This window comes from Actinomycetota bacterium, from assembly GCA_035697485.1.
GTDB lineage: Bacteria > Actinomycetota > UBA4738 > UBA4738 > HRBIN12 > JAOUEA01.
Genome location: DASSCU010000032.1, coordinates 1 through 56665 on the forward strand (window position 1 = coordinate 1; position 56665 = coordinate 56665).

Consider the following 56665-nt stretch of genomic DNA (forward strand, 5'->3'; position numbering starts at 1 on the left):
CGTCGAGGTTCGCTTCGATCGCCCCTTCGGGCGACTCTCCGATGGTGACGTTGTCGACCGTACCGTCGGCGTTCACGTAGTACACGGTCGGGAAACTCGAGACCCCGAGCCCCTGCATCAACGTGCCGGCCCCGTCGTCGACCGCCGTCGTCAGGGTGAGGCCCTCGTCGGTGAGGAACTCAGACGGGGTGGGTCCCGGATTCTGCCCCATCGCGGTGGTCACGCTGACGAGCTCGACGCCCTCACGCGCCTGGGTCGCCGGCACCAGGATCGGCAGCTCCGCCTGGCAGTGTGGGCACCACGACGCCCACACGACCAGCACGGTCGGCGAGCCAAGGTGGTCGCTCCACGACACGGTGCCGCCGTCGAGGCCCGGAGCCGAGAACCCCGGCACCTGCTCACCGATCTCGAGCTGCGGACCTGCGGCTCGGTCGATCGTGACGGCATCGGCGGGAGCGGCAGTCTGCCCATCCCCGTCATCGCCGCCACCGCTCAGGAGGAGTGCTCCAACGACGGCGGCCAAGGCGACGATGGCCACCACGATCCAGACGAGCCGTTGCCGGGCCGCCCGACGTTCCTGCTCCCGACGTCGCTCGGCTTTCGTCTGCCGGCCGGACCGCTGCTTCGACTTCGTCGCATTCGTCATCGAGGTTCCTTTCAAGGCACGATCGAACCACTCTCCATCGAGATGTTCGCCTCGCGGCGACGCGGCGGTTCGGGTCGTTCGGCCCCCGCTTCACATGACCGGTTCGCTCAGGTTCTCGATCGGGAGCACCGGGATGTCGTCCGCCGGCTCGAAGCCCAGCACCTGACCGTAGAACGAAAGCTCGGCCTCGTAGGCTCGCTCGATCGTCTCCGCCTTTCGGAACCCGTGCTGTTCCCCCTCGAAGAGCAGGTAGGCGTGAGGCAACCCCTTCGCCCGGAGCGCCTCGACCATGACCTCGGCCTGCGCCGGCGGCACGACCTCGTCCTCCGCCCCCTGCAGCAGCAACATCGGGGTCGAGAGCAGGTCGACCGAGTGGATCGGACTTCGGGCCCGATACAGATCGATGGACTCCGGCCACGGCCCGATGAGCGTGTGCTCGTACCGAGACTCGAACTTGTGGGTGTCGCCGGTCGCGAATGGCTCGAGATCGCTGATGCCATACCAACTGGCACCGGCCGCGAAGTCGTCGTGGAAGGTCAGGGCACACAACGTCGTATACCCGCCGGCGCTGCCGCCCCGGATCACGAGCCGCTCCCCGTCGACCTCCGCTGCGTCGGCCAGGTACCGTGCCGCGTTGATGCAGTCCGCGGTGTCGACGACCCCCCAGTTGCCGTTCAAGCGCTGCCGGTAGGCGCGGCCGAACCCCGTCGACCCCCCGTAGTTGACGTCGGCGACGGCGAATCCGCGCGTGGTCCAGAACTGGATCGCGAGGTTCAGCGTCGGCATCGCCTCGCTCGTGGGTCCTCCGTGACTCATCACGATCAGCGGGGGACGCTCCCCCTCGGGAGGCGCGGCGTTCGGGTTGTTCGGGGCGTAGAAGTGGGCGAACGACGTCACGCCTCCGTCGGTCGGGAACTCGACCTGGCGGGGCAACGACACGAACGAGGTGTCGATCGGCATATCGACGCCCTCGCGCAACACCTCCACCGAGCGCGATCCGAAGTCGAGCCAGACCACCTCCGAGGGGATGTCGGGTGCGCCCGCGACGAACGCGATGGCGTCGCCGGCGGCAGCGATACCCGGGCCGTGCTCGAACGACGAATACGGCAGATCGAGATCCATCATCTCCCCGGTCTCGGCATCGAGTACGGCGAGATGTTGCACACCTCGATCCCCGTACCAACACGCGATGCGGCCGTCGTCCATGAACGCGAACGACGTCTCGTTCATCACCCACTGCGGATAGCCGAACTCGGCCTGGGCAGGATGCAGCGCCACACGTTCGTCCCCGGCGAGGCGCTCGAGGTTCCACCACCCCGAGCGGTCGCTCGCGAAGACGAGTTCGCCGGCCGGACTCCAGCTCGGCTGCCAGATCGACTCCTCCCCGTCTCTCCCGGCCACCCGACGCTCCCCGCTGAGCGACCCGTCGGACGCCAGGTCCGCGACCCAGAGCTCGCACCCGTCCCACGGCATCCACGGCAGGTTCCAGCTGAGCCACGACAGCCGACGTCCGTCCGGAGCGATGCGCGGCGTGGAGTAGAGGTCGCGGCCCGCTGCGACCGTGCGGGGTTCGCTGGATCCGTCGAGCGGGAGCACGACCAGCTCGTTGGCCACGTCGGCGACCCGGCCCGACGAAGCGTGGCGCTCCCGCACGCCGAACCACCGCTCGCCGTCGGCGCTGATCCGCCCGTCGGCGTAGCGGTGCAGGCCGCCGGTGTCGGGCGTGATGGCGACGGGCGCCTCGCCCGGGCCCTGCCGGTACAGACGCCGATCGGCGTCGTGGGAGAAGACCACGACGCCGCGTCGCACGGTCCAGGCTCCGCCCCCGTACTCGTGCACCCGCGAGCGCACGTTGAAGCCTTCGGGCGTGACATCGACGGGCGAGGACCAGGGGCCACCGCGCACCACGACGCCGCGACCTCCCTCGGCCGGACGGGCCTCGTGCCAATACACCGCCCCCTCGTCGATCCAGGGCTCGGACAACGACACGGACGACGTGGCGAGCATGCGCGGGGACACGGGGGAGGCCCACGACCCGTACGGCCGCACGATCGGCTCGCTCATCTCGGCCGCCGGCCCACGATCACCCTGGTCACCTTCAGTTCGCCCCCCTTCGTGCTCTGCACGTCACGGAACCCTCCGGCCGTGTAGACGCGCTTGACCTCTTTGACCCGGTCGGGACTGACCTCCATCAGCAGCCATCCGTTCGCCCGGAGCCAGCGCGGCGCTCCCGCGACGGTGCGTCCGATCAAGCCGAGGCCGTCGGTGCTGTGATCGGTGAGGGTGTGCGGGGGTTCCCAGTCACGGATCTCGTCGGGCAGATCGTCGATCTCGCCGGCCGGCACATAAGGAGGGTGGAGCGTGACCACGTCGACGGATCCCCGCAGCCGCTTCGGGAGCGCGTCGAACAGGTCTCCGACCTCGAAGCGCGCCGGGAGGCCGAGCGCCTTCGCGTTCTTGCGCGCGAGGCGCACCGCGTCGCCCGCCACGTCGGTGCCCCAGACCTCGGCCTTCGGCACCTCGTCGGCGACGGCCAGCGCGACCGTGCCCCCTCCCGTCGCGACATCGACGTGCACCGGGTGCTTCCGTCGGCGGAGCCGCCTGATCGCCTGCTCCGCGAGGAACTCCGACGAGTCCCGCGGCACGAAGACCCCCGGCTTCGTCAGCAGCTCGATGCCACGGAACTCCGCATAGCCCTTGATGTACGGGATCGGCTCGCCCCCGGCCCGCCGCTCGACCAGCGCCTCGAACCGGCGACGATCCTTGCCCGACACAATGTCGCCGGGTGCTGGGTCGTGACCCAGCACGTGCATCAGGAGATCCTCGGCCTCGATGCGTTCACGGCCCTTCTGCCAATGGTCGATCGCGGGAGAGGCTTCGAGCCGCTTCACGGCGCGGGTGAGCACCCGCCGGGCTTCCATGGCGAGGCATCGTACCGGGTCGCGCTCGCTACACTCCCCCGGACATGGCTGAGACCTCGAGCTCGTCGAAGAAGCCCGGCGCCAAGACGCCCGCGAAGCGGAAACCACGGGCGAAGAAGAGCGCCGACAGGCCGGCGATCCGGCTCACGGGTGACCGCCTGGTGGTGCGGAACCCCGAGAGCGGCGAGCGCAAGAGCGCGGGCGGCCTCTTGATCCCTGCGACGGCGGCGCCGGCTCCGAGGCGCCTGGCGTGGGGCGACGTGGCCCTCGTAGGCCCGGACGTGCGGGTGGCGAAGGAAGGCGACCGCGTGCTGTTCCTGCCCTCGTCGGGCCTGGAGGTCGAGCTCGACGGTGACGAGCTCGTGCTGCTGCGCGAGCGCGACGTGCAGGCGGTCTCGTCCGCACCGGGCGAGGAGCGCGCGCCCGGCCAGTACCTGTAGCAGCGGCCTCAGCCGGGCAGGAAGCTGAGCCGCACGGTCCGAACGTCGTTCTCGTGGTTCGGGTCGACCAGCACGATCGACTGCCAGGTGCCCAGCTGCATCGCGCCCCCCACCACGGGCAGGACCAGCGATGACGAGACGAAGACGGGGAGCAGATGGTCTCCGCCGTGGCCGACCGACCCATGCCGATGCGCGTAGCGGTCGTCGCGGGGGAACACGCGCTCGAGCAACTCGTCGAGGTCGGTCTCCGAGCCGCTCCCCGTCTCCATCAGCGCGACGCCGGCAGTCGCATGCGGGACGAACACGTGGAGCAGTCCGTCGTCGTCGACGTCGGCGGCGAAACGGGCGACGCGCTCGGTCACATCGTGCACGCGGCGACCGCCCGTCTCCATCCGGAACGTCTCGGTCCGCATCGCCGCCTCAGCCCGCGTGCCCGGACGCCGCGGACCCGTCGCCGAGCGGGGCGTCGGCGAGCACTTCGACGTGCTCGCCCTCGGCGAAGGCGTCGAACCCGAGCCGCCACGAGTCGGTCGGCCAACGGTAATCGACGACACCTTCTGAGGGCCGGAAGACGGCCGTGTAGAGGGTTCCCCACCCGTTCGCATACGACGTGCTGAACAGCGGCGACCGCAGGAACGCGCCGGCGAACGCCTCGACGTCGGGGGCGTCGCCCTCGACCAGCCGCACGATGCACTGCTCGCGCTCGATCGTGCGGGTCGCCTTGGCCTGTTCGGGCCACTCCACCAGCCCCTGATGGTTCGTGGCGGCGGGGAACGGCCGGAAGATCGGTTCACGATCAGGAGAGACGTAGGCGGTCACCACGTCGCCGGCGCGATCGACGATCGTGAGGTTGTGCGCGAGGCTGAAGGGGAGCCGGGCGATCGTCTCTCGGGCCTGAGGCACCGTCTCGCAGACCTCCAGCAAGTACCGCACGACGATGGGGATGCCGAACCCGTCGCCCATCACACGTCGCCCGCCGAACGTGAGCGAGACCGCGAGGCCGGCGTCGTTCATGCCGTCGAGCAGTCCCCACAGGCAATCGGACGTGCCGATCACCCGTCGCTCGAGGAGCCGGGTCGACCAGATCAGCCCCTCGAATCGGCCGGGGGCGTAGTCGTAGTTGCGAGCGAGCACGGGCCCACCCTCGCGCACCCACGCGCCCTGGGAGCACGCCGCCAGGTAGGGCGGTGGCGTGTAGAGCGACAGCATCCTCGCGGCGAGGTCGCCCCCACCCGCGAGCTCCACCACCCGCTCGTACGCCGGCATCAGCTCCGGCATGTGGGCTCGCAGCATGCGGGCGCTCGTCGCGTACGAGGCGCGCGCCGCCTCTCCCTCCCTTAGGAACCACTCGCGGTAGTGCGGCCACCGTTCGTCGAAGACGCCCGCCCATTTCGGGCCGAGCTCGAGCTCTTCCACCGCGCGGAAGGTGAACGGGATCATGCGCATCGTCGGTATCGGGTGCCGCTAGAGCATCTTGAAGCCGAACGGTTCCGGTTCGACCGGGGGAGGCGCCTCCGAGGGCGGCGGCACGCTGCGGAACTGCGACTTGATACCGGTGATCCACGACCTGGCCCGGTCGACCAGCTCGTGGTCGTCGTCGAGGAACCGCCCTCGCGTGACCAGGATACCCAGGTCCGCGCCCGGATACCGGTAGCCGCCGACATCCGCGATGCGCAGATAGAAGGCCTCCGATCCGTCGGCGACCGTGTGCCAGTCGGTGTCGCGACGCGCGTACGCGATGCGTCCGTCGTCCCCCATGCGCCAGATGCCCGACGCCGGGGCATCGGTGATCAGCTCAACCGAGTCCTCCGTTTGTTTGAGGATGAACTGCGTCCACTCGTCCAGGTTGCCGGGGTGCGCCCAGCGCCGGTTCAGCTCCTCCACGTCGATCTCGTACTCGACGTCCATGAACTCCAGCAGGTGGAAGAGGAATAGCGGCATGTCGCCGTAAGCGACGGCGGTGACGTTCGTGATGCTGCTGGCCCCGGTCACCCTCGGGTTCAGCTCGCCCAGGTACATCTCGCCCGATCCTGCGTCGGCGAGGAAGTCGAGCTCGAAGTAGCCCCGGTATCCCTCCTGCCGTAGGCGTTCTCCGACGGCGTACGTGCGCTCTCGCGCGAGCAGCCGCTGCTCGGGCGTGAGCACCTCCGAGAACACGTCGTTGCCGCACCATCCACCGTCGTACGGCGTGAGCTCGGGGAAGCCGGTGAGCTCCGCCATGAGTGGGCCCACGAGAGTCCCGTGCCGCGTGATCACGCCCTCGATCGCGGTCTCACGCGGATCGATCCTCTTCATCACCTTGAGGTCCTCGCCGACGATCTTCTCCTCGTCGGCCTTCCAATCGGACGCGCTCGCGACGAAGAACGTCGTCTGCCCCGAGTCGCCGTATGGCGTCTGGATCACGAGGTCGTCGCCGAGACCGGCGCCGCCTGCCAGGTCGAGCACCTCTCGGTAGGTCGACGCTCGCCCCATGACGTTGGGCACGCTCGGTACCCCTGCCTCGTTCGCGAGCCTCGTGGTCTCGATCTTGGAGTCGAGCCGATGCCGCAGCTCAGCGGGGGGGAACGCCACCTCGAGGCCGAGCTCCGCTGCCAGGGTCTCCGTCTCCTCGTCGAACATCAGGAACGCGACCTTGCCCCCGGGACCACGACCCCGCACGTAGTCCACCACCTCTTTGTGGCCGAGCAGGTAGTTGCAGATGTGCTCGATCGATTCGAAGGCGCGCGGGCTCTGCTCCTTCGGGACGAAGACGTTGGGATGCCATCCGTCGAATGAGTCGTAGTAGTTCACGAACTTGAAGTTGCGGACCCATCGGTCGATGCCGAGCAGGTTGAAGGCCGTGGCCGAGACGAAGTACACCGGCACCTCGTTCGTCCTGAAGAAGTGCCGGATCGCCGGTATGCCGACGAGCGGGCCGTCCGTCGACCGCTTGCTCGCCGTGTCGGTGCGATCGGCCGGTGGAACCTCGGCGACGGCGACGGCCGTGTCGCCGGCCCGAGCGACGCGCGACCGCTCGCGCCGCACGTACCAGCGAGCGACGACGATCAGCACGACGAGCGCAACCAAGACGGCCGCGATCAGGCCAGGCTGCACCAGTCTCTGACGAACAGGCCCAACACCTGGGCGGTCTGCACCACGGACGGAAGGTACACCCGTTCCCCCACGCCGTGCGCGGCCTCGGCATAGGGCCCGAAACAGACGGCGGGGATCCCCGCGACGTTGCCGAAGACCGCCGCGTCGGTCGTGCCGGTGGTGGAGACGAGCGCCGGGGGTGTGCCCGCTTGTCTCGTGAAGGCGTGGGCTAACGACGTCACCAGGGGATGGTCGTCGGGGATGTCGTAGCCACGGCTCGAGAAGCCGTTGTAGCGGACCTCGGCCGCGCCCGGCTGGTCGCTCGTCGCCTCATTCACCGCGGCTTCGATGCGACCTTTGAGCTCGCCGATCATCATCTCCGGGTACATGGCGATCCGATAGCCCGTCTCGCACTCGCCCGGCACCGTGGAGGCCCAGTCGCCGCCCCTGATCGTGCCGACGTTGAGGTTGATGGGGTGCGTGAACAGGTCGTAGGGAGGGGGCGGGCTCGCGTTCAGATCCGCCTCGAGCGATCGCAGCGCACCGATCACCGCGAGGCTCTTCTCGATCGCGTTCGTGGCGTGCTGACCCTCGGCGGCGTGTCCCGGCACCCCGGTGATCCGGACGCTGAACCACAACACCCCGACCTGCGAGGTCGTGATCGCCGCGCCGAACGGCTCCGCGATCACCGCCGCGTCGGCCGTGTAACCGTCGAGCAGGGTCTGCAGGGTCCCGTTGCCCGAGCATTCCTCCTCGACGACCGACTCCACGGTGACCGGAGCTCGCGGCGTGAGGCCGAGGGACCGCAGGCCCTTGACCGCTCCGAGGATCGCCGCGATGCCGCACTTCATGTCCGCGGCTCCCCGGCCGACCATCCAGCCGTCCTCCCGATGGGCGCCGAAGGGATCGACGTCGCCCCAATGCGTCGTCGGCTCGGGACTCACGACGTCGATGTGCCCGTTGAGGATCAACGAACGCCCGGGCTCCCCATCACGGGGCCCCCACCTGGAGACGACGTTGCGCTTGCCCGCGACATCCCAGTCGAACGGAGCCGCGAGCGGATGACCGCGCAGGCGCTCGCCGTCCATCGGCACGTCGACCGGCTCGAGGCCGATCTCGGCGAGCGCAGCCTCGACGACGATCTGGCCCGGTTCCTCGTTGCCGAGCGTCGTGGGCGCACGGACGAGCTCAGAGAGGAGGTCGGTCATCCAGTCGGCCTGCTCGGCGATCGCAGCCAGGATCTCGCCGTCGATCGATCCGGCGTCCTCGGAGGACTCGGCGGGCGCGAGCTCCCCCCGACCGGCGAACGCGTGCGCATCGGGGGTCTCGACGTCGGTCGTGAGCCGGCTGCCACCGTATGCGCCCGGGGGGGCCTCGTCGGGCAGGGGCTCCATGGGGCCGCAGCGTACCAACCACCTCGATGGGGTGGTCTCGGTTGTTCCTTGACGTATGTGTGTAATGTTGTAATCTCCCCCTATGACGACACGTCCGGCACATCACTCCCCGTCCGACGACGAGATCCGTGGGTGGTTCGCGGGCCGCGTGCCCGACGACTGGTTCGTCGGACCGCTCGAGGTCGGCAGCGACCGCGACGAGATCCTCGTCATGGGTACGATCGCCGCACCCGACCTGCCCGACGACGAGAGCGCGGAGGCTCGGAGCGCGGCGGTCGCGGCGCGGATCGGCGGCTTCCGCGAGGACACGAGGGCACGACGTATCAAGATCGCGTCCGAGGCCGAGCATCGGTTCGGGCGGAAGGTGAGCTGGGGCGTGGTCTGCGCCGATCAGCGGGTGACGTTCACGACCCTCAGCGTGCCTGCGATGACCCGTCTGCGCCTCGCCGAACGCCGGGTCCTCGACACGCTGGTCGATGCCGGGGTGGCCCGCAGCCGGAGTCACGCCCTCGCGTGGTGCGTCCGCCTCGTCGCCGAACGGCAGGACGACTGGCTGCGTGACCTTCGCGAAGCGCTGACCACCGTCGAGAAGGTTCGGGCGGAGGGTCCGAAGGACTGACCCACCTCAAGCGTCGACCGTTCGATCGCCCGAAGGGATCGGTCGCTCGATCGACACGATCATGTTCGCGACGACGCGGACGATGACCTGCTCCCCTGCCGCCAGATCGCCCGGCACGCTCTCCTGGCCGAGGCGGGCGGTCGCCGTCGTTCGGTCCCTGTAGGCGACCGTGACGTCCACGTAGCCCACCCCGTGCACGTCGAGGGGGCGCACATCGATCACGAGCGCCTCCACCTCACCCAGCACGAATCGAGACTACCGCACGGTCCGTAGGGCCCGGCCCCCCCGCACCGATGCATGGCCGGTGCCGACATGGGCGAGGTGCGGGCCCACACCGGCACGCTCCGTCGTCGTTCAAGACCGGCCGGATCCATGCCGAACCTAACCCCATGAACCGAGGGGGAACACCGTTCCGTCGTGGTCTGGCGACGCTCGGCACCGTGATCGCCCTGGGAGCGACGCTGGTCACCGGCGGCCCTCCGGCCAACGCTGCAGACGCGCCTGCATCGACCCTCCTCCCGCACCTGGGGGAGCCCGGGTCGGGTCCGGGGCCCTACCCCGTCGACCTGTCGTCGACGGCGTCGCCGCGGAGGGCGAGTTTCCGGTGGAGCGATCTCGACGGCTCGGACGCGTGGGCCAAGTCGGCGATCGACTTCGTCGGCAAGGCCAACGACTGGATGCGCGACTTTGCAGCGCGCCCCGACGGCAGCGTGCCGTTCAGGCCCGACATGATCCAGACTCGGAAGTACCTAGCGCGGGCAGCGGTCAAGGCGTTCGCGCCGGGCGCCGCCGTCGACCCGGCGATCACGTTCACCGATCTCGACCCGTCGCAGACCTTCTACAAGTGGGCCAACATCGCGGTGCAACGGGGCTGGATGAGGCGATCGACCGACGGCCGGTTCATGCCCGATCAGGCCGTGACGACCGGTGTCCTGCACTCGGTCGTGATCGATGCTCTCGGCATGCGAGGCATCGCTCGACAGCTCGACGGATTGCGCACGCGCGACGGTGTGCGGTTCCCGACGCCGGAGCGATTCGGCGCGCTGATGCTGGGGCTGCGGCTCGGACTCCGTTACAACAACAGCGACGAGGCCATGGACGTTGGACCGCGGAGTCCGCTCAGCCGTGCCCAGGTCGCTTACTCGCTGTACAAGGCCGCCACGCTTCCCTCGTGGGTGGTCCCCTGGGTCCGCGAGCAGTACGACGGCATCGTGCTTCCCAAGATGGGACCGAAGCGCCTCGCGATCGTGCGCTGGGGCATGAAGTCCGTCGGCCTCCCGTACGTGTGGGGCGGCGAGTGGGGAGGATCGAACCCGCCTGCCGCCCTCGGCGGCCAGCCCGTCCCCGGGTTCGACTGCTCGGGTCTCGCCTGGTGGCTCCTGCGGGAGAACGACGGTGGCGCGTGGAAGGTGCACCCACCGCGTCCCTACGCCGGCTGGGCGCTCCCGCAGCGGACGTCTGCCGACATGGCCCGCTTCGGGGCCCTCAGGTACGACCGTCTCCTCCCGGGCGACCTGATGTTCTACGACGGGAACGACGACGGCACGGTCGACCACGTGGACGTCTACATCGGTCACGGGTATGCCCTCGACTCGTCGAACACCCCGGGCGGGGTCACGATCATGTGGGTCGGCGACGGCTGGTACCGCGAGCACTTCGTGCATGGACGCCGCATCCTGCCGCCCGCCTGATCATCCTCCCGCGGTATCGATCGCACGCTGCAGCACGACTCGTTCAGCGTCGGTCAGAGGCCGACTCGAAGACCCCTCCGGCGACCTCGGCACGATCACGGCCTCGGCCTCGGCCGCGAGGGTGCCGTCGGGCTTCTCGATGCGCTCACGCGTCCGGATGCTCGAACGGCCGAACCCCGTCACCTCGCACCGAACGACCGCGTCGCCATCGTCCTGGGTGAGCTGATCGCGGAAGTCGATCCCGACGTGGGCGAGCACGAAGTCCCACGCCTCGTCGGCGCCGAAGAGTCCCTCGATCATCCGGTCGCGGCACTCTTCCAGGTAGTTCAGGTACACCGCGTTGTTCACGTGCCCGTAGTTGTCCATGTCACGCCAGCGGATGTGGACCGTCACCTCGAACATGGCGCGTATCCTGCCACGCCGCCGAGCCATCGTTCGCCCTGTGCGGCCCAGATGGCGCACAGGCCGAGGAAGCGAGAAGGCCCCGGGCGGGGGGCCCGAGGCCTTCTCTGTCGGAGAGAGGGGCTCCACCCCTACTTCGGTTCGGGCCGGGCCGTGGTTCGCCGACGACGTATTGCGGTTCTGTGACGAAGACGGACCCTCACCGGTCGCCGTCGGCGAGCCGCCGGTCCACCTCCTCGTCAGCCTGCCGCCGGCTCGGAACCGACCCCGTGACCGCCGCGAGGAACACGTCGCGTTCCAGAGCCAGCAGGTCGACGTCGTCGATCGCCGTCACCGTGGCGGTCCTCGGCACATCGCGGAGCAACGCGATCTCACCGAAGTAGTCGCCCGGACCGAGCTCGGCCACCGCGACCCCGCCCTTCGCGACCTCGACCGTGCCGTTGCGCACCACGTAGACGCGATCGCCGGCCTCGCCCTCCCTGATCACGACGCCGCCGGCCGGGACCCTGAAGGGGATCAGGTGCCACGCGAGCTGCTCCTGCACGTGCTGAGCCAGTGGCGAGAAGATCGAGACTCCGCGGAGCAGATCGAACTCGGGCCCCGGACCGGCCGCTGCGGCGTCGATGCGGCGGAGCCGTGGCCACGCCCCGAGCGCCACACCCGCAAGGATGGCGCCGGCCGCCGCGAGCGCCCCCGCGGCGCCGAAGACCGAGACCAGCAGCGGCGCTGCCGCGGCGCCGACGGCCAGGCCGATCATCTGCAGGGCCTCCTCGAGACCGAACACCCTGGCGAGCACCACGTCATCGGCGCGGCGCTGCAGCAACGTGCGACTCGCGACCGCGAACAGTCCGATCGTCGCCCCGCACAACGCCAGCACGACGACCGCCACCGGCATCGTGGACGCCAACGAGAGCGCGCCGAGTGCGGCGCCCGAGCCGAGGAGAGCGACCAGCACAGCCGGCGCCAGTCGCTGCACCCCCACGAGACCCACCGCGCCCGCGGCACCGAGGAGGAGACCGAGGCCGAACCCCCCGGCCAGCACCCCGGCGCCGCTCTCCCCCGACCCGAGCACGTCGATCGCGAGCAGCGCGAAGAAGACGTCGAGCATGCCGACCATCACGAACTGCACGCCGCCGACCCCGAGCAGCGTGGCGACGTCGGGCTCAGCCCGGGCCTGCCGGAGCCCGCCGAGCGCCTGCGAGAGGAAGGCGCTCACGTGCTCGGAGGGGTTCGGCTCGTCCGGTCGATCCGGCCGCACCCCGAGCGCGGCGAGGACCGAGAGCGCCGAGACGAACGCCATCACGAGCACGGTGCCTCCCGGCCCCCAGCGACCCATCAGGATCGCGCCGGCCAACGGCCCGATCAGCGTGCCGATGCCGTCCATCGTGCTCGACGCGGCGTTGGCGGCGGTCAGCTCGCCCGGCGTCTCAGCCAGGCTCGGCAGGATCGCGTTGTGCGCCGGCCTCGTGAGCGTGATCACGCTCGCCGCCAGCACGGCGGCCGTGTACGCGACCGGGGCGGGTGCCTCGATCAAGCACACGCCCAGCAGCAGGTTGGCGCAGGTCTGCAGCCCGTAGCTCAGCACGAGCGCCTTCGCGCGGGGGATGCGGTCGGCGAGCACCGATCCGATCGGGGCGACGATCGCGGCCGGGACGAGCTGAAGCACGAGGACCGCCCCGGCCTCCCCCGCGCCGCCCTGCTGGAAGGCATACACCGCGACGGCGATCCACACCGCGTACTCCTGGGTGTTGAACAGCAGGAAGGCCACCAAGGCCCGTCGGAGCGATCGGTTCCGGAGTGCGGTGCGCAGCACGCCGAGCGCGGCGGCTGCCCGTTCCCTCACCTTCCGCATCCCCCCGTCCTCGGTTCGACCATCCTTGCGAGGCAGACGAGGGCGGTCAACCCATCCGATGCCGCGAGGAGAACGGGGGCCGGAGAAACGAGAACGGGGCCCCGAAGGGCCCCGTTTGCTCGGTTCTGCAGTGCGGTGGGACTCAGAAGTCCATGTCACCGCCGGGCATGCCGCCCGCCGGCATGGCCGGAGCCTTCTCGGGCTTCTCGGCGACGAGGGCCTCGGTCGTCAGGAAGAGCGCGGCGATCGACGCGGCGTTCTGCAGCGCGGAACGCGTGACCTTCGTCGGGTCGATCACGCCGAACCTCACCATGTCGCCATACTCGCCGGTGGCGGCGTTCAACCCGTTGCCTGGGTCGAGCGCCCGCACCTTCTCGACGATCACGCCACCTTCGAGGCCGGCGTTCACGGCGATCTGCTTCAGCGGCTCCTCGAGCGCGCGGCGCACGATGTTGGCACCCGTCGCCTCGTCGCCCTCGAGGTCGACCTTGTCGAGCGCGGCCTGCGCGTTCAGGAGCGCGACACCGCCCCCGGGCACGATGCCCTCCTCGACGGCGGCCTTGGTCGACTGGACCGCATCCTCGATGCGATGCTTCTTCTCCTTGAGTTCGACCTCGGTGGCCGCGCCGACCTTGATGACCGCCACACCACCGGAGATCTTGGCCAGCCGCTCCTGCAGCTTCTCGCGGTCGTAGTCGGAGTCGGTCTTCTCGATCTCGCCCTTGATCTGATTGATCCGGCCCTGGACGTCCTCGTCCTTGCCCGCGCCCTCCACGATCGTGGTCTCGTCCTTGGTCACGATGACCTTGCGCGCGGTGCCGAGCAGGTCGAGCGTGGCGTTCTCGAGCTTCAGGCCGACCTCCTCGGAGATGACCGTGCCACCTGTGAGAACCGCGATGTCCTGCAGCATGGCCTTGCGGCGGTCTCCGAACCCAGGAGCCTTCACCGCTGCGCTGCGGAACGTGCCGCGGATCTTGTTGACCACCAGGGTCGCGAGGGCCTCGCCCTCGACATCCTCGGCGAGGATCAGCACCGGCTTGCCGGCCTGCATGACCTTCTCGAGCACCGGCAGCAGGTCCTTCACGGCCGAGATCTTCGAGTTCGCGATGAGGACGTACGGGTCCTCGAGCACGGCTTCCATGCGCTCGGAGTCCGTGACGAAGTAAGGCGAGATGTAGCCCTTGTCGAAGCGCATGCCCTCGACGAAGTCGAGCTCCATGCCGAACGTGTTCGACTCCTCGACCGTGATCACGCCGTCCTTGCCGACCTTGTCGACGGCCTCGGCGATCGTCTCGCCGATCTGAGGGTCTGCCGCAGAGATCGCGCCGACGTTGGCGATCTGGGCCTTGTCGTCGACCTCCTTGGACTGGTTCTTGATCGCCTCGACGGCGAGCTCCGTGGCGCGCTCGATGCCGCGCTTCAGGCTCATCGGATTGGCGCCGGCCGCGACGTTGCGCAGGCCTTCCTTCACGATCGCCTGGGCGAGCACGGTGGCCGTCGTGGTGCCGTCACCGGCGACGTCGTCGGTCTTCTTCGCGACCTCCTTGACCAGCTCGGCCCCGATCTTCTCCTCGGGGTCGTCGAGCTCGATCTCCTTGGCGATCGAGACACCGTCGTTCGTGATCGTTGGGGCACCCCACTTCTTCTCGAGGACCACGTTGCGGCCCTTGGGCCCCAGCGTGATCCTCACGGCGTTCGCGAGCTGGTCCATGCCCCGCTCGAGCGAGCGCCGCGCGTCCTCATCGAAAGAGATGATCTTCGCGGCCATCCCTTCTCCTTTCCGGCTCGTCGGTCCGCCCGGTGGCGACCGCTGGATGACTTCTCAGCCTCGGTTCCCGACTGCTAGCACTCGATGGTGTCGAGTGCTAACCGATTGTAGCCACAAACCCCCGTGGGGTGGCAAGGGCATTTCCCCCGAGCACGCGATCGGAGCGCGCTCACACCGCGATCGCGGTCCGATGGTCAGCGACCCATCACCCATCGTGATCATCCTTCCAGCTGTCGGGTATCCGACACCGTGGCCGGTCCGGTTCGGCGGTACGCTGCGGGAGCCGTCCGAAGGAGCGTGATTGGTCACCACCACCGATTGGCGACGCCGATTGACCGTGCCGACGGTGAGCGGCGTCGCCTGGAACCGGCAGGCACCACACCGTCTCGCGATCGTGTCGACGGAGAGTGGGGTCTCGCAGGCCTGGTCGTGGGACCTGGCCGAGGGCGTGCGCCGGCAGGCGTCGGCCGAAGGCGTCGGCGCCGAAGAAGCGCATGTCACCCCCGACGGCTCGGGTATCGTCTGGTGGCTCGACCCCCAGGGGGACGAGCGAGGACGGTGGATGGTGACGCCCTTCGGCGGCGGCGATCCTCGCCCCCTCTTCCCCGGGCTCCCCGACATGTGGATGTCGGGGCTCTCGCTCGTCGGCGACTCGGTCGCCGCCGGGTTCTCCGACGACGACGGCTACACGATCGTCGTGCGACACGGCTCGGAACCGACCCGTGAGATCTACCGCAACGGGCAACCGGCGGGTGCGGGTCGGGATTGGCCGCAGGGACCAGGCGGCCTGTCCGCCGACGCCTCGCTGGTCGCGATCTGGCACACGGAGGGCTCGAACATCGAGAACCCGGCGGTTCGCGTGCTCGACGCGCACACGGGCGATCCGGTCGCCCGGGTCGCCGACGATGCGATGGCGGTGGTGGCCGCCGGCTGGTCCCCGGTGCCCGGTGACGACCGCCTCGTGCTGTTGCGCGAGATCGGCGGCTTCACACGTCCCTTCCTGTGGTCGCCTCGCACGGGCGCGCCGCAGGAGATCGCGTTGGACGTCCCAGGCACGGTGACACTCGCGGACTGGTATCCGACCGGCGACGCGCTCCTCCTGCACCGCGATCACGAGGCGACGCACAGCCTCATGCGGGTCGGGTCGGACGGCGGCGGGCTCACCACGGTCGTCGAGGCGGGCGGCACGATCAGCCACGCAGGGGTCCGCCCGGACGGTCATGTGTGGTTCCGATACGAGGACGGCGTTCGACCGCCGACCTGGCGTGAGGCCCCGAGCGGCGTCGAGGTGCTCCGCATCGCCGAGCCGCCCCCTGCGGGGCGCCCGTGGGAGCCGATGTGGTTCAACAACCCGGTCGGCCAGCCCATCCAGGCATGGTTCATGCGACCGGACGGGGAGCCGCCGTTTCCCGCCGTCGTGTCGGTACACGGCGGCCCGAACTACCACGACACCGATGCCTTCGAACCCCGGCGCCAAGCCTTCGCCGACGAAGGGTTCGCCGTCATGCTCGTGAACTACCGAGGTTCGACCGGCTACGGGCGCGAGTTCCGCCAGGCGCTCTACGGCGATATCGGGTTCCCCGAGTCCGAGGACATCAACGCCGGCCTCGACCATGCGATCGAGGCCGGGCTGGTCGAGCCCGAGCGCGTGTTCCTCGAGGGATGGTCCTGGGGCGGCTACCTCGCGACGCTGAACGCCGGCCTGCACCCGGAGCGATGGCGGGGCGTGATCGCCGGAATCCCCGTGGGCGACTCGGTGGCCGCGCACTACGAGAGCGCGCCCGCGCTCCGGGCGTGGGACGTGGCCGTCATGGGCGGCACGCCCATGGAGGTCCCCGAGCTGTTCCACGAACGGAACCCGATGACCTACGTGGACCGCGTGCGAGCCCCAATGCTGCTGATCGCCGGTGAGCAGGACAGCCGATGCCCACTCGGACAGGTGATGACCTACGCCCACGCCCTGCGGGTTCGTGGGCGGGAGGTCGAGGTGCACCTCTACCCCGGCGGGCACCACGCGAACGACGTCGACGAGCAGATCCGGCACGTCGAGCTGATGCTCGACTTCATGCACCGCCATTCGTGACGACCGGCTCGTCGCGGTGCCGGAGCAGATCAGAGACCTCGCCCGCGAGCAGGAACAGCCACATCGCCACGTAGATGAACGCCAGCAGCCCGAAGACCGCACCGATCGCACCGTAGAGCGCCGTGCTGCGGGTGACGACGCCCGCGACATAGACGGCCCCGAAGCGCTCGAGCACGAGGAATCCGACCGTAAACACCGCGGCGCCCGGAAGGTGTTCGCGCAGCGTCGGCCCGGGCGAGGGCGTGAGCAGACGATAGACGAGCGCCCACGTGCCGGCACCGAACGCGGCCAGCGCGACGAACGCGACGAACTCGACGGTCACCCCGAGCAAGCCCTCGAGACGGAGTCCGGTCACCCACGCGGCGGCGGATGCGAACGCGACGAGCAGCACCACCACGGGCACACCGATCAAGGCACCGCTCACGCGCCCCACGACGAGCCCCGTCTGGCGGGAACGGAACACCGCGCCGAGGGCGTGTCGCACGCGGGCGACGAACCCCGACGCCGCGTAGATGATGCCGATGAGCCCCACCACTCCGGTGCCGATCTGGGAGGCGGTCGTGAGCTCCAGCTGGGTCGATACCACCTCGTCGAACCCGGGCAGCAGATCGCCGATCGCGTCGATCAGGTCCTGTTGGGCCGTCTCCGCCTGCTGCTGGAACACGATGCCCACGACCGAGAGCAGCAGCAACAACAGCGGCGGGAGCGAGAGGAAGGCACCGTAGGTCAGCGAGCCGGCTTCCACACCCAGCTGATCGCGCTGCGTGCGATCGGCGAGCTCGAGCGAGGGCCGGACGACGAGGCGAGCGAGTCCCGTGTCGCGGCCCCCCAGGGCATCGACCCGGGCCCGGACGCGCTCGGCGAACGATCGGGGCTCAGTCGTCGAAACCCCAGCTCACGACCCGGTCGACCCGCACTTCGACGACCACCGACGATCCCTCCTCGATCGGCGCCTCGGACTCGTACTGCGGGAACTTCTCGTAGAGCAGGGCGCGATCACGCGCGAACTCGAACCCGGCATCGACCACGTAAGCCTCGCCGTGGGCGATCACCTGCTTCAGTTGGGACCAATCCTCGTGGTACTCGTCGAAGCTGATCGCCACATCGGGGTTCGCCTCGATGTTGCGGATCTTCTGCGTGTCGGTCTCGCTCGCGAACACGAGCCTGTCGAGGTCCAGCACCGCGGAGATCGGCACGACGTGCGGACGGCCGTCGGGGTAGGTCGTCGCGAGCGCCGCCACTCGGGCGCCGGCGACGAACGCGGCCTCGAGGCCCGAGAAGACGGGGACGTCGATCGTCATCTCGTCCGGTCGTTCACTCGTCACCCGCGGTGGCTTGATCGCGGATGTGCTCGACGATCTCGGCGTTCGCGAGCGTCGTGACGTCGCCGAGGGAGTCTCCCCGGGCGACGTCACGGAGCAGCCGCCGCATGATCTTGCCGGACCTCGTCTTCGGCAGGTCCGGCGTGAAGATGATGTTGTCGGGCTTCGCGATCGGTCCGATCACCTTGGACACGTGTTCGCGGAGCTCATCGAGCATGGCGGCGTCGCCCTCGTAGCCGGCCTTGAGGGTCACGAACGCGACGATGCCCTCGCCCTTGATCTCGTGCGGCCTCGAGACCACCGCGGCCTCCGCGACCTTGTCGTTGTCGACCAGCGCCGACTCGATCTCGAACGTCGACAGGCGGTGGCCAGCGATGTTCATGACGTCGTCGATCCGCCCGAGCAACCAGAAGTATCCCTCCTCGTCGAGCCGTGCTCCGTCGCCGGCCACGTAGACCTCGGGCCCGTACTGTGAGAAGTAGGTCTGCACGTACCGATCCGGATCCCCCCAGATCGTCCGGGCGATCGCCGGCCACGGGTGCCGCAGGACCAGGTACCCCCCTCCGCCCAGGCCGACGCTCGTGCCCGCCTCGTCGACGACGTCGGCCTCGATGCCCGGGAACGCGAACGTGGCCGATCCGGGCTTCAGCGCGGTGATGCCCGGCAGCGGCGTGATCATGATCGCGCCGGTCTCGGTCTGCCACCACGTGTCGACGACGGGGCAGTGCTCGGTGCCGATCACCTTCCAGTACCAGATCCACGCCTCGGGATTGATCGGCTCGCCGACCGAGCCCAGCAGCCGGAGCGAGGACAGATCGTGTTGCGCGGGGTGCTCGGCTCCCCATCGCATGAATGCCCGGATCGCGGTCGGCGCGGTGTAGAGGATCGTGACCCCGTAGCGCTCGACGATGCTCCACCACCGGTCGCGCTCGGGCCAGTCAGGAGCCCCCTCGTACATGATGCCCGTCGTGTGGTTCGCGAGCGGTCCATAGACGATGTAGGAGTGCCCGGTCACCCAACCGCAGTCGGCGGCGCACCAGAACACGTCGTCCTCGTGCAGGTCGAAGATCATGCGGTGGGTCGCGGCAACCTGCGTCATGTACCCACCCGTGGTATGGGCGATGCCCTTCGGCTTTCCCGTCGTGCCGCTCGTGTACAGCAGGTAGAGCAGATCCTCCGCGCCCATCGGCTCCGGCTCGCACTCCGTCGGCTGGTCGGCGACGAGCTCGTGGTACCAGAGGTCACGTCCCTCGGTGAACGAGTGCTCGTTGCCGCACCGTTTCACGGTGATCACGTGCTCGATCGACGGACACTCGCTCACGGCCTCGTCGGCGTTGTCCTTCAGCGGCACGATCGTGCCTCGGCGCCACGCCCCGTCGGCCGTGATCAGCACCTTCGCCTCCGCGTCGATGATGCGGTCGCGGAGCGCTTCCGCGCTGAACCCGCCGAAAACGACCGAATGGGGCGCACCGATCCGTGCACAGGCGAGCATCGCGATCGGCAGCTCGGGCACCATGCCGAGGTAGATGTTGACGCGGTCTCCCTTGCGGACGCCGAGCGAGGCCAGCGCGTTGGCGAGGCGGCAGACGTCGTCGAGCAGATCGGAGTAGGTGATCGTGCGGGTGTCGCCGGGCTCACCTTCCCAGTGGAACGCGACCTTGTCGCCTCCCCCGGCCTCCACGTGACGATCGAGGCAGTTGTACGAGGCGTTCAACTGCCCGCCCTCGAACCACGTCACCCACGGCGGGGTCCAGTTCATCACCCTGTCCCACCGCTTGAACCAGGTGAGCCGTTCTGCCTGCTCGGCCCAGAACGCCTCATGGTCTGCGTTCGCCCGCTCGTACACCGAAGGGTCCGACACGATCGCGCGCTCGGCGAAATCCGCGGGCGGTTCGAAGACGCGCAGCTCCGACAGCAGCGCCTCGATGTTCTGCGGGGTGTCGCTCATCGATCCTCCAGGTGCGTGCGCGGGCGAGCCAGCATCGTACGCGCGCGGCCCCGGCCGTGCGAGCCCTGATCGGCGGCCTGGATCGCGGTTCCCGGGGTGAACGGCGACCGCATGGATGTGCTTGCACAGAGCGGTTCCCGGGGTAACCATCGGGCGCGAGGTTGCCCAGGGGGCCGCCTCGGGGGAAAGGAGGCAGGCGATGGCCGACGAAGGCTATTGCATGAAGTGCCGGGCCAAGCGGGAGTTCGAGGGCCAGGTCGTGACCTTGAAGAACGGCCGTCCGGCCGCCCAGGGCACGTGCCCGGTCTGTGGCACGAAGCTGACCAAGATCCTCGGCATGGACGCCGCCAAGGCTCGCGGCTGGTCGGCCTGACGCGCGACCGAACCCGGTCGTCAGTTCAGGCGGGACAGCAGCTGGTCCGGGGCGATCAACGTCGGCCCCGAGGTGACGCCCCGGTGGCGGGCCGCGAGGTCCGCCACCGTCGTCTCCTCGAACACCTGTTGCACCGCACGTGCGACGTCAGCCCAGAACCCTTGCAGCCCACAGCGTGAGTCGGCGAAGCACGTATGATCGCTGGGCTCGAGGCAGAACATCGGGAAGATCTGCCCCTCGATCGCATCGGCGATCTCGGCCATCGTGATCTCGGCGGGGTCGCGCGCGAGGCGACAGCCGCCACCCGCCCCCCGAAAGCTCTCCACCAGCCCCGCCTTCGACAGGGCGCCGAGTTGCTGCTCGAGGAACCGCACCGGGATCTGCTGACGTTCCGCGATCTCGCGGGCGGGCACCAAGACGCCCTCGTCACGCCGCTGCGCGAGCTCGATCATCGCGCGCATCGCGTATTCGAGCTTCTGCGAGACCTTCAGCACGGCGCAACCTCCCGCATGCCAGCGTATGGGCGCTCCAGGAGGCCGTCAACGAGCGAACGGCGAATGGGGCGCCGCGATTCCCATGTTCCGGGTATCAACGCACCGGTGCGGCATCCGATACGCACCGTAGGGGATCCAGACGTCCCCCGACAGGAGGACAAGGCGCGATGCGCCGCGTACTGGTGATCGACGATGAGCCCGACGTCAGGCTGCTGTACCGCGTGAACCTTCGCCACGCGGGGTACGAGGTGCTCGAGGCCGACGACGGCGAACGAGGCATCGAGATCGCCCTGGAGCACCTGCCCGACGCGGTGGTGCTCGATCTGATGATGCCCCGCGCGGACGGGTTCGAGGTGCTCAAGGTCCTCCGCTCGCACCCCGAGGCCGGTGACGTGCCCGTGCTGGTGCTCACGGCCGACACCCGTCGCGACGACCACCGCCGCTGTTACGAGCTCGGGGCCGACGACGTGATCACGAAGCCGTTCGTGCCGGAAGACCTCACCCGGGGCGTCGGCAGGATCCTCGACGCGAGCCTGGAGGATCGGATCGCCCGGCGATCGGAGTCGGCCGGCGCGTCCGGCGACTCCCGATCGGCTGATCCGGTGAAGAGGCCTGCTGTCCGCTAGCCGACGGGGTTCGCCTCGGCGTAGTCGTTGCCGAGCAGCACCACGAGCTGGGTTTTCGGGGCGACGTCGGAGCCGAGCGCCGCGCTGAGCGGCTTGACCTGGACCTCGACGCCCTTGAGGTACCGCCCGGCGAGGTGGTCGGCGTCGACCTCGTTCTGCTCCGCGTCCTCGCCGGTGCGGAAGTACACGATCGTCGTCTCGACCGGCTTCTGGGCGGCGTCGGCCGCCGGGAGGGCCGCGACGTAGCCCTTCCCGACGAGGAACGCCTCGACCTCGGCGGCGAGCCCCACCTCGGCGGTGCCGTTGAGGACCTGGATCATCACGCCGTCGACCTGAGGCTCGAGCTCCGGCGCAGCGCTCTCGCTCGCCGAGGGCGACGCCGACCCCGACGGCGAGGCGCTCTCGGAGGGCGTCGGCTCCACGACCTCGGTACCATCGCCCGCGAGCACGGCGTCGTCGCCGCCGAACCCGTTCAGGATGATGGCGATGCCACCCACGACGAGGGCGACGAGCACGGCCAGACGCGCGGGGCTCAGGTTCACGCGGGTCATCCTACCCCAGCCACCGGACCCCGCCCTGGTCTACAGGCGCACGCCGAGCTGCCCGGCCACCCGTCTCCGGCGCCGCACCTCGCGGACCCGGAGGAGCCGGCGCACCAGCATGGGATCGTACGCGAGGGCCTCCGGCTGATCGATCAAGCGGTTGAGCAGCTGATGGTAGCGCGCCGGCGAGAAGCCGAATCGCTCGCGGATCGCTCGTTCCTTGGGGATGTCGAGCTTCCAGCTCCCACGCTCGAAATCGAGGAGTGTGCGGGATCGCTCGTCCAGCGCCTCGGGGGTCGGGGGGGTCGTCTCCATCACGCACGAGCGTATCCACGGGCACCGACGGTGCAAGCACCTGCGCGCCCTTCCGGGTCGTGTTCGGGTACAGGGGACGGTCCGGGCGGCCGACATCCAAAGGGGAGGGGAGTCGCGAGCTTCCGAGGTGGGAGTCTCCCGATGGGAGGATGAACCGTCGGCGCGACGGGAGACGAGCGGGTGAGGGAACGGACACGGGCAGACCAGGCCCAAGACGAGGTGAGCGGCGTCGGCGCCGACCGGTTCCGGTCGGCCGCGCAGCTGAACATGCTGCACAGCCTCGCCGCGAAGTTGAGCGGGCTCGGCAGCGTCGAGGCGATCGGCGAGGCGATCGCCGCGGAGCTGCGCACGATCGTCGAGTACCACAACTGCCGCGTCTACCACCTGCAGCCCGACGGCAGGACGCTCCTGCCGATCGCGTTCCGTGGTGAGTACTTCACCGAGTACGAAGAGGAGACGCTCGAGGAACTCGTGACCCATGTGGGTGAAGGCATGACCGGCTGGGTCGCCGAGACGGGGCGCTCCCTGCTGACGCCCAATGCCCAGGAGGTCGAGTTCGCCGTCCAGATCGAGGGAACCGACGACATCGTGGAATCGATGCTGCTCGTGCCCACGAAGCTCGGGGACCGGGTCAACGGGGTGATCGTGCTCTCGAGCATCGGGTACGGGAAGTTCGACGAGCAGGACCTGCAGGTGGTCGAAGTGCTCGCGCCGCATGCTGCCGCGGCATTCGAGAACGCGACCCTGCTGGCGGCCGAGCGCGGCGCGGCGCAGGCCTCCGCGGCGCTCCTCGAGCTCTCGCAGCGGCTCGTGGGTCGACACACCGTGGGCGATATCTTCCAGGAGGCGATCGAGACGATCCCCTCACTGGTGCCCTGCGCTGCGGTCGGCGCCTACGTCCGAGACGAGGAGAGCGGCAACTTCCGCGTCGCGCGGCTGCACGTCGTGGAGCCGGGTCTGGCTCGGCCGAGGGTCGAGATCGGCGACGTGCCCGCCGAGGTGGCCGCCTCGTTCCTCTTCGCCGACCTCGAGCCGTTCACGATCGACGTGGATGTGGTCGGTCAGGTGCCTCGCGACCTCTGGGTCGTCACGGAGGCGCGCTCGGTCCTGGTAGCCCCGCTGCGATGGGACCCGGACGGGTTCGGCGCGATCGTGATGATCGCTCGGGGTGCAGACGAGCGATTCGACGAGCGAACGATCCGTCTCGGGCAGGGCATCGCGAACATCACCTCCCTGGCGCTCGGCAACGCCACCCGCCTCTCCGAGCTGGAGCGCTTCCAAGAGCTCGTGGCCAGCCTCGACGCGGTCTTCTGGGAGGCCGACGCGACTTCCCTGGCCTTCACGTTCCTCGGGGGACGGGTCGACGACATGCTGGGGGCCGGGGCGTCGTCGTGGCCCGACGAGGGCCGTACGTGGGGAGACCACATCGTCGACGAGGATCGGGCAGCGACCCTGGCGGCGGGCCGTGCCACGATCGAGAGCGGCAAGGATCGATCGCTGGACTACCGGGTCGCAACGCCCGACGGCACGACCGTGTGGGTGCGCGACGTGGTGCACGTCGTCCGCGGTGCGCAAGGTCCCCGTGAGCTGCGGGGCCTCATGGTCGACATCACCGAGCGCAAGCGCGCGGAACAGGCGCTGCGCACGAGCGAGCGGAAGTACTCCGAGGCCTTCCGGCGGGAGCGAGAGGCGACGCAGCGCCTACGGAACCTGGACGAGATGAAGAACACGTTCCTGGAGGCCGTCTCGCACGACCTCCGCACCCCCCTCACGTCGATCCTCGGGTCGGCCCTGACGCTCGAGAGCTCCGGGCTCGACCTGCCCGCCGAGGATGCGCTCGACCTCGTCGAGCGCATCGCCGCGAACGCCAGGAAGCTGGAGCGCTTGCTCGGGGACCTGCTCGACCTCGACCGGCTGCAGCGCGGCATCATCACGCCGCAGCGGCGCCCCACCGACCTCGCGACGCTGGTGGCGCGGGCGGTCGATGAATGCGACGACCCGACCGGGCACGAGATCATGGCCGAGGTGGCTCCCGGGTCGTTCCTGCTCGACGCGGCCAAGGTCGAACGCATCGTCGAGAACCTGCTGTCGAACGCGCTCCGGCACACGCCGCCCGGCACGCAGGTGTGGGTCCGCGCCGCCCCCGCAGACGGGGGGGTGTCGATCACCGTGGAGGACGCCGGCCCCGGCGTGCCCGAGGACCTGCACGACGCCGTCTTCGAGCCGTTCCGCCAGGCTCCCGGGTCGTCCTCGGAGCACTCACCCGGCGTGGGCATCGGCCTCTCGCTGGTTCGGCGGTTCGCTGAGCTGCACGGCGGCCAGGCGTGGCTGGAGGCACGCGAGGGCGGGGGCGCCTCGTTCCGCGTCTTCCTCTCGGAAGGGTGAGGGCCCGGCAGCGCTGAGCGCCGGGCGGCGGGGGGTACAGCCGCCGCCCGGCGCACGCGCCGTCGAGGCTCCCAGGGGGGTGGTCGCGACGACGGCGCGGGTCCACACCCCGATCAGATGAACAGCGTCACCGCGTCCTGCGCCTCGAGCAGGGCGGTCGTGGCGCCGGCGGGCTCGTCGATCCCATCGATCAGATCGTCCTTCGTGAGGCCCATCAGATCCATCGTCATCTGACAGGGCACCAGGTGCACCCCGAGATCGCGAGCGACCTCGAGCAGCTCGTCTGGCGACGCAACGTGGTGCTCGTCGGCGAGCTTCTTCATCATCGCGGGCCCCATGCCGACGAAGTTCATCTTCCCCAGCTTCAGGTGCTCGGTGCCGCCGCGGTTCATCATCGACATCATCTTCTGCATCCAGTTCTCGCCGGTGAGGTGCACGTCGTTGCGTACCAGCGGGAACAGCCCCCAGAAGGTGAAGAAGATCGTGGTCTCCATGCCCATGGCTGCCCCCGTCGTGCCGAGGATGAAGGTCGGCCAGATCTTGTCCAGGTCGCCGGACCAGGCCATGATCACGAGCTTCTTGTGTGGCACATGCTCGAGCCGCGCCGGTGCGGGCGCCTCGAGGGTGGCTTCCATCGCCGCCATCGGACTCACCCCTTCTTCCTGATCACGAAGCGGTAGACCTCGCCCTCCTCGTCCTGCTCGACCAGCTCGTGGCCCGTCGAGGTGCACCAGGCGTTGAAGTCGGGAACCGCGCCCGGATCGGTCGCGAGCGACTCGATCAGCTCCCCCGGCTGCAGGTCACGGATCGCCTGAGCGGTCTTCGCGATCGGCAGCGGGCAGGAGAGCCCCTTCAGGTCCAGTGTCTTGGTGATCGTCTCGTCCATCGAACTCACTCCTTCGTGGTGGCCATCGCTTCGCTGCATGAGCCGTTCACCCCTTCGTCGCGGCGTCCGCGGGGGGCTTCGAGAACGGCGCGTTCTCGGGGATGCGGCCCTGGGGCACCGTCTCCCAGTACATGCGGTTGAACAGCCACTTCGCCGTGTGCCAGGCTCGGTTGGGCTTCGGTGGCTGCGGCGGATGGTCGTAGTCGAACCGCAACGAGGTCGCCTGGCCGTTGCCGGTCTCGAGGAAGCACATCACCCGGCCGCCGTAGTTCTCCTTCGGCGCCGTGCCCTTCACGAGCGACGTGATCCGGCTCGCGATCACGGGCGCCTCGAAGTGCGCGGTCGAGCCCGACTTCGAGATGGGCAGGTTCGTCGCGTCGCCCAGACCGAAGATGCGTTCGTGCCCCTCGACGTTGAGCGTGTGCTTGTCGGTGGGGAGCCATCCGCCGGGGTCGCCGAGCTCCGAGTCGATCACGACCTGGGCGCCTTTGTGCGGTGGCACGAGCACGAGCAGGTCGTACTCCTGCTTCTCGCCCTCGAGCGACTCGACCACTCCGGCGCTCGGATCGACGGCCTCGACGTTGAAGAACGTGGTGAGCCCGATGCCGCGTTCGTCCATGTACGGCTGGATCAGCTTCGAGGCGCTCTCGATCGTGAACGCCCGGTTGAGCGGCGAGAGCAGCTCGATCTCGCTCTTGTCGCGCACGCCCTTGTGCCGCAGGTACTCCTCGACCATGAACGTGAACTCGACCGGCGCCGGAGGGCACTTGTACGGGATGCCCGCGACCCCGACCTTCAGCCGGCCACCATCGAAGCGCCGCAACTCCTGCGCCAGCCGCTCGGCCCCGTCGAGTGAGTAGAACTCGAACGCGCCCTCGGACAAGCCAGGGATCTGCTCGGGGACGAGCCGGGACCCCGTCGCGATCACCAGGTAGTCCCACTCCAGGCTCCCGCCGCGCTCGAGCTGCACGGTTCCCGCGTCGGGGTGGATGCGGACCGCCCGCTCGATCGCGAGGTCGACGTTCGGACGGAGCAGGGTGCGCTCCTCGCGGCTCAACCAGTGGCCCTTCGCCTCGCCGAGCGCGACGTAGAGGTAGCCGGGCTGGTAGTCGTGCATGCCGGTGGGGTCGACCACCGTCACGCGCGCGTCACGGCCCAGCTCCTTGTCGAGCAGGTTCGCGACGAGGGTGCCGCCGACGCCGCCACCCAACACCGCCACGCGCGCCGGCATCGTCGCTCACCTCGCCTTCCGGATGATGAACCGGGTGAACCCGTCGTCCGGCACGACCTCCACGAGCTCGTGCTGGGCTTTGGCGACCCACGCCGGGATGTCGGTCTTGGACCCTTCGTCGCTCGAGAGCACCTCGATCACGTCGCCGATCTGACTCTCACGGATCGCGCCGATCAGAGTCATCAGCGGTCCTGGGCATGCCATGCCCTTCGCGTCGATCGACCTCGTCACTTCCGTCGTCGTCATCGTTCCTACCTCCATGTCTTCAGATGAACGTCACGGGGCCGTCGGCTTCCATGAAGAAGCTGGCGACGCCCCACACCCCGTCGACCAGCGGGTCGAGATCGTCCATCGTGATGTGGAACATCTCCAGCGAGTCCGCGCACGCCTGGATACGGACATCGCCGAGATCCTTGGCCTGACGGAAGAGCTCGCTCCAGTGCGTCTTCCCCTGGTCACGCATCGCTCGCTCGCCCTCGGGACCGGCCTCGGGCGAGACCCCGTGGTCCTTCAAGATGCGGTCCACCCTGAATGCGTCGAGCGCCCAGTACTGCAGGAAGACGTCGACGGGACGAGCCATCGCCGCTGCGCCGACCGTCAGCACCGCGGCGGCTTGCAGCTTGTCGTCGGTGCCGGAGAACAGGACCAAGGAAAGCCGATCGTCGGTGCCCATCGCGTACCCCTTTCGTTCCTACCCCTGCGTCGTCACCCTCAGCATCGAGCCACGCGGCCGGAGATGCCGGGGGCGGGAGGCCCCCCACGGCAGGGACGGTCGGGACCTCGCGACGGGAATACCGGAGTGCCTGCGGCGGTTTCCGGCGCGGCTACGATGCTCCGGTGCTCGACCTTTGGATCGCCTCGGCCACCGTCGTCGACGGGACGGGCGCCCCCGCCTACCTGGCGTCGATCGGCGTGGACGGAAGTCGGGTCGCGGTGATCACGAGGGACGCAGGCGCGACCGGGCCGGAGGCGGAACTGCGACTCGACGGTTCCGGCCTCGTGCTCGCTCCCGGCTTCGTCGACGTGCACAACCACTCCGACCTGGGGGCGCTCGTGGACCCGACGATGCCGTCAACGCTGCGTCAGGGCGTGACGAGCGTGGTCGTGGGCAACTGCGGGATGTCCCCCTTCCCGGCATCGTCGGCGACCGAGCTCGCGTCGTGGGCCGGCGGCGATGCCGCCGAGATGGATCTCGACTTCGGAACGTTCGGCGGCTTCCTGGAGCGTGTCGAGGAGGCAGAACCGTCGGTGAACGTCGCGGCACTGGTCGGTCACGGATCGGTCCGTGAACTCGCGATGGGGCTCGAGCGACGCGCCCCCACCGACGAGGAGCTTGCCGCGATGCGACGGACGGTGGCCGAGGCGATGGACGCCGGTGCGGTCGGCCTGTCGACGGGCCTGATCTACGTGCCCGGCATGTACGCGTCGACCGAGGAGATCGTGGCCATGGCCGAGGAAACCGCCCGTGCCGGCGGCATCTACGCGTCGCACGTACGAGGAGAGGGCGCCCACCTCTTCCGCGCCGTGAACGAGGCGATCGAGATCGGTCGGCGCACCGGGCTCCCGGCGCATGTGAGCCACTTGAAGTGCGAGACGTCCTACATGTGGGGCCGGGCGGACGAGCTGCTGGCCCTGGTGCACGAGGCCGACGACGTGACCGGCGACCAATACCCGTACACGGCGTGGGCCTCCGTTCTCTGGTCCCTGCTCCCCCAGTGGGCACCCGTGGCCGAGCTCCCGGCTCTGCTCGCCGACCGCGCCACCCGGGATCGGTTGACCGCGTCCGTCGAGCACGGAGAGGGCGACGCGTTCCAGTCGTCGGTCGACGGGGTCGGCTGGGACCGCATCGTGATCGAGGACACCGCCGACCGAGGGTGCAACGGGCTCGACGTCGCTGCGATCGCCGAACGCCGCGGGGTCGAGCCCGTCGAGGCGTTCTTCCAGCTCCTGGTCGAGGAGCCCAGCACTTCCTGCATCGGACACGCGATGCACGAGGACGACGTGCGCAGGATCCTGGCCGACCCGGAGATCATGGTCGCGTCGGATGCCGTCTCGGTCGCGCCCGGCGGGCCGATGGCCGACGTCCCGGTACACCCGCGCACGTACGGCACCTTCCCTCGCGTGCTCGGGCCTGCGGTCAGAGACGGCGTGCTCACGCTGGAAGCGGCCGTCCGCACGATGACCTCCCTGCCGGCGGACCGCTTCGGCCTCTCCGGACGCGGACGAGTCGTGGAGGGCGCACGGGCGGACCTCGTGCTGTTCGACGCCGACCGGGTGACCGACCGGGCGACGTTCGAACACCCGCACGCGTTCCCCGACGGCTTCGAGGCCGTGATCGTCGGGGGGTCGGTCGCGTGGCAGCGAGGGGACGATCGCATCCGGCGGGGGGGACGGGTCCTCCGCCGTGGCGAGGGATAGGCTCCCGGCGTGAGCGACACGGACCTGAACCGATCCCTGTGGGACGAGCGAGTCGGGCTGCACGGCCAGGACGACTACTACGACGTGGCCGGCTTCTTGGCGGGCGGCTCCTCGCTCACGGAGCGTGAGCTCGACGAGGTGCGTGCCGCGGTGGGCGACGTCGAAGGGCTCGACGTGCTGCACCTGCAGTGCCACTTCGGGCTCGACACGCTGTCGTTCGCTCGCCTGGGAGCGAGGGCGACGGGTCTGGACTTCTCTCCCGTGGCCGTCGAGCGAGCTCGCGGACTCGCCGCAGAGGCCGGCATCGACGCCGCCTTCGTGGAGGCCGACTCCCAGCACCTGCCCAGCGACGTCGAGGGCGGTTTCGACCTGGTCTTCGCCTCGTACGGCGTGCTGTGTTGGATCGCCGACGTCGACGCATGGATGCGCTCCGCGTCCGCGGCGCTGCGCAGCGGGGGGCACCTCGTGCTGATCGACCTCCATCCGGCCTCGCAGATGGTCGGGGGCATCGACCCGTTGGAGTTCGACTTCCCTTACCTCGGTGCCGAGCCCCAGCGCTTCGAGGCGTCGGGGTCGTACGCCGCACCCGACGCCGAGCCTGCGGCGAACGTGTCGGTCGAGTACGCCCACGGTCTCGGCGAGATCGTGACGGCCGCGGTCGGCGCGGGGTTCCGCATCGACGCATTGACCGAGTGGCTCGACGAGACGTTCGATCCGCGCGGGGGCATCCTCACGGCGGAGAACGACGGGCGCTTCCGCCTGCGGCTCGGCGGCGGTCACCCGCTGCCGTTGACGTTCTCGCTGCGTGCCACGAAGACGTAGCGCCGTCTCTCAATCCCCCGGACAGGCTCCCCACAGACCGGCCTGCTCGTCGCGCGCTCGCCGTTGGGCCGTCGTGAAGCGGTCGACGTAGCGAACGTTGGGCGGGAACGTCGCGAGCACCGCGAAGCCGTCGCGAAGGATGCCCTCGTTGAAGAGCGCACCGTCGAGCCAAACGTACGCGAGCGTGCGGTCGAAGCGATCGGTCCGTTCCACGTCGAACTCCAGCTCGACGTCCCGGCCGCCGAGGGCGCGAGCCGTGTACTGCGTCGCCCGCACGCCGAAGCACTCCTCGTCTGTGTAGGGACCGTCCTTCTCGGGCGTGTCGATGCCGATCAGGCGCACGGGCGTTTCTTCACCGCGCAGGTCGACGCGGATCGTGTCGCCGTCGACCACCTCGACGACGCGCACGGTCGTCCGCGGGTCATCCTCCCCGCCGGCTTCCCGATCGTCGAACCCCTCGATGCACGCGGTCGCGAGCACGATCGACGCGATCGCGATCAGGGCCGGCGGACGGAGCTGTCGACTCGGCGGCACGCGCGGAACGCTACCGTAGCGCCGTGCAGGGAGCCGATCCGCGCGCGCTCGGGTTCGATCCCGAGGACATCGGTTTCGTCGCCGATCCGTACCCGGCGTACGAACGCCTTCGCGACCGGGCGCCGGTCCTCTACGACGAGGCCACCGACCACTGGCTCGTGACCCGCTACGACGACGTGAACGAGTTGCTGAGGGATCGCCGGTTCGGCCGTACGTACCTGCACGTGGCGACGCACGAGGAGATGGGGCACGAACCGCCCTCCCCCTCGCTCGATCCCTTCTGGCACCTGATCAACCACGGCATCCTCGACATGGAACCCCCCGACCACACGCGGGTGCGCCGGCTCGTCTCGAAGGCCTTCACACCCCGCATGGTCGAGTCGATGCGCACGCCCGTGCAGGAACTGATCGACGAACTGGTCGACACGGTCGCGGGCGGGGGCACGTTCGACCTGCTCCCGGCGATCGCCGAACCGCTGCCGGTCGCGGTGATCGCCGCGCTGCTCGGCGTGCCTCGCCCCGACCGACACCTGTTGCGACCGTGGTCGGCCGACATCTGCCGCATGTACGAGCTGCACCCGACCGAGGAGGACGCCGCGGTCGCCGTCGCCGCGAGCGCCGAGTTCTCCGACTACCTCCGCGCCCTGTCGCGCGAACGACGGGCCGCGCCGACGGGCGACCTGATCAGCGAGCTGGCCCTCGTGGTGGACGAGGGCCAGCGGCTCACCGAGGACGAGCTGATCGGCACATGCGTGCTCCTGCTGAACGCCGGCCACGAGGCCACCGTGAACGTGACGGGCAACGGATGGTGGGCGCTGTTCCGCACGCCGGGCGCGCTGGATCGACTGCGCACCGAACCGGCCCTCGTGCCCTCGGCCGTCGAGGAGCTGATGCGGTGGGACACGCCGCTGCAGCTGTTCGAGCGCTGGGTGCTCGAGGACGTCGAGATCCACGGGGTGCGCGTGCCCCGCGGCGCGGAGCTCGGCCTCGTCTTCGGATCGGCCAACCGCGATCCTGCGGTCTTCGACTCGCCGGATGAGCTGCGCCTCGACCGCGAACCGAACCCGCACGTCACGTTCGGTGCGGGTATCCACTTCTGCCTGGGGGCGCCGCTGGCCCGCCTCGAGCTCCAGACGTCGTTCGCGACCGTGCTCCGCCGCCTGCCGAACCTCGGACTGGTCGAGGAGCCCCGATGGAAGCCCGGCTACATCATCAGAGGGCTGGAGTCGCTGGTCGTCCACGCCTGAGGGCGTGCCACGAGGCGGAGTGGATGGATCGCCTCCTCGACGCCGACCAGCGACCGCGTCAGGCGGTCGAGATGCTGACCTCGTCCATCACGCCCTTGTACCAGTCGCCGGACGCGTCGGGTTTGCCTCCGAGGATCAGCGGTGCGGTACTCGAGATCGACCCGACGTTCCCGCTCCGTGACGTCGACGACCCGTCGACGGTCAGCGTGATGCGCGACGACGTCTTCTTACAGACGATCGTGTGCCAGCTGCCGTCCGAGAGGTCGGGCCCCGCCTTGACGGACAGGCTGCCGCTTGCGCCCTGGAACCTGCAGAAACCCTGTCCCGAGCCGAGGATCTCCATCTTGTAGATGCCGCTTCCCTTGCGCACGAGGTCGTAGTCGCCGACCGAGGCCGACGGCCGTGAGGTGAATTTCACGTGGGCCGTGATCGTGATCGTCTTCGAGCCGGGGTTCAGGCTCGACGAGTTCTGGATGATCACTCGCGAGTTCGACCCGTTGAAGCTGTAGGCGCGCCCTCCACCGCTGTAGCCGGGGCTCACGCGAGTGATGTTCCGCAACGTGCCGACGTTGCCGGAGCCCGACGAGTCGACCATCTGGCCCGACGACTCGTCCATATGCCACAGACCGACCGTCGCAGCGAACGCGGGCAGGGCGCCGGCAACCGACAGGAAGGCACACAACGCCAGGGTGAGCAGGGTCCGAGAGGAACGCGTCACGGGAAACTCCCTTTCTGAGAGCCGCCGACCAGGGTCGACACACTTGGCTGCCGAGCGTAGTCCTGGGTTGTTCATCTGTACACCCCGTGCGTTCGCACAGGAAGGAGCTTCGGCGCCGGCACGTTGCCGAGTTCCGAACGATCCAGGCGGAGAAGCTCGGCGACCGCAGAATCAGGGTGCGAATCAGGGTGATCCCCCGATGCGGAGGGGGCGGCGCGGCGGGCAAGCTCCGTGGCATGAGGCGCTACCTACTCACCAGGGGCAGTACCGCACAAGTGCGTCCATCGGACGCCATCGCGAGGAGGCGATGCAACGTGTTGCGGAAGAAACGAAGGCTCCGTGGACCGGGCCGTCCGGGCTGCAGCGGGAGCGCTGCTGATCGTAGTTGGCCCCGGTCACGGATGTTCGGGTGGTGCATCGCAGTCGTGAGGACGCGCTGAAGTGAACCCTGGAGAAGAGACCGAGATGAAGAAGATGTTCGTGATCGCATCCATCTTCGCGGTCGCCGTCATCACGCTCCGGCGTTTCGGTTCGGCGGTCGCGAAGCGAGCCATGGCGAAGTGCGAAGAGATGATGGGAACCCGAGCAGAAGCCCGGGAGGAGTTGATTGGTTCCCGCACGAGCCCTGAGGAATCGGCCGAGCGGGTCACCGTGTAGAACGGAGGTGTTGACCATGATGTGGGGCGGTGGCCTTTTCGCCCTCATCTGCATCGCGTTGATGATCTGGATGATGATGGGGCACGGAATGATAGGCCACGGTTATCGAGAACATGGCGGGACGATTGATTCCGAACGCGGACCCAACGCCCAGGAAATCCTGGCCGAGCGCTTCGCCCGAGGCGAAATCTCGGAGGAGGAGTTCGAGCAACGGAAGCGGCTGCTCAAGTAACGGGACATCCGCGTGCCCCCAAGTCCCTGACGCCTGACGCGACACGTAGGTCATGGGCGGGGTCTTTCGCCTCCAAGGGCACGCCGACGCTCACGACGGAAGGTGTGCCCAAGGGAGGTTCGACATGGCGACTCACGTCTCAACGGCTCCGAGGAGGGGCTCCCGGCGGCCGTCGTGGTAGGCGGTCGGTCTGGGGCTCGTTGCCGCCGTTGTTCGACGGGCGGCCCGTGACCCGCGCCACAACGGACCGGATCGCGTTGCGCCGGAACTCCGTGAGCTCGCCGAGGACCAGCACGCCGTGATGCGCGAGCGTTCGCGAATGTACCTTGGACCGTACGAATCAGGGAACGCCGGGACGGCGAGGCGCGTCGAGGACCGGCTCGGGCGCATGCCACACGGCCTCGACGTTGTTCTGATGCAAGTCGTTCACGAATGCCGCGTAATATCGCTCGGAGTACTGCGTCCAGACCCCCGGCTCGCCGCGGACGGTCGCGCCGTTTGCGACGGCGGCCGCGAAGAATGCATCCACGGCGTCCCGACCCTCGGCGGAGAACGCAACATGCGCCGCTGTGGTCACGGGCTCCCCACGGGAGATCGTGAAGTCGTCCAGTTCCTCGGCCCCGTAGGAGACACCGTCGTCCTGAAGGTGAAGTTCCTCGTAGCCGAGTGGGGCGAGGGCGGGTGTATAGAGCCCCCGACTCGCGTCCAGGTCTGCCACGACGAAGAGCACGTGATCGACGACGACGCGGCGAACCGTCATTGGTTCACGCTATCAACGCCGGGCCTGGGGTCGCTACCGTCGGGAAGCCACGCGCTTACTGGACGGCTGCGCGGGTCGGGGTTGCAAGGGAGCCTCGAGTGGGCGACACCTCGCCGTGATGCGCTTGTGTGCAGCTACTTCCCTGACGGCGTGCCGGACAGGCTCAGTTGCCGGTGTCAACGTACAGGCAGAACGGGTGCCCCACCGGATCGAGCATCACCCGGACGTGCTCCTGAGGCTGGTACGTGGCCACACTGGCACCGAGCTGTCGTGCGTGCACGATCGCGGCTTCCAGGTCGCTCACCTCGAAGTCCAAGTGAAGCATCATCTGTTGCGCGCCCTCGACCGGCGGCCAGATCGGTTCCACGTACTCCGGTGAGGTCTGGAACCCGAGGTACGCCACCCCGTCCGGCGGTCCCACCGTGGCGAAGTCGGCCTCCTCGCTCGTGAGTTCCCAGTCCAGCAATCCAGCGTAGAACCGCGCCAGGGCCGGAGCATCGGGAGCCTCCAGGACCACACCCCAGTAGTCGTGTCGGGACTCCCGAGGTGTCGCGGCGTCACCCTTCTGTCGTCCGCGCATGCCCTCCCCTGCCTGCTCAAGGCCCTACCGTCACCGAGAAGACAACACGCCCGTGACCCAACCCACCGAGCTCCTCGATTCTCTCGGCTGCCATAGGGTCGCGAATGTACCCGGAAGCCAGCGCACCGGCTGCGTACGGAGCGGGACTGGGTGGCTAGGCTGGCTCGGTGAAGGTGAGGAAGTAGCCATTGGGATCTTGCAGGCCGAGCTCTCGGGTTCCCCATTCGCGGACCTCGGGTCCCCATGCGGGCCCGGTGTGGTCTTTGATGTCCTCGAAGAGCCCCCCGACGCTGTCGGGATGGAAGTAGAGCGTCCCCGTGAAAGCGGGTGGGCCGGGCCAGGGCGTCTCATCACCACCGAGGAATTGCAGGATCACACCGTCGCGGGACAGCTCGCACCACGTGGGCTCACCCTCGTCCGGGAAGACCCCGCGAACTTCAAACCCTACCTGCCGATACCACTCGATCGTGGCGGCAACATCGATGGCCTTGAAAATCGCCGAGACGGAGGCGGGCCGAGAAACCATCACAGCCCGTCGACCTGTGAGGCCTTCCAGTCCGCCAGGGCGCGATTCCTGTGCCCTCGCGGGAACACCCATCGGAAGAGGCTCAGGCCCGGCTTCTTGCACCAACAGTCGTCGTCGCAAGCGCAAGCGTATGCGCCGCTCGCTTCTCGAAGACGGGTAGCGATCGCGAGCAAGATGTAACCAAGCACCAGGCCCCACACCGAACGTGAAGCTCTCATGTCCCGAATGATACTGCTGGCTTGGAACGAGGAGATGCGAACAACTAGCCTCGCTCCATGTCTGCTGTACCCCCCCTCCTCGATACTCGTCACTCGCTCCCGCCACGTCTGCGCGGATCCGGTGATGGCCGCATGGATCGAGTTGCTTGACGAGCTCGAGGCCGGCGGACCACTGATGCGTGAGGTCGTGTGCGTTTCGCTCGAGATATACGGCGAACAACGGATGCGCTCGCCGTTGCGCGAGGCGCATCTTCGCGGATAGTCGGGCAGGACGCGCAGCAAGCCCCAAACCCGCTCCCGTCGGGAATTTCGGGAGGGAATCTCGCCCGACGGCTGAGGAGCGCGTCCTGCCCGCACCACTCGAGCTCGGTACCACACGACACGTGTACGAGCCGCCACCCCCGTCCGGAGGAATGTCCCATGTCGGAGCGCGATGGCTTCCCCGAGCCGCGAAGGTGGTCGGGCGACATTCAGTGTGGCCGCGTGGGACGTGGAGCGGGGCACGTCTCGCGCGAGCTAAGGCGCGGCAGCGCCCAGTCCTTCGCGGTCCGGATCGAGCGCGAAGCGGATGTCCCGCTCGTCGTGCATGGCCTCAACCGTCGCGGCACGGAGCAGCCTCGCCTGCTCGTCGAGCACTGCGATTCGCTCCGGAAGCGCGACACGACGGAGATCCATCAAGGCGGCGACCAGGCGTCGCGAGACCTGGGGCGAGCCCGCGCCGGCCATCCGGATCTCGTCGAAAGCCAGATGGACGTAGTCCTCCCAGGTCATCATCTTCACGAGCAGTCGGATCCGGCCATCCTCAGCAGGAACGCGACCGTCGGGGAACGGCCGACGCGCGAGCTGCCTGAGGACGTCGTGCAAGCGGTCGATCGCCTGCACGGCCGTCGTGGGATCCTGAAATGGCGACTCAGACAACGAGCGCTCCGCGACATCGACCAGAAGCCGCACCCCGTAGGCGACGTCCTCGTCGAGAGTCGGCTCGAGCTTCAGGCTCAACGCCGCGAAGAGCCGGTTCTCGTCCAGATGCTCGGGACGGCCGTGAACGATGAATAGCGGTCCGCCCGCGGGAACAAACGCGCCAAGAGCCGGGACGAGCTCAAGCACGCAGTCGGCCCGTTCGGCCTCGGCGACGAGTGCATCCGTCGCGATCCTTGTCACGACGCCCGACTTTCGCGCAGCGACAACGCGTGGAGACTCCGGATCGACGGGAGGCGGCGGGCCGGCGTCTGGATATCGGCGGTCGACGAGCTTACGCGTGTCGTGACCGACGAGTTCGATCAGCGCCGAAACGCGAAGCGACTGGCCGATGTGGTGCACGTAGATCACCAAGGCCGCGATACTCGCCAGCACGAGGAGGTACGACGTCGCCACGGCGATGCTTGGAACCTGCCCTGTGCCGTCGCCCCGGTCCACAACCTCGCGGATCGTCAGCACAGCGTGCACGAAGGTCGCGACGAAGAGCCCGATGGCGAGCTGGCTGGGCTTGTCGCGAAGGATCCGCTGCACGATCCGGGGCGAAAACTGCCCCATCGCCAGCTGGACGACGACCATCGTGATCGTCAGCACGAGCGTCGCGAGGCTCACCATCGAGACCGCGATCGTGGTCAAGACCGCGTTCGCCGAGGTCGGCCGACCGACGAGCACCTGCGAGAGCGCCTGATAGTCGAAGGCTCGGTCAAGGGTGATCGTGCCGAAGGAGATCGCCGCGCCCGCGAGGACACACATGACCGGCACGAACCAAAGACTCGACGCCACGCTGGCCGCGAACTTTCGTAACAGCACGACCTAGGGCTACCCAACTCGCCCGCTTGGCACGCATATGCTCGCGCTCGTGGGCTAGTCGAACCCGATCCCGTCGAGCGGCGGCGACGCTTGCTGCCGTCCTTCGACAGGGCTCATCACCCACGCGGACATGGATAGTTGCGCCCCGCCCGACTCCTTCATCTACTCGACGAGACCGGGGAGACCCGCCCAGGGTGCCACCACGGTCGCTGTCGTTGAAGAAACACCCGGGCCGACTCCCCCGTCGTGGGGAAACGGACCGACTCTGAGCGTCTTGCCGGCCCGCCTCCCTGCTCGGAAAGAGCAGGTCTGCGCACCTCCAGCAGCGCGGTCTTCCGCAGACTGCAGCCATAGACCTCCTGAGCTCTCGAACCGAGATCACGTGGTCGATGTTCATGGCCTCGCTCGATTTGCTGTCAACGGCGTGTCCCCGAATCATCGAGGCGGGTCACTTCCAACCGCCTCGCTCGCCATCGGACCTCACCGCTGCCCGTCAGCTGGGCGTGGTCGACGTGCAGCACCACCTCACAGCGGAAAACGGTCCCGCTCGCGATCCGGTGGCGCCATCGTCGGGAGCGGGAAGTCCAAGGTGGAGGAATGACGGGGTGGGTGCATCGACCGCCGACGGGGGGCAGGGACGCGGGCCACCCGATCCCCACCTAGTAGCAGCATGAGGCAGGGGGTATCTAAGCCCCAATCTCCTGCCTTCGGGACACGGTGGGACACGAGCAGCACGTGAGTAAAGCGCGTGAGCTGACGCTATCGCTTGCAGTGCAAGGAGCCGGCGGTTGGATTCGAACCGACGACCTACCGATTACAACCAGGCCTCGGGTAGATCCCTGTCTCGTCTACCCTCATCTACCTGCGTCGTCTGGTCTCGTGTGGTCTCGTCTGGTCTCCAGTTCAGACACGGTTCAGACACGGTATCGGGAGATAGTCAGGTGTGCTGACCAATGCTTAGCCAGCCGGGAGCGCACTGGGTTCGCCACCTGCACAGATGTTCTGCCACCGCCTCGCGAGTGTCAGCGGTGATCGGGGCATGCACCGTCACGGTAGTTCGTGTCATCTACCCAACGCGATAGTGGCTTGTTCCCTACGTCGTTCCGATAGCCATGGGTGTGGTAGCCCGACGACGTGTTCGAACGTCAGCTCGCTTCGACGCACGCCACACGTACATCTGCTTCCAGTGATCCTTGAAGCCTTCGCGTTCATACGGGCCGTACACGTAGCCGACGCCGACCACATCACGGAATCGCTGCACGCATTCGAGATCGGTCATCTGAACGACAGCCTGGACGTAGGCTTGTCCTTGTGGCTTCGGGAGATCGAGCCCTCTCCCTCGAACAGGCCGGCGGCCCAGGCAACGGAATCGTCCACGGTCGGACTATTCGTACCCGAACGACCCCAGGTGTCCTTACCTGCAGCGCGGGCTGGCGCGGCGAGTGACACGTCATCGAGATCGAGAAGTGACATCTGCCCACCCGCTGTAGATAAATACAGGATGTCACTTGTCACTCGTGCAGGTAGATGGGGGTAAGCGGAGGACGGTGAAGTGACAAAGTGACACGGTGTAGGCACCCAGGAAGATGTCACTTGAGGCGGCCAGCCACGCGCTGCGGGTTGGTTCTTGGGGAACCTCACGTCGCCTGATGCCTCACCCACTGGTCGTCCTCCGATGTGATGTTGAGCTGCTTGCGGGCGCGGTCGATCTGCTTGGCGTCGTAGCCCTCGCGCTGCAGTTGCTGACGGATGTCGGTCGCCGGGATGCGGTCGCGTGAACCGAACTCGCCTTTGATCCGGATGCGGAGCAGTTCGGCCTTCGACTGCTTGGCCTTCTCCACCGTCTGCAGTTCTCGCCGGCGGCCTTGCGAGTCGCCATCGTTCATGAACAGACGCTCGGTGGTCATGTCCTCGACTTCACCGATCAGTTCGAGATAGCCGACGTCTTCGAAGAAGTGCCCGTCGATCGTGAGGTCTCGTCCCCGCCGGCGGAACTGCAACGCGGGGGACTTGCGTGAGTGTGACCCTCCTGCAGCGGGCGGGGCGGCCGACGAGGACGAGCGTCCGGTGTGGGAACCCGACGTCGTGGAAGCCTTCCAGGCGTTCTCAGATCCCGAGAAGGCCACTACCGAGTTCGAGTTCATGGCCCGGACGGCGATGAACCTGGACTTCGAACTCGGCCTGAGAACCGGCGAGCTCGTCGCGCTGCAGTTCTCAGATCGTGTCGGCAACGTCGTGAAGGTGCGCCGAGCCCGTTCAATGATAGGCGGCCGCAAGGACATCGTTGAGAAGAAGCCGAAGACCGGCAGCGGCAAGCGCGACGTTGGCATGAGCAGCCGCGCCCAGGCCCTGTGGGACGCCCTACCGGCTCGTCAGAGTGTCCCGTCCATCGGCGGGTACCTGTTCGTGGACGAAGCCGGCCAGCCGGTGCACCCGTCCCGGATCATCGCCGAGTTCGAACGGCTAAGGGACGGGTTCCTGGCCGAGAACCCGCACGTTGCGAGGATTACGTTCCGCGACGTGCGGTCGTGTGCCATCACCCGGTGGGTCCGCAGGGGTGTCGATGCCCCGATGGTCAAGACGATGGCCGGCCACAAGTCCTACGCGTTCACGATCGACCGGTACTTCAAGGCGACGGCAGCCGACACCGAGGCCGCCGCTGCGAAGTTGGGCTAGCCCCCCACGCTGATGGATTGATCTCTGCACGAAGGCCGCCGTGTGATTGATGCCCTCGGTGAACCCGCTGCCCGCGAGCTGCTTGACGCGGTCACCCGCAGTGACGCCCGCAAGCCAGCCCGTGGGGGAAACGTGGCGATCCTTTCAGACAAGCATCCAGCATTCATCTACACATTCGGGCTGTCTCATGCGTACATGCAGCGATGGAGACACAGCCAGGTCAGGTGAAGCTGGTCCGCGACGCCGTGGACGCAGAGCAGGCATCGTTCGAGGAATTCTTCGCTGCCGCATGGCCTCGACTCTTCCGGGCTCTTCTCCTTCTTACCGGAAGTGCTCACGAGGCCGAAGATGTCGCCCAGGAAGCATTCCTGAGCCTCCTGGAGCGCTGGGATAGGCTCGATCACGGGACTGATCTCGAGGGCTATCTCTTTCGGACGGCGCTGAACAGCTATCGCAGCCTCTACCGACGATCAAGGCTTGCGGCCAAGCGGGTCCTCGCTCCCGGGCAGGCCGGGACCGATCCTTTCGAGCAGGTTTCCGAACGCGAGAGCGCGGTTCGTCTCCTCCTCGGGCTTACTCCGCGTCAACGTGCGGCGATCGTTCTCACCGGGATCGAGGGGTTCGACTACCGACAGACGGGGGCCATGCTCGGGGTGAAGGAGACCACCGTCAGAACGCTCGTCTCACAAGCCAGAGCTCGGTTCCCGAAGGAAACGGACGGCAGCGATGAATGACCAGGAGATCCTAGACAGGGCCGAACGGGCAGCCAGGAGCGTCGTCGTGCCGGACGGTCGCTTCGAGGAACTGCTGCGCCGTCGCGACCGCAAGCGCCGGAACCAGCGCATCGCGGCGGGGGTCGTCGGGATCACGGTCTTCGTGGCGGCGATCTGGATCGTGACGACGGGACTGCCCGATCAGAGCCAGACGGAGGTCGTTCCGGGAGGGGCGGGTACCGGGTCGAGCGAGACCGAGCCGCCGTCGGGCGTCACCGGCGAGACGACCGGCACGTGGCCGTGTTGGGATTCTCAGGACGGACCGCCGCCGTGGGTGTGCTTCGGACCGCTCGAAGAGGGGACGTACAGGTCGCAGCGCTTCGACCCCGCCCTCACCTTCACCGTCCCGGCCGGATGGAACAACCCGTGGGACACGCGTGGCTCGTTCTATCTGTGGACGCCGGGATGGTCGGACGGGTGGGAGGATCCGGAGGATCCGGACAGTCCAGGCCTCTACGCCGATTACCCGGGAGTGAGGCTCTCCCGCGACGCCCGCGCCGTCCGGAGTTGCTCCGACGCCGTCGTCGCCGGTGCCGGCACGTCCGCGCTCGAGCTCGCGACGTGGGTGAGCGACCATCCGGGTATCGCAACGGATGGGCCGTCGCCCGTGGAGATCGGCGGGCTCGCGGGATACCAGCTCGACGTGTCGATCGCGGAGACGTGGCACAAGAGGTGTTCCGGGCGGTTTGTGAGCGTGGAGCCGCTCGACGGGGCCTTCCTCGTCGAAGGGATATGGTCGAAGTACGCCACCTCGCGTCTGATCTTGCTCGATCTGCCGGACGGTGGGAGCGTCCTGATCGATATCGACGGGACGCAGGTGGACGCCGCGATGCCCGTCGTGCGCTCGTTCGAGTTCGGCCTGAGCTGAGGTTGCCGGTCTCGTCTGGCGGCCGATCGCGCCGCGCGCATCGGCAGGCTCTACGCCCGCGCCGACGGGGAGCGGCTGGCCGAGCTGCTGATGGACCTTGAGGGCAATGAGGGCCGATGACCCGCTACCGGGGCCACCCGCACAGGTCCACGATCCGCTCGTACAGGTCGTTCGTGATGTGCAGCTCCCCCGCTTCGAGGGAGCGGTACTCGGCCAGGGTCAAGCCCAGGCGTCCCGCCATCTGCACCTCTCGAAACCCCATCCGCTCCCGATCTCGTGGGAGGTGCTGAACGATGATCGGGAGCATGGCTCAGGCTAGCCCGTCACTCACACACGAGCTGGGTTACACAACGCCGACGTGAGGACTAACCTCTAGGGACCGACGCAGCTCCGAATCGGTCGGACCCTACAACCCGCAGCAGCCGGGGTCCGCGACCTAGGACACCCGTCGGGACGTAGAGGCCCCTGGGTTCTCCGTCGCTCGGGGGTCCCTGCGTGTCTCGACCAATCCAGGCTCGCCCTGCGCATCATCGACATCGCCCCGATCCTCGACGTGACCACCAACGCGTGCGCCAGATCGTCGCCCAGCGTGATGACCCCCGAGCCGGCGGAGGTGATCGGACGGCATCGGTTGTGGCGACCCATGGGCGTGGAGCGGTAGCTCGATGCGAGCCTCGAGTATGGGTGCCTGAGAAGTGATCAGACAGGCAGGATGACGTCCTCGCACCCGAGCTGATTGTCGAGGGTGTCGAGGTAACACGTGTCGTTACCGCCGCCCCCGAAGACCGTGTCGTTGCCGTCACCCCCGTCCTGCGCCCTGATCACGTCGCCGCCGCTCCCACCCAGGAGCGTGTCGTTGTCAGGTCCCCCAATGATTCGGTCCCTGCCGCCGCCCCCGTGCACGAAGTCGTTCTTGCCCTGGGCTTTGATCCGGTCGTTCCCTTCGAAGCCGCAGATCGAGTTGGCCTTGGCGCTTCCTACGATGCGATCACGCTCGTTCGTTCCCTTGATCCTGCAGGCTGGAGAGACGCGGATGTCGTCCACGGTCTCGATCAGATTCAGGGGCACACCGGCGCGAGCGAAGACGAGTTCGACCCGACGGAAGGCAGTGCCGGCGACCCCGATGGTCTGGTCGGGAAGGTCATTGGCGTTCATCTCGACGCTTGCTGAATCGACCTCGACCGCTCCCTTGAAGGCGCTGAGCGCGGCGACATCACCGGCCTGGACGACGGACGGATCGTCGTTCCCGAACGTGATGGAGATCTTCTTGATCGGCACGTCGAAACTGATGATGAGTCGGCTGCCGTCGTCAGGTTGCACAGCGAGTCCCTGACCGATCACTTCCGGGATCGCTCCGTACACCTGGAGGCCCTCCCCGACCGAGTCAGAGAAGTGCGCGATGCTGCTGTCGATGCTCGTGAACCCGTTCGATTTCGCGCCCGATGTGTCCCGCTCGAAGTTCAGCGGAGGTGCTTTCACGGAGCTCGGGAGTGCTTGGGCAACGCCGGGAAGCACGAGCAAGACCGCCACGAGCGGGATGAGCACGAGCCTCGGGGTGGACTTGGGTCGAATCCTCGTCATCTCTGGTTCCCCCTCTGGTTGAGACACGCCAACACCGGTCAGCTTGGCCCTGGCCAGCGACGCGGTCAAACCAGGGCTTCGTCGCCGGGCGGGCGGCGCGGGGGCGGGAGCCGGGGTGGCCGCTTTCTCAACTTGTCGAGGGGGGCGCCTCCGAGGTGAGGCCATCGGCGAGTCGAAGGACTGACGGTGAGATTCCCACCTGCCGCAGGGACGATCGGATCGCGGCTCGACCCTGTTTCGACGCCGCCGGCTCGTCGCTGGCCTCGATGGCGACCTCGATGACGATCCCCTTGAGGGAGTCGCCATCGAGATCGGCGAACACGGTCGTCCCGACGACGTTAGGCACCCGGATCAGAGTCCGCTCGAGAGGCCATTCGATCACCCTGATCCCTCTGAGCGGTGGGTCGGCGAGGTAGGCGCGCCGCACCAAGTAGATCACGGGCTGACGGTATAGATGGGGCGGCGCTTGGGGCTATGGGTCGTTCGTCCCGCGCTCAGTGGCCTAATGCGTTGCACGTAATTCGCGACATGGAGAGTCCAGGACTCGACTGGGCACTTACTCCCCGAGTGCTTCCGGATCCGGTGTTGCCGTGTCCTCTTCGCCGCCCTCGGGCAGGCCGTCTCAATGGGCTCCTGGGAGGAATCTCGTCCGGTCCCTACGGGTCGGGCAACCTGTCACTTCGGGGATCTGGGTTTCCATGCGGCGCCATCGAGGTCATCGACAGGCCGAGCTAGTCAACCGGCGTCGGCTGGCAAGGATCGGATGCATCGACCGAGGGTTTCGGATCGTCTTCAGCGGCAGGCGCGTTTGGCAAGGCGGCGTGCCATAGAGTTTGCCAATGTACCTAGATGAGCACGGGCCGGTGCGTTGCCCACCTCGAAGAGATGAGCTTTCCCCTTCTTGGCCTACCCCGGCGTACCTTGGTTTCGAAGTCGCTCGTGTAGACGGTCGAAGCGAGCTTCGTAGATCCGGAACATGTCCGTCTCGGTAGTAGTCCCATCGTCGTAGGCGGGTGAGACCAGCGGCCGAGCTTGCTGGACTTCGATTACCACGATCGCTTTCACCCGTTCGAGGAGCGTCGTGACCCCCTCCTCGCGCATTCGCCTGAGACCGTCCGAGAAGCCGTCCGTCCCGGGCTCATGGACCACGGCCGGTCCCTTGAAGCGATAACCCTTCCGAACGAACGGGTCCACCACGTTGACCTCAACAAGGGACCCTCGACGGATGTTCGCAACCGTCCGGGGCGAGCTGATGTCCGCAAAGAAGAGGTGATCGTCGTCCCACACACGTGTGGTCCCTTTCGGCGACAGGTTCGGCGACCCATCCTCACAAACGGTCGCGTGGAACCCGAGTCCTTGTTCGCGGACGACGCGCTTCATGTCATCGGTGAGGATCGCCATGGCAACCTCCGTCCCTCACCATGCACGATAGACCCCAAGGGACAGCGCATCGCGGTGCCCGAGGGTTCAGGAATGTACCTAGGGGCCGACCCTCGATCGAGGCTGCGTCGCCTACTCGTCTGCTGGCGCGATCTCCGTCTCGATCAGGCGCTTCACGTTGTCGACGCTCCGCTGCATCATCCGCGTGAGGAACTCGAGCTTCTCGGGATCGTCCATCCCCTCGATCCGGGTCGTGACCGTAACGAGGGTCCGCGCCGGTCCCCGCGCCTCGAACGTGGCTCGCCCCTGGGCGTCCATGTTCCGGTCGTGGATCGAGACGGCTAAGGCGCGTTCTGGATCGAACTCCACGACCTCCATCTCGCCTTCCACCGGCGTGTCCCACCGGGTGTTCACGCGCCGGATCCTCGTGCCGACCGTGATCGGGCCGTCCGACAACTTCTCGAGGCGCATATCGGGATCCCAGCGCGGGTGGTTGTGGACGTGCTCCACGGCATAGAAGCGCCAGACGTCGGCGACCGGTCGATCGACCTCCGTAGAAACCTGGACTTCCACGACCGCCTCCTGATGGAGAAGACACACCCTTCGTCCGGCCAGGCTTCAGGGTATATCCCTCGCCGAAAATCGGACCACCGGCGAGGTGCGGTCGCGCAGGACAGGGTGGGGTGACCGACGCCCGATCCGACGTAGCGCCCTGCCCGGCTCCCACATCTACTCGACAGGGGTCAGGACGGGGACGGTCTCCGCTGCATCGATGCCGATCACTTCGAAGCCGAGCGCCATCTCCGAGTGGAAGCTCAGCGGGCCGACACACCGGATGGCCAGGGTGACGAGTCTCGTGTCCCCGGGCTCGAAGGCGGCGTATTCGTCTGCGAGGTACCAGGAGATCGTCCTAATGACGGCCCTGTCGTAACCGTGGGGCACTCGTTCGGAGCCAGGATGAGCGGGACCACTTGATTCAGGAAGCATTCTTCGATGACCTCCGCCTTCTCGGTGATGGACAAGTCCCGGCGGTGTAGCTCCCGCCGCTGACGTTCGGTACTGCCGCCGGCGACCCCCGACGGGAGGGGACGGCGCTGGCCCTCGATCTCGAAGATGAGCGTATCGAGCGCACATTTACGGCGAACGGGGCAGCGCGCGCAATATCGGAGAGCTCGAGCTTCTGCAGGGGTGCCACCGATGGGTCGGCCCCGCTGACCACTCGTACGGTCGGGATAGAAGGTCGAAACGTGCTGCCCGATGCATGCAGCCTGCCCGATCCACTCGACCCGAGGCCTGACGAGTAGCGGATCTGGACGCTGTTTCGGATGGCATGGACAGGCGCACCACTCCTTGTCGCAGCGATGGTGCGCCGCCCTTGAACACTCCCCGGTCTGGGCCATGTTCTGACCTTCCGGGAGCATGTAATGGCGCCCCATACGGGAGGCGCGGCCCCGGATGCCCACCAGGGCCGCTTCGACTCCTTCTTTCGGTGGCCGGGGCCACCCTCCCGGCCCACCCTGTTGGGTGAGGGGCGGGAAACCGACGACCTCTCGGCCGATCTCCCGCCCCTCTTGTCGTCGGAAGCGAGTGGAACCCACCCACCTCCTTCCTTCGCTCGTCATTCGCCATCTGACGAGGCTCTGTAAGCCCCGTAGAAGCCTCGAAAAAGGCTCTGTGGGGCTCAGGACCCTGCCGCGAGTCTCTCGGCCCCCTGCGGGACCGGGAGGGCGGTTTTCGCGGCCTCCTGGCGGGCTTTTTCGGCCTCCCGATAGCAGCGGCGGCAGTATCCGTAGCCCGTTTTCTTGAGTCCCCACTCGCGTGGGCCGTGTCCACGGTCGCACTCGGACTTCCGGCCGGGCGGGAGGGTCGAAACGACCTCCTTGCGGTCGGCGAAGGCGACACAGACCGGGCAGGACAGGCGCTGGTCGAAGTCCACCATCACGTGATCGTCCTTCGGGTGGGTCCAGGCCTTGTCGCCCTGACGATGGAACACCGTGCGCGAGCCGTCGCTGCCCATCTCGATGAGGGTCGAGGCGCTCACCAGGACGTGATCTCGACCGTGCCGGGCGCGACCGGGACGAGGTTCTGATCGGCCTCGATGACGGCACGGGCGCGGGCCAACTCGCCGGCCGTGGGCGGCGGGTTCTTCTTCACGTACTCGGTGATCTCCGCGACGTTCTTGGACGCGGTTCTCAGTTCCTCGACATCGAGGAATCCCGACCGGTTGGGATCGTCCAGCATCGCCTTGAGCCGGCGCTCCTCGGTCGTCCACCGCTCGAGGGCTTGCTGCCGGGGCTTGAGCGCGGTCTTGGTCTCGCGGTCGCGGGTGAACACGGCGTTCTGCTTGTCGGACTTCCTCCAACCCATCTCATCGAGGATCGGGCCGTGGTCGGCTTCGGCTGCGGCGAGATCCCTGCGTGCCTTCTGTGCGGCGAAGGAGTTGTCCTCGATGCCTTGCTCGCGGGCCTGGGCGTCGTGCTTGGCAACCGCCTCCCGCAGTGGGGCGAGGATGGCCTCACCCTCGGCGGCGAGGTCGAGGAGCTGATCGTCGGTGGTCTTCGTGAACGGCAGACGCTTCTCAGCGACCTCGATCTGACTCTTGAGGTCGGCGACTCTGGCGGCAGCCTCGACGCGGGCGGTGCGCAGCGGGTCGAGGTCCCTCGCGGTGTCGGGGTGGACACGGGCGAGCGTCTCGGGCCTCTCGGCTGCTGCGAGGGCGCACTCGGCGACCTTCAGATCCTTCTTCAGCGCGGCGAGCTTGCCTTGAGGACTGGCGGCATATCGTGCAGCCTCTCGCCGGCGCCGCTCGGCCTCGGCCTTCTTGGTGGTCTGGATTCGCTTCTCGCGCTCGGCGACGATCTCGGAGTGGAAGTCGGACCAAGCGTCCTCATCCTGCTCCACGAGCCCGACAGCCATTTCTAGATGATCCTCTAGCGAGTCGTCGTCGTACTCGGCCCAATCTGTGCTCACGTCGCGTTCCTTTCTGCTTGATCGGCCCGGGCCTTGAGGGTGTCCAACTCGGGTAGGTGACGCGGCTCCATGCCGCGCATTTCCATCTCGTCTGTCATCTCACGCAGCGCCCGGTAGGTGGGCTCCAGGGCCTTGCGGGCGATCTTGCGGCCCGGGCTGGGCCGGGGGCTGCGTAGGTGCGGAGGGTCTCGTAGAAGGCCGTGAACGCCCGCTCGTGCATGGCCCGGATCTGCTCGTCGGTGAACAACGTCATCGGGGCCCCCAATAGGAGATCGGTTCGCGGCGCTGCCTCGGGTACTTCCCGGGGGGCGGCGGTACAGGCGGCAGAGAATCGTGAATGCCATAAGACTGAAGCTCATTGATCAGATCGATGACGGCCTGCCTATTGGCGTTGTACGCGCCGGTGTTGTTCTCCCTCGTCCGCGGACTCCCCCTCCATGGTCCCGGGCCCAACGATTCGCAGACATCGACGGCGCGCTGCAGCCGCTCGCGCAGGAACTTGATCCGCTCCGGGGCAGGGGGAGCGTCGGCTTCGATGGCGTAGGGCTCAAGCTCGCCGTCCTCATCGACGGTCCCGTAGCGAGCGCGATGCTCTGCGGCAGCAAAAGCCGGGGAGCGCTTGCGCCAGACCCTCGGGGTGTTGGGTTCGATGCCGGCCGCCTCTGCAGCGGCTTTGACGCCGGTACCGGCCGCCCCCTGCCCCCCCGGGGTGCCCCCGATCCCGCCCGGCGGTACGGACAGAGACGCGGGCGGGAGGAGGGGAGTAGTAGTGCTACCTATCCCCTACCCCCTACCTATTAGACTCACTCAGACACGGTAGCCCTGATCACGAGGTGGGTGAGCTGACGCTATCGCTTGTAGTGCAAGGAGCCGGCGGTCGGATTCGAACCGACGACCTACCGATTACAAGTCGGTTGCGCTACCGGACTGCGCCACGCCGGCCGAGCCCGGATTCTACCCCGCCGGGTTCGAGGCTCGGCGTTCGCGCGGCACGACGTACGCGTAGAGCACGGCCGCCAGCGCCGCCGCTGCATTGAGCGAACCGACCCTCCCGCGCATCGGCAGGGAGAGCAGCTGGTCGCAGCGCTCGCGGGTGAGCCTCGCCATGCCCTCCCCTTCGCTGCCGATCACGACGGCCACCCGCCCTTCCGGACAGTCCTCCTCATAGACGGTGACGTCGGCGGTCTGGTCGAGCCCGACGACCCAGAAGCCTGCGTCCTGCAGCCGCTCGATCGCTCGAGCGACGTTTGCGACCCGAGCGTGCGGCAGGTGAACGAGCGCTCCCGCCGACGCGCGCACGGCGGCCGGCGTGACCTCGGCGGCGCGACGGGTCCGGGTCACCAGCATCGCGGCACCGGCGGCCTCTGCCGACCGAGCCGCCGCCCCGAGGTTCTGCGGGTCGGTGATGCCGTCGAGGACGACGACGAGCGCGTCCTCCTCGAATGGAAAGGCCGCGAGGTCGCGCTCGCCCAAGGCCTCCGAAGCCTCGGGGGCGATCCTCGCGACCACTCCCTGATGCTCGTCGGCCAAGGCATCGAGCGTGGCCCGGGGCACCGTACGCACGGACACGTCGTCGGCGTGCGCCTGCTCGAGCAGCGACCGCATGCCCTGCGTCACCTTCGGTGAGGACACGATCAACACCTCGGAGACCCGGCCGGCGCGCAGCGCCTCCGTGACGGCTCGACGTCCCGAGATCACCTGTGAGGTCCCCGGGCCCGACGAACGGCGTCGTCTCGCCCGATCGCGTTCGCGGCTCATGCGATGACCGTGACGGCCATGCAGCCGACGCCGTCGCCGACGAGTCCGAGGCCCTCGGGCCTCGTCGCCTTCACCGACATCGCCTCGAGCGGGATCGCGAGGACTTCGGCAAGGGCGGAGCGCAGCTCGTCGCGGCGAGGCGCGACCGCAGGTCGCTCGCAGATCACCGTCGCATCGCTGGATCGCACCGAGTAGCCGGCGCCGCGAACGAGCTCGAGGGTGTCCTCCAGCAACGCCAGCCCCGCCATGCCGGCGATCGACGGGTCGTCTTCGGGGAAGTGGAGCCCCACGTCGCCGAGCGCGGCGGCGCCCAGCAGCGCATCGGCGATCGCATGACAGACGACGTCGCCGTCGGAATGACCGGCGAGCCCCGGCACGCCGTCGAAGGTGACCCCGCCCAGCGAAAGAGGACGGTCGTCCGTCGCCCACGGATGCGCGTCGAACCCGAGGCCGACGCGCGGCACGGCCTCAGGCACCGGTGCCGCCCATGCGCGCATCGGCGTTGGCGAGGTCGAACAGCGTCGTGATCTTGACGTTGTTCGGATCGCCCGGGATCGCCGCCACCGCGAGCCCGTCGTGCTCGAGGGCGGCCGAATCGTCGGTGAGGACCACGCCTGCCTCGGCGGCGCTGCGGTGTGCCCCGCGCAGGACCGACACGTCGAACGCCTGCGGCGTCTGGGCGAGGGCGAGCAGCTCCCGGGCGAGGGTACCGACCACCAAGCCGTCGGCGACCTGCTTCACCGTGTCAGCGACCGGCGAGACGGGGACCGCACCGGGCGTGCGCTGGTTCACCGCCGCGATCACGGCCGTGAAGAGGTCGGGAGGGGCGAACGGGCGCGCGGCATCGTGGATCGCCACGATCGACGTTTCGGACGACACGGCGTCGAGCGCAGCGCGTACCGATGCCTGGCGCGTCTCGCCCCCGGTCACCACCAGCACGGGAACACCGCAGCCCTCGAGGCACGTCTCCGCCCGCTCCTCCCAGCCCCCCGGGGCAGCCACGATGACCGCTCCCACCAGCGGCGACGCTGCCGCCGCACCGGCGGCCACGGCGAGCATCGGACGCCCGCCGATCGACAGGAACGCCTTCGGTTCCTCGGCACCGACCCTGCGACCCGCGCCCGCGGCGAGCACGATCGCGACCGCCCTGCCCTCACCCGGTTCCATGTGCGAAGCATGGCAGACCGGTCGCAGATACGGGACCTCAGTCCGAAGTCGAGCCCCCGGGCACGAGCGCCGCGAACACCATGCGCCCCGTCGTCGTCTGGATCACGTTCGTGACGCGGATGTCGGGCGAGGCCCCGATCTGGTCGACGGCCTTCTCGACCACGACCATCGTGCCATCGTCGAGGTACCCGACGGCCTGGCCGTGCTCGCGGCCCTCCTTCACGAGGCGCACCGAGATCTCGTCGCCCGCCGTGTACGGCACCCGGAACTTCGACGCCAGTGCGTTGATCTGGGCGACCGGCACCCGCAAAGCCTCGGCGACCTTGGCCAGGTTGTGGTCCACGGTGATCAGCGATGCACCGCGTTCCCGGGCGAGTCGCACGAGCGCGGCGTCCACGTCGATCACGCCGGCCTCCTCGACGAGCTGGAACTGCACGGTGGGCGCCTTCTGCAGCTCGACCAGCACGTCGAGACCGCGGCGGCCGCGCTGGCGCCGGCGGGGGTCGCCAGAGTCACTGATCGCCTGGAGCTCGCGCAGCACCCCGTCGTGCAGGAGCACCGTGCCACTCACGAACCCGGTCGCGACCAGGTCGAGCACGCGTCCATCGATCAACGCGCTCGTGTCGAGCACGTGCAGGTCGCCGCGGGTGGCCACCGAGGCGCGCGGCTTCATGCCCACCAGCCCGAAGATATCCTCGTACTTCGCCTCACCCAAGCGGAACCCGAGCGAGCCGCACACGAGGTACACGAAGACGATGGCGGGCCAGGCCGCGCCACTCGGTACGAGCAGCAGCGGGATCATCAGCAGTCCGGCGACGACGAGCCCGACGATCAGGCCGACAACGCCGCCAGCGAGTTGCGGAGCGGGTCGGCGTCGCAGCTCGTGCTCCATGCCGCTCACGGCACGCAGGGTCAGCCGGCCGGCGACCCCGCCGATCACGAACCCGACGGCCGCTCCGAGGAAGATGAACGCCAGCGCGCGGCTCGTGCTCTCCTCCGCGACCGTGCCGCCGAGCAGGAATCCACCGGTCGCGAGCAGCGCGATGAAGATGAGCCGAACGCCTTCGACGAGGTAGCCGCGCATCGCGCCACCACGCACATCCTGCTCACGTTCACTCATGGCCGTCGCTCCACCTCCTTCACGCTCCGACGATCGCTCGGCCGGCGGGCAAGCTGAACGAACCTGAGGCTGAAGGAAGCATCGGCGCGGGCGTGGAACGCCTGTAGTCCGGAGGAATCGTGCGCTGCGCCCGGTCCCTCCCGGGCCGAGGCGTCAGACGGCGGCGATCTTCTCGCCGTGGGCGTCGTCGAGGACCTCGTCGATCATGATCTCGGCGGCTTCCTCGGACTTGCCGGTCGCGTGCGACAGCTCGGAGATCAGGATCTGACGGGCCTTGGTGATCATGCGCTTCTCGCCGGCCGACAGCCCCTTCTCCCGATCGCGGATCGAGAGGTTCCGGAGCACCTCGGCGACCTGGTACGGGTCGCCGGAGTGGAGCTTCTCCATGTTGTTCTTGAAGCGACGGCTCCAGTTGGCGGCCATCGACGACTCTTCCTCGGTGAGCACCTTGAGGACCTTCTTGACCTCGTTCTTGCTCACCACCGACCGCAGGCCGACCTGATCGGTCGAGTCGGTCGGGATCATCAGCGTGAGATCACCGTAGGCGACGCGCAACACCAGATAGGTGCGGGTCTCGCCCAGGAACTCCTTCTCTCGCAACTCCTCGATGACTGCTGCTCCGTGCTCCGGATGCACCACGGTGTCGCCCTTACGGAACACGGAACCTCCAGGAAGTCGAGAACTGGGATCGCGCTGACTAGTCATGCAAGGGTAGCACGGGAGGGTCTTGCGGCGCAACCCAAATCCGCAGGTCAGAGGGCTGATTCCGGGGTTCCGATGGCTCGAACGACCTAGGCTGAACGTCGATTCAGCAGCGTGTCACGGCTGCGAGGGCGACCTCGGCGCCCACGACAGCGCTTCGGCGACATCTCGAACCGGCACCACCCGGACGCCGTCGGGCGCAGGCTCGCCGGTCGGCGCGAACACCGTGCCCACCCCCGCTGCGCGAGCAGCCGCGAACCGCTGCGACATGGCCGGCGCGGGCCGCACGAGTCCCGTCAGGGAGACCTCGCCCACGAAAGCCGACGTGTCGGGCGGCGAGGCGCCCGTCGCGGCGGACGCGAGGGCGGCCGCTACGGCCAGGTCGCACGCGGGATCGTCGACCTTCACGCCTCCCGAGGAGGCCCCGTAGAGCTCGGAACGGCCGAGCGACAGGCCGGCGGCGCGCTCGAGCACGGCGGCGACCAGCTGGAACCGCCTGGCGTCGAGCCCGGTCGCCTGGCGGCGAGCCGACCCGTCGGACGAACCCACGAGCGCCTGCACCTCGACGGCCAGGGCGCGGCGACCGGACTGAACGAGCGCCGTTGCTGCGCCAGGCATGCGCTCTCCGCTCACGAGCAAGGACGTGGGGTCGATCTCGCGAAGTCCGCCCGAGGTCATCTCGAACCATGCGCTCTCGCCCTCGGCGCCGAACCGATTCTTGCCACCGGTGAGCACCCGCAAGCCCGAACGCGGATCGCCATCGAACGTGAGGACCGTATCGACCGCGTGTTCGAGGGCTCGCGGCCCCGCAAGGTCGCCGTCCTTCGTGACATGCCCGGTCAGCAGCATGGCGACGCCCTCGGCCTTCGCGAGCCCGACGAGCGCGTCGGTGCAGGTGCGGACCTGGGAAACGCCGCCGGGCATCTGGGTGCCGCTCGTGTCTCTGATCGTCTGGATGGAATCGACCGCCAGCAGGAAGGGACGCTCGGCTCGTGCGGTCTCGATCACCTGCTCGAGGTCGCGGCCGGGGGCGAAGCGCACCTCGTCGGCGGGGATGCCCAGCCGACGTGCCCGAGAGGCCACCTGCGCGTGCGACTCCTCGCCGCTGACCAACAGGCACTCGTGGCCGCTCGAGGCGAGGTGGGCCACGAGGTGCAGCAGCAACGTCGACTTGCCGATACCGGGCTCGCCCGCGAGCAGCGAGACCGAGGCAGGCACGACGCCCCCGCCGAGCACGCGGTCGACACCGGGGAACCCGGCGGGCACGCGTCGATCGTCGCCCTGGCCTACCGCACCGATCAGCGGCGACGTCACGATGGGGGTTCCGCTGCGCGTGGGAGCGGTCACCACGCCGGTCTCCTCGATCGAGCCCCAGGCGCCGCAGCCGGGACATCGCCCGACCCACTGCGACACCTGCTGACGACACTCCTGACAAGTCAGCACGACCCGCGTCTTTGCCATGGTCGGCACCCTAGCCCTCGGGACCGACATCACATGAGGCCCGTGCTCGGAAGGACCAAGGTCCCTGCCCCGCAGAGCCGGTGTGGATAGGCTTCGGGCGATGAACGTCGACACGATGGCGACCCTGTTCGCCCTGCTCACCGTGATCGCGATCGCTGCGGTGATCGCGATCGCCCTGCTTGCCGTGGCCGGCCGCGACGGCTTCTCATCGACGAAGGACGCTGTGTGGGAGACCCTCGGCCCGTCGGCGTTGTGGCTCGCCTTCCTCGTGGCGCTGACCGCGACCCTCGGCAGCCTCTACCTCTCCGAAGTCGCGCACTTCGTGCCGTGCAAGCTCTGCTGGTACCAGCGCATCGCGATGTACCCGCTCGTGCCGATCCTCGCGATCGCGGCATGGAAGCGCGATGTCTCGGTCGTCAGATACGTCGTGCCGCTCGCCGTGATCGGCGCCGCCATCTCGCTCTACCACTACCAACTCGAGCGGTTCCCGAGCCAGGCGTCGGTCTCGTGCAGCGCCGACGCGCCGTGCACCGTCGTGTGGATCTGGAAGTTCCACTTCGTCTCGATCCCGCTCATGGCGTTGAGTGGGTTCGCCCTGATCGTCGCGCTCGTGCTCGTCGCTCGATCGTTCGCACGACTGGACATCGACGACGACGGTGCTACCCTTGCCGAGCACTCCGGCGCGACCGCCGCGCCGTGACAGCGCGCTCAGCGCTGATGAGCCGAGAGGAGGCGATGAGCATGGCCGCGAGATCGGTGTTCGATATCGCGCGCACGCCGCGTCCCTCCCGGTCCTCCGCGTAGCCCCACCCACGCTCGGGTCGGCGCTCCACGCCCAGCTCCTCCGGGGACGTGGCATCACCCATGCCACGAACCATCCCGGAAGGAGACCCGCGTTGACCGACGCGAACCAGTTCGAGCACTTCTTCGACGAGGGACTCATCGAAGCGGTGCTCAGACCGATCAAGAGCGGCAAGGAAGCCTCCGTGCATCTCTGCCGCGCCAACCCGCGCACGACCGGCGAGGATCTCGTCGCGCTGAAGACGTACCATCCGCTCGACCGGCGGGACTTCCGCGACGAGTCGACGTACCGCGACGGCGAGTGGATCAAGGAGCGCCGCGTCCGCGTCGCGCTCGAGAAGAAGACACGCTTCGGACGCGAGGTGCAGGGCATGATCTGGGTCGACCGCGAGTGGGAGACCCTGCGCACCCTCTCGGCCGGCGGCGCTCACGTCCCGCGCCCGATCGAGTCCACCGGCGATGCGATCTTGATGTCGTACATCGGCGACGACGGCTTCGCCGCGCCGCAGCTGCGCTCCTACGACGTCGAGGACACGGACGAAGCCGAGGCACTCGTTGACCAGGTTCTCGGGGCGATCGAGCGGATGCTGTTCCTGAACGTCGTGCACGGCGACCTCTCCCCGTACAACCTGCTCGTCTGGGAGGGTCAGGTGACCGTGATCGACCTGCCGCAGGCGGTGGATCCCCGGAAGAACCGGCATGCCCGCGCGTTCCTCGAGCGAGACGTCGAGCGCATCTGCGAGTGGGCCTCTCACCACGGCGTGGACCGTCACGCGGGGCGCATCGCGGGCGACCTGTGGACCGGGTGGGAGTTCGCCGACCTCGTGCCCGAGGAGCTCCGTGGCCTCACGATGTGACGCACGCGAAATCGGACCATCCCCCGGGGCCTCGTCCCCGTTCCGGATCGGCGAACCCGAGCGTAGGGTCGAACGATGCGATCCTCACGGAGGATCCGAGCGGCCGGGCTAAACGATCGGGATGCGTCGAGCATCCATGGTCGCGTGCAGGCCGAGGACAACGTCGTCAAGCTCGACCGGGAACGTGAGGCGCCCGCGGATCCGACGAGCTTCGAAGAGCTCTTCCTCGACGTGCACGATCGCCTGTACCGAGCGCTGTATTTCGTCACGGGCAGTTCGGCCGACGCGGAGGAACTCATGCAGGACGCGTTCCTGAAGCTCTGGGAGCGGTGGGACCGGCTCGACACGATCGAGGATCCGGTCGCGTACCTGTTCCGCGTCGCGCTGAACGGGGTCCGGATGCGCGCACGTCGCGCACGCATGGCGACGAGGAAGATCGCGCCGACCGCCGCCAGCCGCGATCCGTTCGACGACGTGAACGTCCGGGAGGACGTTCGTCGGATGCTTCGCGGCATATCCCCTCGTCAACGGACCGCGATCGTGCTCACCGAGATCTTCGGATACAGCTCGGAACAGGCCGCCCGCATCATGGGCATCCGGCCGACCACCGTGCGCGTGCTCGCGTCACAGGGGCGTGCGGCGCTCAAGGGGAGCTAGGGAGGCGAGGATGCCGGACGTTCGGGAGGTCTACGAGATGGTCACGAAGCAGAAACCACCCGCACCTGGCGCCCTCGAGCGTCAGCAGAAGCGGCAGGTCCGCACCGCGCGGAACCGGAAGGTCGGCGCGTTCGCCATCGCGGCGGCCATCGCTCTCGCCGCGGTCGTGCTGATCATGGCGAACCGCCCTGGGGGAGACACGACGACCCCGGCGGACACGCCGCCGACCGTGTACCCCGTGGATCCTGCTGCGGTGCCCGTCGCCACGGGTTTCGTCGAGGCGTTCGGCGCTTTCGACGGGGAGCGAGCGGTCACATATCTGGCCGACGACGCTCGCCTTGAGATGGACGCAACCACCCCGGAGGAGGTGCCAGTCTTCCTTTCCTT

61 protein-coding genes, 1 tRNA gene and 1 pseudogene (1 of these 63 cut by a window edge) are annotated in these 56665 nt (G+C 68.3%); 19 read left to right on the plus strand and 44 right to left on the minus strand.

Annotation, left to right across the window (positions count from 1 at the left end; translation table 11 throughout):
* The 3 genes from VFI59_09415 to VFI59_09425 form a co-directional block, all read right to left on the minus strand.
* A partial coding sequence (locus VFI59_09415) for a TlpA disulfide reductase family protein (GenBank protein HET6713914.1) occupies positions 1–646 on the minus strand: 646 nt, incomplete at its 3' end.
* 90 nt (positions 647–736) lie between these two features.
* Positions 737–2710, minus strand: coding sequence for a prolyl oligopeptidase family serine peptidase (locus VFI59_09420; GenBank protein ID HET6713915.1), 1974 nt, complete (start codon positions 2708–2710; stop codon positions 737–739).
* Positions 2707–3567 carry a HemK/PrmC family methyltransferase gene (locus VFI59_09425; protein HET6713916.1) on the minus strand — a complete coding sequence of 287 codons (861 nt, stop codon included), beginning with the start codon at positions 3565–3567 and terminating at the stop codon, positions 2707–2709. Before VFI59_09425 ends, VFI59_09420 begins: the two co-directional genes overlap by 4 nt.
* A gap of 44 nt (positions 3568–3611) precedes the next feature.
* Here VFI59_09425 and VFI59_09430 point away from each other — a divergent pair, with 44 nt between their 5' ends.
* A complete protein-coding gene (locus tag VFI59_09430; protein HET6713917.1) occupies positions 3612–4007 on the plus strand; it encodes a co-chaperone GroES in 396 nt (131 codons plus the stop codon).
* Between the two features lie 8 nt (positions 4008–4015).
* Here the strand turns inward: VFI59_09430 and VFI59_09435 are convergent, their stop codons facing one another.
* The 4 genes from VFI59_09435 to VFI59_09450 are packed head-to-tail and all read right to left on the minus strand — an operon-like array spanning position 4016 to position 8473.
* Entirely contained in the window at positions 4016–4420 is a 405-nt protein-coding gene (locus VFI59_09435) for a secondary thiamine-phosphate synthase enzyme YjbQ (GenBank protein HET6713918.1), read from the minus strand.
* A gap of 7 nt (positions 4421–4427) precedes the next feature.
* Positions 4428–5447, minus strand: a complete 1020-nt coding sequence (locus VFI59_09440) for a C45 family peptidase (protein HET6713919.1) — start codon at positions 5445–5447, stop codon at positions 4428–4430.
* Positions 5448–5471: 24 nt separating this feature from the next.
* Entirely contained in the window at positions 5472–7100 is a 1629-nt protein-coding gene (locus VFI59_09445) for a biotin carboxylase (protein HET6713920.1), read from the minus strand.
* Positions 7085–8473 carry an ArgE/DapE family deacylase gene (locus VFI59_09450; GenBank protein HET6713921.1) on the minus strand — a complete coding sequence of 463 codons (1389 nt, stop codon included), beginning with the start codon at positions 8471–8473 and terminating at the stop codon, positions 7085–7087. The genes VFI59_09445 and VFI59_09450 overlap by 16 nt, the downstream gene beginning before the upstream one ends.
* A gap of 82 nt (positions 8474–8555) precedes the next feature.
* Here VFI59_09450 and VFI59_09455 point away from each other — a divergent pair, with 82 nt between their 5' ends.
* Positions 8556–9092 (plus strand): hypothetical protein, encoded by a 537-nt coding sequence (locus VFI59_09455; protein HET6713922.1) that lies wholly within the window; start codon positions 8556–8558, stop codon positions 9090–9092.
* Positions 9093–9098: 6 nt separating this feature from the next.
* On the opposite strand, the gene VFI59_09460 is transcribed toward VFI59_09455, so the two are convergent.
* Positions 9099–9338 (minus strand): hypothetical protein, encoded by a 240-nt coding sequence (locus tag VFI59_09460; GenBank protein ID HET6713923.1) that lies wholly within the window; start codon positions 9336–9338, stop codon positions 9099–9101.
* 143 nt (positions 9339–9481) lie between these two features.
* Here VFI59_09460 and VFI59_09465 point away from each other — a divergent pair, with 143 nt between their 5' ends.
* A complete protein-coding gene (locus VFI59_09465; protein ID HET6713924.1) occupies positions 9482–10783 on the plus strand; it encodes an NlpC/P60 family protein in 1302 nt (433 codons plus the stop codon).
* Here the strand turns inward: VFI59_09465 and VFI59_09470 are convergent, their stop codons facing one another.
* From VFI59_09470 to groL, 3 genes are all read right to left on the minus strand, one after another.
* A complete protein-coding gene (locus VFI59_09470) occupies positions 10784–11185 on the minus strand; it encodes an acyl-CoA thioesterase (GenBank protein HET6713925.1) in 402 nt (133 codons plus the stop codon).
* A gap of 199 nt (positions 11186–11384) precedes the next feature.
* Positions 11385–13037, minus strand: a complete 1653-nt coding sequence (locus tag VFI59_09475) for an MFS transporter (protein HET6713926.1) — start codon at positions 13035–13037, stop codon at positions 11385–11387.
* 142 nt (positions 13038–13179) lie between these two features.
* Positions 13180–14805 (minus strand): chaperonin GroEL, encoded by a 1626-nt coding sequence (gene groL, locus VFI59_09480; GenBank protein HET6713927.1) that lies wholly within the window; start codon positions 14803–14805, stop codon positions 13180–13182.
* Positions 14806–15106: 301 nt separating this feature from the next.
* Between groL and VFI59_09485 the strand changes: the two genes are divergently transcribed.
* Positions 15107–16888 carry a prolyl oligopeptidase family serine peptidase gene (locus tag VFI59_09485; protein HET6713928.1) on the plus strand — a complete coding sequence of 594 codons (1782 nt, stop codon included), beginning with the start codon at positions 15107–15109 and terminating at the stop codon, positions 16886–16888.
* Here the strand turns inward: VFI59_09485 and VFI59_09490 are convergent.
* From VFI59_09490 to acs, 3 genes are read right to left on the minus strand one after another with little or no spacing between them, the layout of a single operon-like run.
* Complete coding sequence (locus VFI59_09490) at positions 16869–17720, minus strand: YihY/virulence factor BrkB family protein (protein ID HET6713929.1); 852 nt, start codon at positions 17718–17720, stop codon at positions 16869–16871. The genes VFI59_09485 and VFI59_09490 overlap by 20 nt on opposite strands.
* 43 nt (positions 17721–17763) lie before the next feature.
* Positions 17764–18189 (minus strand): pyridoxamine 5'-phosphate oxidase family protein, encoded by a 426-nt coding sequence (locus VFI59_09495; GenBank protein ID HET6713930.1) that lies wholly within the window; start codon positions 18187–18189, stop codon positions 17764–17766.
* 13 nt (positions 18190–18202) lie between these two features.
* Complete coding sequence (gene acs, locus VFI59_09500) at positions 18203–20158, minus strand: acetate--CoA ligase (protein ID HET6713931.1); 1956 nt, start codon at positions 20156–20158, stop codon at positions 18203–18205.
* A 199-nt stretch (positions 20159–20357) separates the two neighbouring features.
* On the opposite strand from acs, the gene VFI59_09505 reads away from it, so the two are divergent.
* Complete coding sequence (locus VFI59_09505) at positions 20358–20531, plus strand: DUF5679 domain-containing protein (protein HET6713932.1); 174 nt, start codon at positions 20358–20360, stop codon at positions 20529–20531.
* A 20-nt stretch (positions 20532–20551) separates the two neighbouring features.
* On the opposite strand, the gene VFI59_09510 is transcribed toward VFI59_09505, so the two are convergent.
* Complete coding sequence (locus VFI59_09510; protein HET6713933.1) at positions 20552–21025, minus strand: Rrf2 family transcriptional regulator; 474 nt, start codon at positions 21023–21025, stop codon at positions 20552–20554.
* A gap of 167 nt (positions 21026–21192) precedes the next feature.
* On the opposite strand from VFI59_09510, the gene VFI59_09515 reads away from it, so the two are divergent.
* Positions 21193–21651, plus strand: a complete 459-nt coding sequence (locus tag VFI59_09515; GenBank protein HET6713934.1) for a response regulator — start codon at positions 21193–21195, stop codon at positions 21649–21651.
* On the opposite strand, the gene VFI59_09520 is transcribed toward VFI59_09515, so the two are convergent.
* Together VFI59_09520 and VFI59_09525 are read right to left on the minus strand one after the other, a co-directional pair.
* Positions 21648–22193: a LytR C-terminal domain-containing protein gene (locus VFI59_09520; GenBank protein ID HET6713935.1), complete on the minus strand. Its 546-nt coding sequence runs from the start codon at positions 22191–22193 to the stop codon at positions 21648–21650. The genes VFI59_09515 and VFI59_09520 overlap by 4 nt on opposite strands.
* A gap of 39 nt (positions 22194–22232) precedes the next feature.
* Positions 22233–22508 carry a DUF3263 domain-containing protein gene (locus tag VFI59_09525; GenBank protein ID HET6713936.1) on the minus strand — a complete coding sequence of 92 codons (276 nt, stop codon included), beginning with the start codon at positions 22506–22508 and terminating at the stop codon, positions 22233–22235.
* A gap of 180 nt (positions 22509–22688) precedes the next feature.
* Between VFI59_09525 and VFI59_09530 the strand changes: the two genes are divergently transcribed.
* Positions 22689–24893, plus strand: coding sequence for an ATP-binding protein (locus VFI59_09530; protein ID HET6713937.1), 2205 nt, complete (start codon positions 22689–22691; stop codon positions 24891–24893).
* A 113-nt stretch (positions 24894–25006) separates the two neighbouring features.
* Here the strand turns inward: VFI59_09530 and VFI59_09535 are convergent, their stop codons facing one another.
* The 5 genes from VFI59_09535 to VFI59_09555 are packed head-to-tail and all read right to left on the minus strand — an operon-like array spanning position 25007 to position 27683.
* A complete protein-coding gene (locus tag VFI59_09535) occupies positions 25007–25528 on the minus strand; it encodes a DsrE/DsrF/DrsH-like family protein (GenBank protein ID HET6713938.1) in 522 nt (173 codons plus the stop codon).
* Positions 25529–25542: 14 nt separating this feature from the next.
* Positions 25543–25779 carry a sulfurtransferase TusA family protein gene (locus VFI59_09540; GenBank protein ID HET6713939.1) on the minus strand — a complete coding sequence of 79 codons (237 nt, stop codon included), beginning with the start codon at positions 25777–25779 and terminating at the stop codon, positions 25543–25545.
* 46 nt (positions 25780–25825) lie between these two features.
* On the minus strand, positions 25826–27010 hold the full coding sequence (locus VFI59_09545; GenBank protein ID HET6713940.1) for an FAD/NAD(P)-binding oxidoreductase: 1185 nt from the start codon (positions 27008–27010) through the stop codon (positions 25826–25828).
* A gap of 6 nt (positions 27011–27016) precedes the next feature.
* On the minus strand, positions 27017–27256 hold the full coding sequence (locus VFI59_09550) for a sulfurtransferase TusA family protein (GenBank protein HET6713941.1): 240 nt from the start codon (positions 27254–27256) through the stop codon (positions 27017–27019).
* 19 nt (positions 27257–27275) lie between these two features.
* The gene (locus VFI59_09555) at positions 27276–27683 is read right to left on the minus strand and encodes a DsrE/DsrF/DrsH-like family protein (protein HET6713942.1); all 408 of its coding nucleotides are present in this window, start codon (positions 27681–27683) and stop codon (positions 27276–27278) included.
* Positions 27684–27847: 164 nt separating this feature from the next.
* Between VFI59_09555 and VFI59_09560 the strand changes: the two genes are divergently transcribed.
* The gene (locus VFI59_09560) at positions 27848–29428 is read left to right on the plus strand and encodes a D-aminoacylase (GenBank protein ID HET6713943.1); all 1581 of its coding nucleotides are present in this window, start codon (positions 27848–27850) and stop codon (positions 29426–29428) included.
* A 9-nt stretch (positions 29429–29437) separates the two neighbouring features.
* Positions 29438–30250, plus strand: a complete 813-nt coding sequence (locus VFI59_09565) for a class I SAM-dependent methyltransferase (protein ID HET6713944.1) — start codon at positions 29438–29440, stop codon at positions 30248–30250.
* A 9-nt stretch (positions 30251–30259) separates the two neighbouring features.
* On the opposite strand, the gene VFI59_09570 is transcribed toward VFI59_09565, so the two are convergent.
* Positions 30260–30784, minus strand: coding sequence for a thermonuclease family protein (locus tag VFI59_09570; GenBank protein ID HET6713945.1), 525 nt, complete (start codon positions 30782–30784; stop codon positions 30260–30262).
* A 23-nt stretch (positions 30785–30807) separates the two neighbouring features.
* On the opposite strand from VFI59_09570, the gene VFI59_09575 reads away from it, so the two are divergent.
* Entirely contained in the window at positions 30808–32031 is a 1224-nt protein-coding gene (locus tag VFI59_09575; protein HET6713946.1) for a cytochrome P450, read from the plus strand.
* 58 nt (positions 32032–32089) lie between these two features.
* Here the strand turns inward: VFI59_09575 and VFI59_09580 are convergent, their stop codons facing one another.
* Complete coding sequence (locus VFI59_09580; protein HET6713947.1) at positions 32090–32749, minus strand: LamG-like jellyroll fold domain-containing protein; 660 nt, start codon at positions 32747–32749, stop codon at positions 32090–32092.
* A 465-nt stretch (positions 32750–33214) separates the two neighbouring features.
* Here VFI59_09580 and VFI59_09585 point away from each other — a divergent pair, with 465 nt between their 5' ends.
* On the plus strand, positions 33215–33406 hold the full coding sequence (locus tag VFI59_09585; GenBank protein ID HET6713948.1) for a hypothetical protein: 192 nt from the start codon (positions 33215–33217) through the stop codon (positions 33404–33406).
* A gap of 16 nt (positions 33407–33422) precedes the next feature.
* The gene (locus VFI59_09590) at positions 33423–33638 is read left to right on the plus strand and encodes an SHOCT domain-containing protein (GenBank protein ID HET6713949.1); all 216 of its coding nucleotides are present in this window, start codon (positions 33423–33425) and stop codon (positions 33636–33638) included.
* A 340-nt stretch (positions 33639–33978) separates the two neighbouring features.
* Here VFI59_09590 and VFI59_09595 read toward each other — a convergent pair whose 3' ends face one another.
* From VFI59_09595 to VFI59_09615, 5 genes are all read right to left on the minus strand, one after another.
* Positions 33979–34398 carry a VOC family protein gene (locus tag VFI59_09595; GenBank protein HET6713950.1) on the minus strand — a complete coding sequence of 140 codons (420 nt, stop codon included), beginning with the start codon at positions 34396–34398 and terminating at the stop codon, positions 33979–33981.
* A 163-nt stretch (positions 34399–34561) separates the two neighbouring features.
* Positions 34562–34978, minus strand: coding sequence for a VOC family protein (locus VFI59_09600; GenBank protein ID HET6713951.1), 417 nt, complete (start codon positions 34976–34978; stop codon positions 34562–34564).
* A 154-nt stretch (positions 34979–35132) separates the two neighbouring features.
* Complete coding sequence (locus tag VFI59_09605) at positions 35133–35504, minus strand: VOC family protein (GenBank protein HET6713952.1); 372 nt, start codon at positions 35502–35504, stop codon at positions 35133–35135.
* Positions 35505–36238: 734 nt separating this feature from the next.
* Positions 36239–37507, minus strand: a complete 1269-nt coding sequence (locus VFI59_09610; protein HET6713953.1) for a DUF2254 domain-containing protein — start codon at positions 37505–37507, stop codon at positions 36239–36241.
* Between the two features lie 1637 nt (positions 37508–39144).
* The gene (locus VFI59_09615; GenBank protein ID HET6713954.1) at positions 39145–39507 is read right to left on the minus strand and encodes a hypothetical protein; all 363 of its coding nucleotides are present in this window, start codon (positions 39505–39507) and stop codon (positions 39145–39147) included.
* A gap of 10 nt (positions 39508–39517) precedes the next feature.
* Here VFI59_09615 and VFI59_09620 point away from each other — a divergent pair, with 10 nt between their 5' ends.
* From VFI59_09620 to VFI59_09630, 3 genes are all read left to right on the plus strand, one after another.
* A complete protein-coding gene (locus tag VFI59_09620) occupies positions 39518–40183 on the plus strand; it encodes a tyrosine-type recombinase/integrase (GenBank protein ID HET6713955.1) in 666 nt (221 codons plus the stop codon).
* 224 nt (positions 40184–40407) lie between these two features.
* Positions 40408–40917 (plus strand): RNA polymerase sigma factor, encoded by a 510-nt coding sequence (locus tag VFI59_09625; GenBank protein HET6713956.1) that lies wholly within the window; start codon positions 40408–40410, stop codon positions 40915–40917.
* Positions 40910–41824, plus strand: a complete 915-nt coding sequence (locus VFI59_09630; protein HET6713957.1) for a hypothetical protein — start codon at positions 40910–40912, stop codon at positions 41822–41824. The genes VFI59_09625 and VFI59_09630 overlap by 8 nt, the downstream gene beginning before the upstream one ends.
* Positions 41825–42523: 699 nt before the next feature.
* On the opposite strand, the gene VFI59_09635 is transcribed toward VFI59_09630, so the two are convergent.
* From VFI59_09635 to VFI59_09705, 15 genes and pseudogenes are all read right to left on the minus strand, one after another.
* On the minus strand, positions 42524–43405 hold the full coding sequence (locus VFI59_09635; GenBank protein ID HET6713958.1) for a hypothetical protein: 882 nt from the start codon (positions 43403–43405) through the stop codon (positions 42524–42526).
* A 127-nt stretch (positions 43406–43532) separates the two neighbouring features.
* Positions 43533–43832 (minus strand): hypothetical protein, encoded by a 300-nt coding sequence (locus tag VFI59_09640; protein ID HET6713959.1) that lies wholly within the window; start codon positions 43830–43832, stop codon positions 43533–43535.
* Between the two features lie 479 nt (positions 43833–44311).
* The gene (locus VFI59_09645; GenBank protein HET6713960.1) at positions 44312–44806 is read right to left on the minus strand and encodes a pyridoxamine 5'-phosphate oxidase family protein; all 495 of its coding nucleotides are present in this window, start codon (positions 44804–44806) and stop codon (positions 44312–44314) included.
* 111 nt (positions 44807–44917) lie between these two features.
* Positions 44918–45358 carry an SRPBCC family protein gene (locus VFI59_09650; protein HET6713961.1) on the minus strand — a complete coding sequence of 147 codons (441 nt, stop codon included), beginning with the start codon at positions 45356–45358 and terminating at the stop codon, positions 44918–44920.
* A 156-nt stretch (positions 45359–45514) separates the two neighbouring features.
* Positions 45515–45727 carry a hypothetical protein gene (locus tag VFI59_09655; protein ID HET6713962.1) on the minus strand — a complete coding sequence of 71 codons (213 nt, stop codon included), beginning with the start codon at positions 45725–45727 and terminating at the stop codon, positions 45515–45517.
* A gap of 104 nt (positions 45728–45831) precedes the next feature.
* Positions 45832–46407: pseudogene (locus VFI59_09660) on the minus strand (WhiB family transcriptional regulator).
* 59 nt (positions 46408–46466) lie between these two features.
* Complete coding sequence (locus VFI59_09665) at positions 46467–46826, minus strand: hypothetical protein (protein HET6713963.1); 360 nt, start codon at positions 46824–46826, stop codon at positions 46467–46469.
* Positions 46823–47755, minus strand: a complete 933-nt coding sequence (locus VFI59_09670; protein ID HET6713964.1) for a hypothetical protein — start codon at positions 47753–47755, stop codon at positions 46823–46825. Before VFI59_09670 ends, VFI59_09665 begins: the two co-directional genes overlap by 4 nt.
* 868 nt (positions 47756–48623) lie before the next feature.
* A tRNA-Thr gene (locus tag VFI59_09675) sits at positions 48624–48697 on the minus strand.
* Between the two features lie 12 nt (positions 48698–48709).
* A complete protein-coding gene (gene rlmB / locus VFI59_09680) occupies positions 48710–49513 on the minus strand; it encodes a 23S rRNA (guanosine(2251)-2'-O)-methyltransferase RlmB (GenBank protein ID HET6713965.1) in 804 nt (267 codons plus the stop codon).
* Positions 49510–49989 (minus strand): 2-C-methyl-D-erythritol 2,4-cyclodiphosphate synthase, encoded by a 480-nt coding sequence (gene ispF, locus VFI59_09685; protein ID HET6713966.1) that lies wholly within the window; start codon positions 49987–49989, stop codon positions 49510–49512. The genes rlmB and ispF overlap by 4 nt, the downstream gene beginning before the upstream one ends.
* On the minus strand, positions 49982–50680 hold the full coding sequence (ispD, locus tag VFI59_09690) for a 2-C-methyl-D-erythritol 4-phosphate cytidylyltransferase (protein HET6713967.1): 699 nt from the start codon (positions 50678–50680) through the stop codon (positions 49982–49984). Before ispD ends, ispF begins: the two co-directional genes overlap by 8 nt.
* A 37-nt stretch (positions 50681–50717) precedes the next feature.
* Positions 50718–51800: a PIN domain nuclease gene (locus tag VFI59_09695; GenBank protein HET6713968.1), complete on the minus strand. Its 1083-nt coding sequence runs from the start codon at positions 51798–51800 to the stop codon at positions 50718–50720.
* 153 nt (positions 51801–51953) lie between these two features.
* Positions 51954–52460: a CarD family transcriptional regulator gene (locus VFI59_09700; GenBank protein HET6713969.1), complete on the minus strand. Its 507-nt coding sequence runs from the start codon at positions 52458–52460 to the stop codon at positions 51954–51956.
* A gap of 159 nt (positions 52461–52619) precedes the next feature.
* Positions 52620–53963: an AAA family ATPase gene (locus tag VFI59_09705; protein HET6713970.1), complete on the minus strand. Its 1344-nt coding sequence runs from the start codon at positions 53961–53963 to the stop codon at positions 52620–52622.
* 100 nt (positions 53964–54063) lie between these two features.
* Here VFI59_09705 and VFI59_09710 point away from each other — a divergent pair, with 100 nt between their 5' ends.
* The 4 genes from VFI59_09710 to VFI59_09725 form a co-directional block, all read left to right on the plus strand.
* Positions 54064–54663: a disulfide oxidoreductase gene (locus tag VFI59_09710; protein HET6713971.1), complete on the plus strand. Its 600-nt coding sequence runs from the start codon at positions 54064–54066 to the stop codon at positions 54661–54663.
* A 196-nt stretch (positions 54664–54859) separates the two neighbouring features.
* The gene (locus tag VFI59_09715) at positions 54860–55621 is read left to right on the plus strand and encodes an RIO1 family regulatory kinase/ATPase (protein HET6713972.1); all 762 of its coding nucleotides are present in this window, start codon (positions 54860–54862) and stop codon (positions 55619–55621) included.
* A gap of 144 nt (positions 55622–55765) precedes the next feature.
* Positions 55766–56278, plus strand: a complete 513-nt coding sequence (locus VFI59_09720) for an RNA polymerase sigma factor (GenBank protein ID HET6713973.1) — start codon at positions 55766–55768, stop codon at positions 56276–56278.
* Between the two features lie 10 nt (positions 56279–56288).
* On the plus strand, positions 56289–56665 hold the 5' portion of the coding sequence (locus VFI59_09725; protein ID HET6713974.1) for a nuclear transport factor 2 family protein. 388 nt of this gene lie beyond the right edge of the window; only the first 377 of its 765 coding nucleotides appear in the window; it begins with the start codon at positions 56289–56291; its stop codon lies beyond the right edge, outside the window.

Coding starts and splice junctions, on each gene's coding strand:
- VFI59_09540 (HET6713939.1), bottom strand. CDS start 25,779: ATGGACGAGACGATCACCAAGACACTGGACCTGAAGGGGCTCTCCTGC.
- VFI59_09535 (HET6713938.1), bottom strand. CDS start 25,528: ATGGAAGCCACCCTCGAGGCGCCCGCACCGGCGCGGCTCGAGCATGTG.
- VFI59_09505 (HET6713932.1), top strand. CDS start 20,358: ATGGCCGACGAAGGCTATTGCATGAAGTGCCGGGCCAAGCGGGAGTTC.
- VFI59_09635 (HET6713958.1), bottom strand. CDS start 43,405: ATGACGAGGATTCGACCCAAGTCCACCCCGAGGCTCGTGCTCATCCCG.
- VFI59_09605 (HET6713952.1), bottom strand. CDS start 35,504: ATGGTTTCTCGGCCCGCCTCCGTCTCGGCGATTTTCAAGGCCATCGAT.
- VFI59_09470 (HET6713925.1), bottom strand. CDS start 11,185: ATGTTCGAGGTGACGGTCCACATCCGCTGGCGTGACATGGACAACTAC.
- VFI59_09630 (HET6713957.1), top strand. CDS start 40,910: ATGAATGACCAGGAGATCCTAGACAGGGCCGAACGGGCAGCCAGGAGC.
- groL (HET6713927.1), bottom strand. CDS start 14,805: ATGGCCGCGAAGATCATCTCTTTCGATGAGGACGCGCGGCGCTCGCTC.
- VFI59_09695 (HET6713968.1), bottom strand. CDS start 51,800: ATGAGTGAACGTGAGCAGGATGTGCGTGGTGGCGCGATGCGCGGCTAC.
- VFI59_09450 (HET6713921.1), bottom strand. CDS start 8,473: ATGGAGCCCCTGCCCGACGAGGCCCCCCCGGGCGCATACGGTGGCAGC.
- VFI59_09515 (HET6713934.1), top strand. CDS start 21,193: ATGCGCCGCGTACTGGTGATCGACGATGAGCCCGACGTCAGGCTGCTG.
- ispD (HET6713967.1), bottom strand. CDS start 50,680: ATGGAACCGGGTGAGGGCAGGGCGGTCGCGATCGTGCTCGCCGCGGGC.
- rlmB (HET6713965.1), bottom strand. CDS start 49,513: ATGAGCCGCGAACGCGATCGGGCGAGACGACGCCGTTCGTCGGGCCCG.
- VFI59_09495 (HET6713930.1), bottom strand. CDS start 18,189: ATGACGATCGACGTCCCCGTCTTCTCGGGCCTCGAGGCCGCGTTCGTC.
- VFI59_09440 (HET6713919.1), bottom strand. CDS start 5,447: ATGATCCCGTTCACCTTCCGCGCGGTGGAAGAGCTCGAGCTCGGCCCG.
- VFI59_09525 (HET6713936.1), bottom strand. CDS start 22,508: ATGGAGACGACCCCCCCGACCCCCGAGGCGCTGGACGAGCGATCCCGC.
- VFI59_09600 (HET6713951.1), bottom strand. CDS start 34,978: ATGCGCGGACGACAGAAGGGTGACGCCGCGACACCTCGGGAGTCCCGA.
- VFI59_09425 (HET6713916.1), bottom strand. CDS start 3,567: ATGGAAGCCCGGCGGGTGCTCACCCGCGCCGTGAAGCGGCTCGAAGCC.
- VFI59_09585 (HET6713948.1), top strand. CDS start 33,215: ATGAAGAAGATGTTCGTGATCGCATCCATCTTCGCGGTCGCCGTCATC.
- VFI59_09710 (HET6713971.1), top strand. CDS start 54,064: ATGAACGTCGACACGATGGCGACCCTGTTCGCCCTGCTCACCGTGATC.
- VFI59_09645 (HET6713960.1), bottom strand. CDS start 44,806: ATGGCGATCCTCACCGATGACATGAAGCGCGTCGTCCGCGAACAAGGA.
- VFI59_09455 (HET6713922.1), top strand. CDS start 8,556: ATGACGACACGTCCGGCACATCACTCCCCGTCCGACGACGAGATCCGT.
- VFI59_09555 (HET6713942.1), bottom strand. CDS start 27,683: ATGGGCACCGACGATCGGCTTTCCTTGGTCCTGTTCTCCGGCACCGAC.
- VFI59_09475 (HET6713926.1), bottom strand. CDS start 13,037: ATGCGGAAGGTGAGGGAACGGGCAGCCGCCGCGCTCGGCGTGCTGCGC.
- VFI59_09420 (HET6713915.1), bottom strand. CDS start 2,710: ATGAGCGAGCCGATCGTGCGGCCGTACGGGTCGTGGGCCTCCCCCGTG.
- VFI59_09705 (HET6713970.1), bottom strand. CDS start 53,963: ATGGCAAAGACGCGGGTCGTGCTGACTTGTCAGGAGTGTCGTCAGCAG.
- VFI59_09550 (HET6713941.1), bottom strand. CDS start 27,256: ATGACGACGACGGAAGTGACGAGGTCGATCGACGCGAAGGGCATGGCA.
- VFI59_09545 (HET6713940.1), bottom strand. CDS start 27,010: ATGCCGGCGCGCGTGGCGGTGTTGGGTGGCGGCGTCGGCGGCACCCTC.
- VFI59_09430 (HET6713917.1), top strand. CDS start 3,612: ATGGCTGAGACCTCGAGCTCGTCGAAGAAGCCCGGCGCCAAGACGCCC.
- acs (HET6713931.1), bottom strand. CDS start 20,158: ATGAGCGACACCCCGCAGAACATCGAGGCGCTGCTGTCGGAGCTGCGC.
- VFI59_09595 (HET6713950.1), bottom strand. CDS start 34,398: ATGACGGTTCGCCGCGTCGTCGTCGATCACGTGCTCTTCGTCGTGGCA.
- VFI59_09435 (HET6713918.1), bottom strand. CDS start 4,420: ATGCGGACCGAGACGTTCCGGATGGAGACGGGCGGTCGCCGCGTGCAC.
- VFI59_09465 (HET6713924.1), top strand. CDS start 9,482: ATGAACCGAGGGGGAACACCGTTCCGTCGTGGTCTGGCGACGCTCGGC.
- VFI59_09590 (HET6713949.1), top strand. CDS start 33,423: ATGATGTGGGGCGGTGGCCTTTTCGCCCTCATCTGCATCGCGTTGATG.